At 35.6% G+C, this 57,671-nt stretch carries 64 protein-coding genes (2 of these 64 cut by a window edge); 58 read left to right on the top strand and 6 right to left on the bottom strand.

Annotated features, from left to right (window positions below; genetic code table 11):
* The 23 genes from NITER_RS09700 to NITER_RS09810 form a co-directional block, all read left to right on the top strand.
* Window positions 1-144: the 3' end of a BspA family leucine-rich repeat surface protein gene (locus NITER_RS09700; protein WP_281847726.1), read on the top strand. 1,035 nt of this gene lie to the left of the window's left edge; the window shows 144 of its 1,179 coding nt (coding positions 1,036-1,179); its start codon lies beyond the left edge, outside the window; its stop codon occupies window positions 142-144.
* Window positions 145-259: 115 nt separating this feature from the next.
* Window positions 260-1,369: a pyridoxal-phosphate-dependent aminotransferase family protein gene (locus NITER_RS09705; protein ID WP_084274752.1), complete on the top strand. Its 1,110-nt coding sequence runs from the start codon at window positions 260-262 to the stop codon at window positions 1,367-1,369.
* Window positions 1,370-2,218: an ATP phosphoribosyltransferase regulatory subunit gene (locus tag NITER_RS09710; protein WP_084274751.1), complete on the top strand. Its 849-nt coding sequence runs from the start codon at window positions 1,370-1,372 to the stop codon at window positions 2,216-2,218.
* A gap of 3 nt (window positions 2,219-2,221) precedes the next feature.
* Window positions 2,222-3,475 carry an adenylosuccinate synthase gene (locus tag NITER_RS09715; RefSeq protein ID WP_084274750.1) on the top strand — a complete coding sequence of 418 codons (1,254 nt, stop codon included), beginning with the start codon at window positions 2,222-2,224 and terminating at the stop codon, window positions 3,473-3,475.
* Between the two features lie 8 nt (window positions 3,476-3,483).
* Window positions 3,484-4,038: a DUF507 family protein gene (locus tag NITER_RS09720; protein ID WP_084274749.1), complete on the top strand. Its 555-nt coding sequence runs from the start codon at window positions 3,484-3,486 to the stop codon at window positions 4,036-4,038.
* Window positions 4,035-5,180, top strand: coding sequence for a glutamine-hydrolyzing carbamoyl-phosphate synthase small subunit (gene carA / locus NITER_RS09725; RefSeq protein ID WP_084274748.1), 1,146 nt, complete (start codon window positions 4,035-4,037; stop codon window positions 5,178-5,180). The genes NITER_RS09720 and carA overlap by 4 nt, the downstream gene beginning before the upstream one ends.
* Window positions 5,174-5,407, top strand: a complete 234-nt coding sequence (locus NITER_RS09730) for a hypothetical protein (protein WP_084274747.1) — start codon at window positions 5,174-5,176, stop codon at window positions 5,405-5,407. The genes carA and NITER_RS09730 overlap by 7 nt, the downstream gene beginning before the upstream one ends.
* A 195-nt stretch (window positions 5,408-5,602) precedes the next feature.
* Complete coding sequence (locus tag NITER_RS09735; protein WP_084274746.1) at window positions 5,603-7,678, top strand: TonB-dependent receptor; 2,076 nt, start codon at window positions 5,603-5,605, stop codon at window positions 7,676-7,678.
* A 36-nt stretch (window positions 7,679-7,714) separates the two neighbouring features.
* Window positions 7,715-8,395, top strand: a complete 681-nt coding sequence (locus NITER_RS09740; protein WP_269457004.1) for a sulfite exporter TauE/SafE family protein — start codon at window positions 7,715-7,717, stop codon at window positions 8,393-8,395.
* 21 nt (window positions 8,396-8,416) lie between these two features.
* Window positions 8,417-9,997, top strand: coding sequence for a PAS domain S-box protein (locus NITER_RS09745; RefSeq protein WP_084274744.1), 1,581 nt, complete (start codon window positions 8,417-8,419; stop codon window positions 9,995-9,997).
* A 2-nt stretch (window positions 9,998-9,999) separates the two neighbouring features.
* On the top strand, window positions 10,000-10,689 hold the full coding sequence (locus tag NITER_RS09750; protein ID WP_084274743.1) for a response regulator transcription factor: 690 nt from the start codon (window positions 10,000-10,002) through the stop codon (window positions 10,687-10,689).
* A 115-nt stretch (window positions 10,690-10,804) separates the two neighbouring features.
* Entirely contained in the window at window positions 10,805-12,268 is a 1,464-nt protein-coding gene (gene ccoN, locus NITER_RS09755) for a cytochrome-c oxidase, cbb3-type subunit I (RefSeq protein ID WP_084274742.1), read from the top strand.
* Window positions 12,269-12,279: 11 nt separating this feature from the next.
* Entirely contained in the window at window positions 12,280-12,963 is a 684-nt protein-coding gene (gene ccoO / locus NITER_RS09760) for a cytochrome-c oxidase, cbb3-type subunit II (protein ID WP_084274741.1), read from the top strand.
* Window positions 12,963-13,172 carry a cytochrome c oxidase, cbb3-type, CcoQ subunit gene (locus NITER_RS09765; protein WP_084274740.1) on the top strand — a complete coding sequence of 70 codons (210 nt, stop codon included), beginning with the start codon at window positions 12,963-12,965 and terminating at the stop codon, window positions 13,170-13,172. The genes ccoO and NITER_RS09765 overlap by 1 nt, the downstream gene beginning before the upstream one ends.
* The gene (locus tag NITER_RS09770) at window positions 13,169-14,014 is read left to right on the top strand and encodes a c-type cytochrome (protein WP_084274739.1); all 846 of its coding nucleotides are present in this window, start codon (window positions 13,169-13,171) and stop codon (window positions 14,012-14,014) included. The genes NITER_RS09765 and NITER_RS09770 overlap by 4 nt, the downstream gene beginning before the upstream one ends.
* A gap of 1 nt (window position 14,015) precedes the next feature.
* The gene (locus NITER_RS09775; protein ID WP_084274738.1) at window positions 14,016-14,276 is read left to right on the top strand and encodes a DUF4006 family protein; all 261 of its coding nucleotides are present in this window, start codon (window positions 14,016-14,018) and stop codon (window positions 14,274-14,276) included.
* Between the two features lie 4 nt (window positions 14,277-14,280).
* Window positions 14,281-15,714, top strand: a complete 1,434-nt coding sequence (gene ccoG / locus NITER_RS09780; protein ID WP_197685263.1) for a cytochrome c oxidase accessory protein CcoG — start codon at window positions 14,281-14,283, stop codon at window positions 15,712-15,714.
* Window positions 15,715-15,884: 170 nt separating this feature from the next.
* Window positions 15,885-16,433, top strand: coding sequence for a TPM domain-containing protein (locus NITER_RS09785; RefSeq protein WP_159445284.1), 549 nt, complete (start codon window positions 15,885-15,887; stop codon window positions 16,431-16,433).
* Window positions 16,430-16,927, top strand: a complete 498-nt coding sequence (locus tag NITER_RS09790; protein WP_084274736.1) for a FixH family protein — start codon at window positions 16,430-16,432, stop codon at window positions 16,925-16,927. The genes NITER_RS09785 and NITER_RS09790 overlap by 4 nt, the downstream gene beginning before the upstream one ends.
* Before the next feature lie 69 nt (window positions 16,928-16,996).
* The gene (gene rplM, locus NITER_RS09795; protein WP_084274735.1) at window positions 16,997-17,416 is read left to right on the top strand and encodes a 50S ribosomal protein L13; all 420 of its coding nucleotides are present in this window, start codon (window positions 16,997-16,999) and stop codon (window positions 17,414-17,416) included.
* A 1-nt stretch (window position 17,417) separates the two neighbouring features.
* Window positions 17,418-17,807, top strand: coding sequence for a 30S ribosomal protein S9 (rpsI, locus tag NITER_RS09800; RefSeq protein ID WP_084274734.1), 390 nt, complete (start codon window positions 17,418-17,420; stop codon window positions 17,805-17,807).
* 69 nt (window positions 17,808-17,876) lie between these two features.
* The gene (locus NITER_RS09805) at window positions 17,877-18,233 is read left to right on the top strand and encodes a rhodanese-like domain-containing protein (protein WP_084274733.1); all 357 of its coding nucleotides are present in this window, start codon (window positions 17,877-17,879) and stop codon (window positions 18,231-18,233) included.
* A 33-nt stretch (window positions 18,234-18,266) separates the two neighbouring features.
* Window positions 18,267-18,731 carry a hypothetical protein gene (locus tag NITER_RS09810; RefSeq protein WP_084274732.1) on the top strand — a complete coding sequence of 155 codons (465 nt, stop codon included), beginning with the start codon at window positions 18,267-18,269 and terminating at the stop codon, window positions 18,729-18,731.
* On the opposite strand, the gene NITER_RS09815 is transcribed toward NITER_RS09810, so the two are convergent.
* Both NITER_RS09815 and NITER_RS09820 read right to left on the bottom strand, forming a co-directional pair.
* The gene (locus NITER_RS09815; protein ID WP_084274731.1) at window positions 18,718-19,761 is read right to left on the bottom strand and encodes a sensor histidine kinase; all 1,044 of its coding nucleotides are present in this window, start codon (window positions 19,759-19,761) and stop codon (window positions 18,718-18,720) included. The two genes, NITER_RS09810 and NITER_RS09815, sit on opposite strands and share 14 nt — an antisense overlap.
* Window positions 19,754-20,386 carry a response regulator transcription factor gene (locus NITER_RS09820; protein WP_084274730.1) on the bottom strand — a complete coding sequence of 211 codons (633 nt, stop codon included), beginning with the start codon at window positions 20,384-20,386 and terminating at the stop codon, window positions 19,754-19,756. Before NITER_RS09820 ends, NITER_RS09815 begins: the two co-directional genes overlap by 8 nt.
* A gap of 73 nt (window positions 20,387-20,459) precedes the next feature.
* Here NITER_RS09820 and NITER_RS09825 point away from each other — a divergent pair, with 73 nt between their 5' ends.
* The 14 genes from NITER_RS09825 (at window position 20,460) to NITER_RS09890 (ending at window position 30,958) form a co-directional block, all read left to right on the top strand.
* Window positions 20,460-21,959, top strand: coding sequence for a peptide-binding protein (locus NITER_RS09825; protein ID WP_084274729.1), 1,500 nt, complete (start codon window positions 20,460-20,462; stop codon window positions 21,957-21,959).
* On the top strand, window positions 21,956-22,609 hold the full coding sequence (locus NITER_RS09830; RefSeq protein ID WP_084274728.1) for an HAD family hydrolase: 654 nt from the start codon (window positions 21,956-21,958) through the stop codon (window positions 22,607-22,609). The genes NITER_RS09825 and NITER_RS09830 overlap by 4 nt, the downstream gene beginning before the upstream one ends.
* A 97-nt stretch (window positions 22,610-22,706) precedes the next feature.
* Window positions 22,707-23,264, top strand: coding sequence for a pyruvate flavodoxin oxidoreductase subunit gamma (locus tag NITER_RS09835; RefSeq protein WP_084274727.1), 558 nt, complete (start codon window positions 22,707-22,709; stop codon window positions 23,262-23,264).
* A 10-nt stretch (window positions 23,265-23,274) separates the two neighbouring features.
* Window positions 23,275-23,706, top strand: a complete 432-nt coding sequence (locus tag NITER_RS09840) for a 4Fe-4S dicluster-binding protein (protein WP_201337575.1) — start codon at window positions 23,275-23,277, stop codon at window positions 23,704-23,706.
* Between the two features lie 10 nt (window positions 23,707-23,716).
* Entirely contained in the window at window positions 23,717-24,934 is a 1,218-nt protein-coding gene (locus NITER_RS09845) for a 2-oxoacid:ferredoxin oxidoreductase subunit alpha (protein WP_084274726.1), read from the top strand.
* Window positions 24,935-24,946: 12 nt separating this feature from the next.
* Window positions 24,947-25,945 (top strand): thiamine pyrophosphate-dependent enzyme, encoded by a 999-nt coding sequence (locus NITER_RS09850; RefSeq protein WP_084274725.1) that lies wholly within the window; start codon window positions 24,947-24,949, stop codon window positions 25,943-25,945.
* A gap of 2 nt (window positions 25,946-25,947) precedes the next feature.
* Entirely contained in the window at window positions 25,948-26,355 is a 408-nt protein-coding gene (locus tag NITER_RS09855) for a hypothetical protein (RefSeq protein WP_084274724.1), read from the top strand.
* A 16-nt stretch (window positions 26,356-26,371) separates the two neighbouring features.
* Complete coding sequence (luxS, locus tag NITER_RS09860; RefSeq protein ID WP_084274723.1) at window positions 26,372-26,923, top strand: S-ribosylhomocysteine lyase; 552 nt, start codon at window positions 26,372-26,374, stop codon at window positions 26,921-26,923.
* 1 nt (window position 26,924) lies between these two features.
* Entirely contained in the window at window positions 26,925-27,221 is a 297-nt protein-coding gene (locus tag NITER_RS09865; protein ID WP_084274722.1) for a hypothetical protein, read from the top strand.
* 9 nt (window positions 27,222-27,230) lie between these two features.
* Window positions 27,231-27,578 carry an arsenate reductase (glutaredoxin) gene (gene arsC / locus NITER_RS09870; protein WP_084274721.1) on the top strand — a complete coding sequence of 116 codons (348 nt, stop codon included), beginning with the start codon at window positions 27,231-27,233 and terminating at the stop codon, window positions 27,576-27,578.
* The gene (locus NITER_RS09875; RefSeq protein ID WP_084274720.1) at window positions 27,568-28,311 is read left to right on the top strand and encodes a tRNA (5-methylaminomethyl-2-thiouridine)(34)-methyltransferase MnmD; all 744 of its coding nucleotides are present in this window, start codon (window positions 27,568-27,570) and stop codon (window positions 28,309-28,311) included. The genes arsC and NITER_RS09875 overlap by 11 nt, the downstream gene beginning before the upstream one ends.
* Window positions 28,298-30,076: a GGDEF domain-containing protein gene (locus NITER_RS09880; RefSeq protein ID WP_084274719.1), complete on the top strand. Its 1,779-nt coding sequence runs from the start codon at window positions 28,298-28,300 to the stop codon at window positions 30,074-30,076. Before NITER_RS09875 ends, NITER_RS09880 begins: the two co-directional genes overlap by 14 nt.
* A complete protein-coding gene (amrA, locus tag NITER_RS09885) occupies window positions 30,069-30,653 on the top strand; it encodes an AmmeMemoRadiSam system protein A (RefSeq protein WP_084274718.1) in 585 nt (194 codons plus the stop codon). Before NITER_RS09880 ends, amrA begins: the two co-directional genes overlap by 8 nt.
* Complete coding sequence (locus NITER_RS09890; RefSeq protein ID WP_084274717.1) at window positions 30,650-30,958, top strand: cupin domain-containing protein; 309 nt, start codon at window positions 30,650-30,652, stop codon at window positions 30,956-30,958. Before amrA ends, NITER_RS09890 begins: the two co-directional genes overlap by 4 nt.
* Here NITER_RS09890 and thpR read toward each other — a convergent pair.
* Both thpR and ribE read right to left on the bottom strand, forming a co-directional pair.
* Entirely contained in the window at window positions 30,942-31,436 is a 495-nt protein-coding gene (thpR, locus tag NITER_RS09895) for an RNA 2',3'-cyclic phosphodiesterase (RefSeq protein WP_084274716.1), read from the bottom strand. The two genes, NITER_RS09890 and thpR, sit on opposite strands and share 17 nt — an antisense overlap.
* An 8-nt stretch (window positions 31,437-31,444) precedes the next feature.
* Window positions 31,445-32,053, bottom strand: coding sequence for a riboflavin synthase (gene ribE / locus NITER_RS09900; RefSeq protein WP_084274715.1), 609 nt, complete (start codon window positions 32,051-32,053; stop codon window positions 31,445-31,447).
* Between the two features lie 75 nt (window positions 32,054-32,128).
* Here ribE and mnmG point away from each other — a divergent pair, with 75 nt between their 5' ends.
* The 9 genes from mnmG (at window position 32,129) to NITER_RS09945 (ending at window position 40,903) form a co-directional block, all read left to right on the top strand.
* A complete protein-coding gene (mnmG, locus tag NITER_RS09905) occupies window positions 32,129-34,000 on the top strand; it encodes a tRNA uridine-5-carboxymethylaminomethyl(34) synthesis enzyme MnmG (RefSeq protein ID WP_084274714.1) in 1,872 nt (623 codons plus the stop codon).
* Complete coding sequence (locus NITER_RS09910) at window positions 33,997-34,863, top strand: hypothetical protein (protein ID WP_084274713.1); 867 nt, start codon at window positions 33,997-33,999, stop codon at window positions 34,861-34,863. Before mnmG ends, NITER_RS09910 begins: the two co-directional genes overlap by 4 nt.
* A 76-nt stretch (window positions 34,864-34,939) precedes the next feature.
* Window positions 34,940-35,461, top strand: a complete 522-nt coding sequence (gene petA / locus NITER_RS09915; protein WP_084274712.1) for a ubiquinol-cytochrome c reductase iron-sulfur subunit — start codon at window positions 34,940-34,942, stop codon at window positions 35,459-35,461.
* Between the two features lie 9 nt (window positions 35,462-35,470).
* The gene (locus NITER_RS09920) at window positions 35,471-36,871 is read left to right on the top strand and encodes a cytochrome b (RefSeq protein ID WP_084274711.1); all 1,401 of its coding nucleotides are present in this window, start codon (window positions 35,471-35,473) and stop codon (window positions 36,869-36,871) included.
* Window positions 36,868-37,782, top strand: a complete 915-nt coding sequence (locus NITER_RS09925; RefSeq protein ID WP_084274710.1) for a c-type cytochrome — start codon at window positions 36,868-36,870, stop codon at window positions 37,780-37,782. Before NITER_RS09920 ends, NITER_RS09925 begins: the two co-directional genes overlap by 4 nt.
* A gap of 95 nt (window positions 37,783-37,877) precedes the next feature.
* Window positions 37,878-38,846 carry a GTP 3',8-cyclase MoaA gene (gene moaA / locus NITER_RS09930; protein WP_084276539.1) on the top strand — a complete coding sequence of 323 codons (969 nt, stop codon included), beginning with the start codon at window positions 37,878-37,880 and terminating at the stop codon, window positions 38,844-38,846.
* Window positions 38,846-39,604: a 7-carboxy-7-deazaguanine synthase QueE gene (locus tag NITER_RS09935; RefSeq protein WP_084274709.1), complete on the top strand. Its 759-nt coding sequence runs from the start codon at window positions 38,846-38,848 to the stop codon at window positions 39,602-39,604. Before moaA ends, NITER_RS09935 begins: the two co-directional genes overlap by 1 nt.
* Before the next feature lie 4 nt (window positions 39,605-39,608).
* A complete protein-coding gene (locus tag NITER_RS09940; protein ID WP_084274708.1) occupies window positions 39,609-40,190 on the top strand; it encodes a 6-pyruvoyl trahydropterin synthase family protein in 582 nt (193 codons plus the stop codon).
* Window positions 40,191-40,201: 11 nt separating this feature from the next.
* Window positions 40,202-40,903: a c-type cytochrome gene (locus NITER_RS09945; protein WP_197685260.1), complete on the top strand. Its 702-nt coding sequence runs from the start codon at window positions 40,202-40,204 to the stop codon at window positions 40,901-40,903.
* 22 nt (window positions 40,904-40,925) lie between these two features.
* On the opposite strand, the gene NITER_RS09950 is transcribed toward NITER_RS09945, so the two are convergent.
* Window positions 40,926-42,146 (bottom strand): molybdopterin molybdotransferase MoeA, encoded by a 1,221-nt coding sequence (locus tag NITER_RS09950; protein WP_159445283.1) that lies wholly within the window; start codon window positions 42,144-42,146, stop codon window positions 40,926-40,928.
* Between the two features lie 53 nt (window positions 42,147-42,199).
* Between NITER_RS09950 and NITER_RS09955 the strand changes: the two genes are divergently transcribed.
* Together NITER_RS09955 and NITER_RS09960 are read left to right on the top strand one after the other, a co-directional pair.
* Window positions 42,200-42,613: a hypothetical protein gene (locus tag NITER_RS09955; RefSeq protein WP_084274706.1), complete on the top strand. Its 414-nt coding sequence runs from the start codon at window positions 42,200-42,202 to the stop codon at window positions 42,611-42,613.
* Complete coding sequence (locus NITER_RS09960) at window positions 42,613-43,275, top strand: 16S rRNA (uracil(1498)-N(3))-methyltransferase (protein ID WP_084276537.1); 663 nt, start codon at window positions 42,613-42,615, stop codon at window positions 43,273-43,275. The genes NITER_RS09955 and NITER_RS09960 overlap by 1 nt, the downstream gene beginning before the upstream one ends.
* A 12-nt stretch (window positions 43,276-43,287) precedes the next feature.
* Here NITER_RS09960 and NITER_RS09965 read toward each other — a convergent pair whose 3' ends face one another.
* Window positions 43,288-43,947, bottom strand: coding sequence for a hypothetical protein (locus NITER_RS09965; protein ID WP_084274705.1), 660 nt, complete (start codon window positions 43,945-43,947; stop codon window positions 43,288-43,290).
* Window positions 43,948-44,211: 264 nt separating this feature from the next.
* Here NITER_RS09965 and NITER_RS09970 point away from each other — a divergent pair, with 264 nt between their 5' ends.
* The 10 genes from NITER_RS09970 to NITER_RS10015 all read left to right on the top strand — a co-directional run.
* Complete coding sequence (locus NITER_RS09970; protein WP_084274704.1) at window positions 44,212-46,395, top strand: PD-(D/E)XK nuclease family protein; 2,184 nt, start codon at window positions 44,212-44,214, stop codon at window positions 46,393-46,395.
* Window positions 46,396-46,422: 27 nt separating this feature from the next.
* On the top strand, window positions 46,423-48,438 hold the full coding sequence (locus tag NITER_RS09975) for an McrB family protein (protein ID WP_084274703.1): 2,016 nt from the start codon (window positions 46,423-46,425) through the stop codon (window positions 48,436-48,438).
* The gene (locus tag NITER_RS09980; RefSeq protein WP_159445282.1) at window positions 48,428-49,684 is read left to right on the top strand and encodes an McrC family protein; all 1,257 of its coding nucleotides are present in this window, start codon (window positions 48,428-48,430) and stop codon (window positions 49,682-49,684) included. Before NITER_RS09975 ends, NITER_RS09980 begins: the two co-directional genes overlap by 11 nt.
* Window position 49,685: 1 nt before the next feature.
* Window positions 49,686-52,688 (top strand): UvrD-helicase domain-containing protein, encoded by a 3,003-nt coding sequence (locus NITER_RS09985; RefSeq protein ID WP_084274701.1) that lies wholly within the window; start codon window positions 49,686-49,688, stop codon window positions 52,686-52,688.
* Between the two features lie 235 nt (window positions 52,689-52,923).
* Window positions 52,924-53,493: a hypothetical protein gene (locus tag NITER_RS09990; RefSeq protein WP_084274700.1), complete on the top strand. Its 570-nt coding sequence runs from the start codon at window positions 52,924-52,926 to the stop codon at window positions 53,491-53,493.
* 11 nt (window positions 53,494-53,504) lie between these two features.
* A complete protein-coding gene (locus NITER_RS09995; RefSeq protein WP_084274699.1) occupies window positions 53,505-53,981 on the top strand; it encodes a hypothetical protein in 477 nt (158 codons plus the stop codon).
* A 26-nt stretch (window positions 53,982-54,007) separates the two neighbouring features.
* Window positions 54,008-54,577 (top strand): hypothetical protein, encoded by a 570-nt coding sequence (locus NITER_RS10000; RefSeq protein ID WP_084274698.1) that lies wholly within the window; start codon window positions 54,008-54,010, stop codon window positions 54,575-54,577.
* A 42-nt stretch (window positions 54,578-54,619) separates the two neighbouring features.
* Window positions 54,620-55,018: a hypothetical protein gene (locus tag NITER_RS10005; RefSeq protein ID WP_084274697.1), complete on the top strand. Its 399-nt coding sequence runs from the start codon at window positions 54,620-54,622 to the stop codon at window positions 55,016-55,018.
* Between the two features lie 210 nt (window positions 55,019-55,228).
* On the top strand, window positions 55,229-56,188 hold the full coding sequence (locus NITER_RS10010) for a helix-turn-helix transcriptional regulator (protein ID WP_084274696.1): 960 nt from the start codon (window positions 55,229-55,231) through the stop codon (window positions 56,186-56,188).
* An 80-nt stretch (window positions 56,189-56,268) separates the two neighbouring features.
* Window positions 56,269-57,671 carry the 5' portion of an AAA family ATPase gene (locus NITER_RS10015; RefSeq protein ID WP_084274695.1) on the top strand. It continues 694 nt past the right edge of the window, so the window shows 1,403 of its 2,097 coding nt (coding positions 1-1,403); its start codon is at window positions 56,269-56,271; its stop codon lies beyond the right edge, outside the window.

Below are 57,671 nucleotides of genomic sequence, written 5' to 3' on the forward strand. Positions count from 1 at the left end.
TACTATGCCCAAAGTTTCAACCAAAATATCCATAACTGGTGTGTGAGTAAAATCCCACAAAAACCTGCTGGTTTTGATACTGGTGCAGCATTTGAAGGCAGAGACGATCTGCAGCCAGTATGGGGTACATGCCCAAGCCAGTGAGCCTCCGGCTTACTGGACTCTCATAGTTTACTCTCTTATATTCTAGCACAGAGTTAGGTGCTTTTAATCCTTCTTTTGTTATACTATCTTTACTATATGGCAAAAGGAAGGAATTATGCTGCTTTTTACTCCAGGTCCTACTCCTGTACCAGAACGTATTCGCCAAGTTATGGCACTTCCTACTATTCATCATAGAACTCCTGAATTTACCAAGATTTTCAAAGAGACGCGAGAGTTACTGCTCGATCTTTTAAAAATGCAAGATGCAGTGATGCTAGCTTCCACAGGAACAGGTGCGATGGAAGCGTGTGTTACGAATCTGTGTCACAAAAAAGCGCTCGTAGTTAATGCAGGTAAATTTGGTGAGAGGTTTGTTAAAATTGCCAAAGCCTTTGGTAAAGAGGTAGTAGAACTTACATATCCATGGGACACTGCTGCAAAAATTGATGATGTAGTGCAAGCTCTCAAAGAGCATCCCGATATTGATGCTTTTTGTATTCAAATATGTGAAAGTAGTGGGGGTTTACGCCATCCTGTAGAGGAAATTGCGGCTGCAATTAAAGCGCATAATCCTGATGTAAGTGTTATTGCAGATGGTATTACTGCAGTAGGTGTAGAGCCTATCAATACGACCAATATTGATGCACTTATTACTGGCTCGCAAAAAGCGTTGATGTTGCCACCAGGACTTGCAATGATTGGATTGAGCCTCCATGCTTTAGGGAAAATAGGAAAGGGTGAAGGTTTTTATTTTAATTTAGCAAGTGAGCTGAAAAAACAGAGAGAGGGAACCACAGCATATACAGCTGCGACCACTCTTGTAATTGGCCTAAGAGAAATATTGCATATTTTACTCAAAGAGATAGGATTAGATGAAGTATACGATCATACAGACAGAAGAGCGACTGCTACTAGAGTAGCACTAGAGGCTTTGGGGCTTGCTATCTATCCGCAAAAACCGGCAAATGCTATGACAGCAATTTATGATGAGCAGGCTGAAGATATTCGTAAGCTTCTCAAAAATCGTTATGGAGTCAATGTTGCTGGGGGTCAAGAGGATCTCAAAGGAAGACTCTTTCGCATTAACCATATGGGACTGATTGAGCCAAATGAGGCAGCTTGGGTAGTCAATGCAGTAGAAAAAGCGATGGCAGATCTTGGTAGAATCGAGTATCGAGGCATTGCCAATAAGATTTTCAATGAGATCTATTTTAGCGAGGAGTAGATGATATACCAACACGAGATCCCAAAAGGAGCGCGGCTCTATTTTGGAAAGAGTGCGAAACTAAAAAGAGAAATTGAGCAAAAAGCGAGTGAAATTCTCTATAAAAGTGGATTTGAAGAGATCGTTACTCCACTTTTTTCCTACCATCAGCATGAATATATTGAAGATGAGAGCGAGCTTATTCGCGTCAATGACCAAAAAAATCGAAAACTCACACTGCGAGCAGATAGTACAATTGATGTTGTAAGACTTATTACGAAAAGACTTGGGCGCAGCACTGAGCATAACAGATGGTTTTATATTCAACCTGTTTTTCGCTATCCCACCTATGAGTATTTTCAAATAGGTGCAGAGATTTTACAAGAGCAAGATAGTGCAGAGGCAATGAGGATAGTTATAGCTATTCTTCAAGCTTGCAATGTTCGGCCACGCTTGCAGATATCAAATATCGCTATTCCACAGATTTTAGCGCAAAACTATGGGATCTCTTTGGATATACTCAAATCGAGCGATATGGATAGATTGCTTGAGACTGAGCATAGTTGGATGGAAAAGCTTATTTACATCTCCAAGCCAGAAGATATAGATAAAATACTTGGACTTGTACCGGAAGTTATTGAAAAAGAGCTTTTGAAAATCAAAGAGCTAGTATCTTCTATACTCTATGACAATGTTATTATAGCTCCCCTTTACTATGCAAATATGCGCTACTATAAAGATCTCTTTTTTCGCTTCTTTGAAGGAAATAATACAGTAGCAATGGGTGGGGATTATGTAAGCGGGGATCTTGAAGCAAGTGGTTTTGCACTCTATACAGATAATATAATTGAGATTTTGGAAAAAAGGTAGTAAATGGCAGCTGATTTGATAGTTGGAATTCAGTGGGGAGATGAAGGAAAAGGAAAGATCGTTGATCTCTTAGCACAAGATTATAATGTGGTGTGTCGCTACCAAGGTGGACATAATGCAGGGCATACGATCGTTGTGGATGGAAAAAAGATTGCTTTACACCTCATTCCTTCTGGGATACTCAATCCAAAGGCAACAAATATTATTGGAAATGGTGTTGTAGTAAGTCCTGAGGCGCTGCTTAAAGAGATGGAGCAGTTTAATGATCTTGATGGAAGACTTCTTATCAGTGATAAAGCGCACCTTATTTTTAAATACCATGAAGAGATAGATAAAGCCAAAGAGAAACTCCGCGGTAAAAATGCAATAGGAACAACTGGTCGAGGTATTGGTCCAGCATATAGCGATAAAGTTGCAAGACAGGGGCATCGGGTTGGAGAACTTAAAGATGTAGCGCAGTTAGCAGACAAAATAATGGAGTATTTTGCTGCAAATAGCGCTTACTTTCAAGCTCTTGGTGTAGCAGTGCCAAAAAAAGCGCAGCTTTTGGATGAACTTACACGCTATCAAGAGGCGCTCATGCCTTATGTGGTGGATGTGACAAACTATTTGTGGGATCTCATAGAGGTAGGAGAAGCAAAGATTTTGCTTGAAGGCGCACAAGGGACGATGCTTGATATCGATCATGGTACATACCCCTTTGTAACAAGCTCGAATACTATCGCAGCAGGCGCTTGCACAGGTCTAGGACTAGCACCAAAAGATATCGATAGAGTGATTGGTATTGCGAAAGCTTACTGTACACGAGTAGGAAATGGTCCTTTTCCAACAGAAGATTTTAGAGAAGATGGTGAGAAGCTGCGCCAACAGGGGCATGAGTTTGGTACTACTACAGGAAGACCAAGAAGGTGTGGATGGTTTGATGCAGTTGCTGCCAAATATGCATGCAGACTCAATGGGTGTGATGAACTTGCTATTATGAAACTGGATGTACTTGACGGATTTGAAAAGATTAAAGTTGCTAGTGCCTATGAGTATGAGGGCGAAAAGATTGAATATGTGCCAAGCGATCTCGAAAATGTTAAACCAGTTTATGTAGAATTTGATGGCTGGGAGAGTGTGGTAGGAGTACGCAAGTGGGATCAGCTTCCTGTGGAAGCGAAACTCTATATAGAAGCGATTGAGGATCTCGTTGAGACAAAAATCACACTTATCTCCACAAGTCCAGATAGAGCCGATACAATAATAAGAAAATAGGAGAATGTATGAGACTAAGACTTCCACATGCGCCTTATGTGGCAAATAAAATAGCAATAGATCTCTTCAATGCTCCTTTTGTAAAACTTACCAGTGGTATTGAGCCTGTAGCGAAGATTGCCCAAGAGGTACTTGAAGAGGAACTGAAAAAAGAGGCTGCGTTAGATGAGCATGTGCGAGAGATTATAGAAGAGAATGAAGAGGAGATTGAGTTTAATCTTGCAGATACAAGAGAGCTGTTTAAATTGATTAAAAAACGTTTGGCACCTGAATATGGAGTGATTTTGGATTTTGAAGATAAATATAACGATATGGCGCATAAGATCTTAAAAAGACTCTATGAAGAGGATCTCATTTTATATGATGTTCCAGATAATAAAGTAAAAAATGTAATATTCGATGCAATTATGAACTATATTAAAAGCTATGATGAGATAGAAGATGTTGTATTGGAAAAGATAAGTCACTATAAAAAAAAGCTCATCCCTGGCACAGAAGAGTTCGAACTTGTCTTTCAAAGAATGTTTGAAGATGAATTGCGACGAAGAGGAATGCTACAATGAAAAAGGTTTGGATCTATCTTGAGTATGGTATATTTTTAGAAGGAAAGAGTTTTGGTGCAGAAGGTACTAAAACAGGTGAGATAGTCTTCAATACTTCTATGACAGGATATCAAGAGATTGTTACAGATCCAAGTTATGCAGGGCAGTTTGTTACTTTTACCATGCCAGAAATAGGTAATGTTGGCGTCAATGATGAGGATTATGAAAGCAAGGCTGCGTGGGCAAAAGGAGTAATTGTCAGAAACTATCAAGAGCGATACTCTAATTTTAGAGCCCAAGAGAGTCTCGCAGCACTTTTGAAAAAATATGATGTAATGGGAATATGTGATATTGATACGAGATTTTTGACAAAAACTGTACGAGAGCAGGGCGCTTGTATGATGATTGCAAGTACAGAAATTGCGGATAAAGAGGAGTTAAAGAAGCTCCTTGCTGCTGCTCCACGTATTGAAGAGATAGACTATATTAAAGCTGTTTCAACAAAAAAGCCCTATACACATACAACAGCCACTTATGATGCAAGAGCGTTTTGCTATAAAAATCCGCCTGAGCCAGAAGCAAAAATTTATGTATACGATTTTGGGGTAAAACGCAATATTCTCAATAACCTTACTGAAGCTGGACTAAGTGTAGAGGTTATTCCTCATATGTATCCTGTGGAGGATGTGATTGCTGATTTTAAGGAGGGAAAAGTTGATGGAGTTTTTCTCTCCAATGGCCCTGGAGATCCCCTTATTCTCAAAGATGTGCATGCCAAGATCCAAAAGCTGATCGAGGCAAAAATTCCGATGTTTGGAATTTGTTTAGGCCATCAGCTCCTCTCTATTGCGCATGGCTATCCTACATATAAACTTAAATTTGGTCACCATGGCGGCAACCATCCTGTACGTAATGAAGCAACCAAAAAGATAGAAATTACAGCGCAGAACCATAATTATAACGTCCCAACAGCTTTGGAAAAGATAGCTACAGTAACACACCGCAACCTTTTTGATGATACGATTGAGGGAGTACGCTACAATGATGCGCCAATTTTTAGTGTACAGCACCACCCAGAAGCAAGTCCTGGTCCTCATGAGAGTGCATATGTCTTTGGCGAATTTAAAAAACTTATACTTCAACAAAAGGAACATAGATGTTAGATTTTCTCAAAAAAATGACAGAGTGGGTTTTGCAAAAAGAAGAAGAGTTAGCAAAGGATTGTCGTCTGCCGATGGAAGAGCTTGAAAAGCAGATAGAGGTAGTTAAAGAGAAAAAGGCTAAACTAGAAGAGGAGTGTCAAAAAAATATACAAGAGTTAGAGAGGCTTCTAGGAAGGCTAGAATCGATTAAAAATATTGAAATTATTAAATGCAAAAAAGAAGCATAGATTTCCAAAATTTATACTATTTTTAATAGTTTATAACTATTAACATATTATTTACAATTATGGTGTAGACTTACTATGTGAATTCATTCTTACTCCTTTGCATTTCGGCACCTAGTGCCGGAATGGCTACCAATTTAATTTCTACTTAACACTCCTTTGTAATAATTTTGGAAAACAACTTCCAAGGTGGCAATTATGAAAAAGAGTCTTTTGCTTTTTCTCACACTCTCTATGACCCTCTTTGCAGATATTAGTGTGGAAAAAGTGGTTGTAGAGCAGAGTGCTTTACAAGCTCAAACAGATGTACAAGCTGATGAAGTAAAATTCACAAGGCAGCAAGATTTAGCTGAGATTTTAAGCAGCTATGTTCCTGAAATCAATATGGTGCGTGCAAGTGCTATTGGAAATGATATCGTGTTACGAGGTTTTAAACGGGATGATATAAATGTGCTCATAGATGGAGCTAAAATATATGGGGCGTGTCCAAACCGCATGGACCCACCAGCCATGCATATTTCCATTGCCGATATACAAAAAGTAGAAGTTGCCGAGGGGCCATTTGATGTGGAAAATTTTGGCAGTATGGGTGGAAGAGTAAATGTCTTAACTGCTGATCCGCAAGAAGGTTTTAATGGCGAAGGTGATATAACAATAGGAAGCTATGGTTACAACAAATTTGATGCAAAAATTGAGGGAGGAGATGAGAAACTTAAATTCTCTCTTGGTGTGAGCCGTGAAAATAGCGAGCAGTATGAAGATGGAAGTGGTAAAACTTTAGTGGAGCAAAATTGGGATCGTCTTGGCAAGTCTGATCCAAATGCATATCAAGAAATATATAAAAATATCGATGCATACACAAGAGCCACAATACAGACAAAAGCGATATATGATATAGATGATAATCAGCGCATCAAACTCTCTTTATATAGTGATAAAGCTACTGATGTACTCTATCCTGCTTTTCAGATGGATGCACAGTTGGATAAAACTCTCATGCTTAATGGAAGTTATATAATCAAAAATTTAGGGGATTTTTCAAAAGAGCTTCTTGTACAAGGCTACTACTCTACCGTAACGCATGATATGGGTACAGAGTTTCGCAACGCTGCCGTAATGATGGGTGGAAAAATGTATCGTACGCACCATGTCAAAAGTCGTATTGAAGGACTCAAAATCAAAAATAGTTTTTTGGTAGCAGATATATTGTGGCAAGTGGGAGTGGATGGAAGTCTGCGTAACTGGAATGGAATTTGTCTGAGTGAACCCTCTAAAAAACCAAGACAAGTACGCATTCCAGATGTAGATACAAAAAATAGGGCCCTCTTTGTCAAGGCTTCAAAAACTTTCGATAAATTAACTGTAGGTGCTGGAGCCCGTTTTGATAGCACTGATATTGATGCAAACAATCTTCATCATCCTACAATTGCAAATATTGCACCTATCCAAAACTACTACAAAGGACATACATCTCGCAGTTACAACGATATAAGTGCTAATCTTAAACTCGATTACAAGCTCGATGAGAGTAGCTCAGTGTATGTTGCATTAGGACAGGGAATAAGAGTTCCAGATGCGCAAGAGCTCTATTTTATTGGTTTTATGATGGGTAACTGGAGTCGCAAAGGAAATCCAAATCTCCAAGAGACAAAAAATAGAGAGCTAGACATTGGACTTAAAACTACACTTTTTGACACAGAGCTTGAAGCCTCTATATTTTATAGCGATCTTAAAGACTATATTTATGGATATAGAACCAATAGAGGCAATAAAGATCCAAAAAAATATTACCTCACTTGGACAAATATTGATGCACATCTTTATGGAGGTTCACTCTCATTACGCCGCTCTTTGGGAGATTATATGATGATTGAGGGAGCTATCAGTTATCAAAAAGGTAAAAAGGATGATACTATAGCTGGACAAACAGATGATGATCTAGCACAAATCCCGCCACTACATGTGAGAGTTGCATTGAGTTATGATGATGGAGAGTATTACGTAATGGTAGAAGAGCTTGCAAGTGCAGGCTGGAAAGATTATGATAGTGATAATGGAGAAAGAGCAATCGGTGGATGGGGTGTTATGAATGTAAAGGCATCTAAAGATTTAAGTGATACAATATCACTCAATGTGGGTATAGATAATATCTTTGATAAAACATATGCAGTCAATAATACATATATTGGGCGCTCTTTGATTGGGTGGAGAAATCCTGTTCTTATAAATGAACCTGGAAGATTTATTTATGCAAATCTTACCATGAGATTTTAAGGAGCTACTATAAATACAATAGATTTTTTAAGTATCATAAGTGTTGCTTTTTTAGGTAGTTTAGGACATTGTGTAGGTATGTGTGGCGGGTTTGTTATTGCTTATACCACTGCAAAAGTCGATCCTGCTAAAGGAAAACTCTGGGGTGGGGTGGCGCATCTTGCTTATAATATTGGAAGAATTACCTCTTATGCAATCATTGGAGCCTTTTTTGGATATTTAGGCTCCATTATGCTCATTTCAAAAACTCTTCATGGATCCCTCTATATAATAGTTGGGATTTTTATGGTTCTTATGGGATTGTCACTTTCAGGGAATTTACGTTTTCTGACTTCCATTGAAGCGAGCCTCACGCAGTACTCTTTTTTTCGGACAATATTTTCAAAACTGATTCATTCAAAAAGTCTATGGAGCTTTTTTTTATTAGGAATGCTCAATGGCTTTTTGCCTTGTGGTCTTGTCTACTTCTTTGCTGCATCCGCAGCTGCAACTGGAAGTCCTTTTTGGGGAGCAGTTGTAATGCTTATCTTTGGACTCTCTACTGTTCCTGTGATGTTTGGTTTGGGTACTGTTGCGGGGTTTTTAAAAAGTTCAAGTTTTCGGCTTTTAATGCTAAAGCTCGCCTCTTTAATTATTGCTGTTTATGGAATATATCTTCTCTATAAAGGATACTGGTTTATTACTGATCCCCATGCTTCGATTCATACCTGCCACTAAAATTTTTGTACAATTAGTAGTATGAAAGAACCAATTAAACAAATTAGGCTATTACTTGTTTCAAATAATGAAGAGTTACAGACTCTTTTGCAAAAATATGTCAACGATTTAACAGTAGCAAAGAGTGAAGAAGAAGCTAAAAAGCAGTTTCACTCCAGTCCTGCAGATATCATTGTATGCGATCTTGCGGACTCTTTAGAGTTTTGTAAAGAGCTTAAGAAACAAGCTCCTACAGTCCCTGTAATATTTATTGGTCCAAAAGATGAGGATCTCCTTTATGAAGCGATAAATGCCCAAATTGATAGATACTTTCTCAAGCCTTATGATTTTAAACAGCTTAAAAAAACCCTACAAGAGTTTGAGACAAAGATCTTTATGCAAAAAGTAAAAGAGTACAATACTTTCATGCTTCATCAATATAAAAATGCAATTGATAGTAGCAATATTGTCTCTAAAACAGATATCAACGGCATTATTACATATGTTAATGATGAGTTTTGTAAAATTTCTGGATACACGAAAGAGGAGTTATTAGGAAAAAATCACAATATTGTCCGCCATCCAGATGTTCCTAAAGAGAATTTCAAACGTTTTTGGGATACGATACTGTCAAAAAAGATATGGAAAGGTACAGTTAAAAACAGAGCTAAAGATGGAACAACATTTTATGTCAATACTACTGTAATACCAATTCTTGATTGGAATGGAGATATTACAGAGTTTGTTGCAATTCGCTACGATGTCACAAATAGTGTTAAACTGCAAGAAAAACTGCAAAAAAAAGAGAGAGAGTTAGAAACACTCAATAAAGAGTTAGAAAAAAGGGTTGAAGAAAAGACGAAGCAGTTGCGAGAATTAAATCTCACTCTTGAAAAAAGAGTAGAGTGTGAAGTGACGAAAAATAGGGAAAAAGATAGAATGATGTTTCAGCAGGCTCGTCTCGCTTCATTAGGTGAAATGCTTGGCAACATCGCACATCAATGGCGTCAACCTTTGATGGAATTGGGAATACTTCTCTATAAGATAAAAAAACTCAGCAGTGATGAAAAGATTGATGAGATTTATGAAAAAGGTACCGCAATTTTAGAGAAGATGTCGCAAACAATAAGCGATTTTCAAAATTTTTTTAGTCCTGATAAGAAAAAAGAGCGTTTTAATGTGGCAGAAGTAATTAAAAATACCCAAGCAATTATGGAAGGAGTTCTCAAAAAAAGTGGAATTGCAGTGAATTTACAATATGAAGAGGATATAGAGGTTGAAGGGTATAAAAACGAGTTTTCTCAAGTAATACTCAATATTATAAGCAACGCCAAAGATGCTCTCATTGATGCTAATCCTCCACAAAAAATTATCAATATATCAATGAAAACTTCTCAAAATAGTCTGACAATAGAGATTGAAGATAATGGAGGAGGCATTTCTCCTCATATTATAGAAAAGATTTTTGAGCCATATTTTACAACCAAGCAGCATAAAAAGGGTACGGGACTTGGGCTTTATATGTCAAAGATGATAATAGAAGAGAGTATGGGAGGAGAGTTAGGGGTGAAAAATGGCAAAAGTGGTGCCAAATTTATAATAAAACTTCCTGTAAAGGTGTAAAAATGGATTGTGTATCAATTTTAAAAAATTTAGATGTTTTATATGTAGAAGATGAAAATCAAATAAGACAGATGATGCAAGATGTATTGCAAGAGGATTTTCACAGTTTCGATACTGCTGCAGATGGAAAAGAGGGCTTAGAAAAATTTCAGCAAAAGCATTTCGATTGTGTTGTGACAGATATTGAAATGGAAGGAATGGATGGTCTGACATTAGCAGAAAAAATTAAAGAGATTGATGAGGATGTTGTAGTTATTCTCCTTACAGCATATAGTGAAAAAGAGAGACTGTTTAAAGCAATTGATATAGGAGTCAATAAATATCTTGTCAAACCCTTTACACCGGAAAAACTTTTGCAAACAATATGTGATATTTTTAGTAAGAAGCTAGCAAAAGAGCATATTGTAGATTTTGGTAATGGATATCTTTATAATCCACAAACTGCACAAGTTAAAAAAGAAGATGAGGTTATAAAATTAACAAAAAAAGAGAAGCTTTTTTTAGATTTATTGCTAGAAAATCGTGAACATATTGTTTCCTTTCAAGAGATTGAAACACATGTATGGGAAGAGGGTGAATTTAGTGAAAACGCTCTTAGAACCCTTGTAAAGAGACTTCGCAAAAAACTCTTTAAAGAGCTCATTGTCAACTATTCTGGCCTCGGCTACAAGATCAACTTAAATAAGTCTTAAATTACAAACTAATAAAAATTTGTGTGCTGTTTAAGCTTTATTACAACTTCTTTGTCTTATAATTATTCCCGTAAAGGTATGTCAATTTTGTGACAAATTCTATAGGAGGTATTAGATGCAAAATCCTGCAATCGAGTATGATTATACCGTTGCAAAGTGGTTTAGCTATTTGGCCATTTTGTTCGGTATATTGGGGATGGGTATAGGCGTATGGATTGCCTTTGAATTAGCTTTTCCTGAGCTAAACTATGTTGCTGGTGAGTATACTCTCTTTAGTCGACTTCGACCAATCCACACTAATGTAGTGGCATACGGTTTTACGCTCAGCGGTATTTGGGCTACGTGGTATTACGTAGGTCAAAGAGTTTTAAAGGTAAGTCTTGCAGAGAGTAAATTTTTGCAAGGTATTGCGAAGCTACATTTTTGGCTCTATTTCATTACTGCACTCTTGGCAGTTGTCTCTTTGCTTGTACGATATACAACTTCAAAAGAGTATGCGCAGTTTGAATGGCCTCTAGATATTCTAGTAGTAGTTATCTGGGTGCTCTGGGGTATCTCTATTTTTGGACTTATAGGTATTAGAAGAGAAAAAACACTTTACATCTCTATGTGGTATTACATCGCAACTTTCCTTGGTGTTGCAATGCTTTACCTATTTAATAATATGGAAGTTCCAACATATCTTATTACCGGAATGGGTGATCCACTTCATTCAGTAAGTATGTATGCTGGAACCAATGATGCGATGGTGCAATGGTGGTTTGGACACAATGCTGTTGCGTTTGTTTTCACAGTTCCTATTATTGCAATGATCTATTACTATTTACCAAAAGAGTCTGGACAACCAGTTTATTCATATAAACTTTCACTTTTATCTTTTTGGGGATTGATGTTTGTATATCTTTGGGCTGGTGGCCACCACTTGATCTACTCTACAGTACCTGATTGGATGCAAACTATGGGTTCAATCTTTTCTGTTATCCTTATTTTGCCTTCTTGGGGTAGTGCACTCAACATGCTTCTTACAATGAAGGGTGAATGGGGACAATTAAAAGAGAATCCACTTATCAAATTCATGGTTCTAGCATCAACATTCTATATGCTTAGTACACTTGAAGGTCCTATTCAGTCAATCAAATCAGTCAATGCACTTGCACACTTTACAGACTGGATTCCAGGACACGTACATGATGGTACTCTTGGATGGGTTGGATTTATGATCATTGCAGCTATTATGCATATGGCTCCAAGATTTTATAAACGAGAAATTTACAGCAAAAAACTTCTAGAAATGCAGTTTTGGCTTCAAACAACAGGTATCGTACTTTATTTCTCAAGCATGTGGATTGCTGGTATTACACAGGGTATGATGTGGAGAGCAGTTGACCAATATGGTAACCTAGCATACTCATTCATCGATACTGTTACAGTTCTTCACCCATACTATACACTAAGAGGTATTGGGGGACTCTTTTATTTCATAGGTCTATTTATGTGGGCATATAATTTCTATAAAACAATGACAGCGGCAAAAGCGATTGAGAAAGAACCTCAATTTGCTTCACCGATGGCAGCATAAGGAGGCGAAATATGTTTGGATGGTTAGAAAGAAACCCGTTTTTCTTTGCAGTCGGTGTATTTGTAGTCATTGCTTTTGCTGGGCTTATCGAAATCGTTCCAGATTTCGCCCAGCAATCACGTCCAGTAGTTGGGGCAAAACCTTATAGTTTACTCGAGCTTGCTGGTAGACAGGTATATATTAAAGATAGTTGTAATGCGTGTCATTCACAGCTTATTCGACCATTTAAGAGTGAAACTGACCGCTATGGTATGTATAGTCTCAATGGTGAATATGCGTATGATAGGCCATTCCTTTGGGGCTCTAAAAGAACTGGACCAGATCTTCATAGAGTTGGTAACTATCGTACTAGTGATTGGCATGCAAACCATATGTGGGATCCAACAAGCGTAGTTCCAGGATCTATCATGCCAGCATATAAACATATGTTTACAAATGTAACTGATCTTGAAACTGCCTATGCAGAGGCATTAACTGTGAAAAAAGTATTCAATGTGCCATATGATAAAGATATTGACGGCGATGGCAAAGTAGATGTTCCTCTTGGAAGTTTTGAAGAAGCGAAAAAAAGAGCATTTGATTATGCTCTCAAAGTTGCTGAGGAAACAAAGCGTCAAGATCTTGTAGATATGGTAAAACAGGGAAAAATTCCTGAAATTGTGGCGCTTATAGCATATCTTAACAGGTTGCAATAATGGATGCAAAAACCATACAGGGAGTAATGTATATAGTATTTATCATTATTCTCACATTCATTCTGTATGGTTACATTATGCACCTCTATCGCAGTGAGAAAAAAGGTAAACGCAATTATGAAAAGTATGGGAAGATGGCGCTCGATGACGAGCTTTCATCTCCTCCAGTAGAGCCTTTAGAAGAAGAAAAAAGTAAGGAGTCAAAATGAATTGGTTAAGCGATAATGTCAACCAGTTGGCTCTGCTTGGTGCTGCCGCTATTTTGATTTTGACAATAGGTGTCGCAGCAAAATACTTCAAGCAGATAAAAGAAGGTAAAAGTGAAGGGGTTCTCAAGGAAGAGAACTGGGATGGTATAGGTGAGTATAAAAACAATTCTCCTATTGGCTGGTCTTTAGCTTTTATAGGAACAATAATCTGGGGTGTATGGTATTGGCTTGTTGGATATCCTCTCAATGCATATTCTCAAATTGGCGAATATAACGAAGAAGTTGCAGCACATGCAGCAAAGTTTGAAAGCAAATGGGCAAATCCAACAAAAGAGGATCTCCTTGGTATGGGTGAAGGTGTTTTTTTAGTACAATGTTCACCATGTCACGGCATTGATGGAACAGGAATTGAGGGAAAAGCACAAGACTTGACTAGACGTCTACTTAAAAAAGAGGTTCTTGATGTTATAAATAGAGGTTCAGAAGCGTTGGGAAATCCAAATGGACAATTTGGGTATCAACTAGGTATGATGCCTCCAGGACTTCTTTCAGGTGCCGATGCTGAAGCAGTTGCAGAGTATGTTGCCAATGGTTTCAAAGGTAATGACAAAGGTGCAGAACTATTCCAAACTGCATGTGCAAGTTGCCATGGACCTGATGGTAAAGGTATGAACGGCATGGCACCAAACTTGAGAGAGTACGACGATACAATCATTTCAAAAGTACTTGAAAATGGAAAACACGGTATCATTGGAAAAATGCCATCATTCAAAGGTAGACTTACTCCAGTACAACAAAAAGCGGTAGCAACATATATCCGCTCACTAAGTGAAGGAGCGTAAAATGGAAGGAAGAAGTATTTGGTCATTCCATGGCCTTACAGGATATTTTATAGCAGTAGCTCTATTGCTTAGTATTTTGGCATTTCTTTCAACAGCTGCTATCAAAACACAAAGTGCTACGGCGCAGCAAAGTTATGAGGTTAAAGATCCTTTAGGCATCAAAAAATTTGGTCCAGATCTTGAAAACGAGAAGCATATAATAGTACATGGTACACCTGTTGGTGGAGATAAACTTCATAAATATCAATTTGTAACGAAGTGATACAATGACACAGGCAGCACCAAAACCGAACCGAGCCAAGGAGTACCTCAAGAACTGGATACCATACAGATACAAGAGGTATATAGTATTTGGGCTCGTAACAGTAATCAGTTTGGTGCTGCCGTGGATACGAATAAACGGTAATCACTTCTTTTTGTTAAACTTTGATCATAAACAGCTGCACCTCTTTTTCGTGCGCTTTGATATGCAAGAGCTCTACTTGATGCCGTTCTTGCTTTGGATCTTGTTTTTTGGGATCTTCTTTATTACCACTCTAGGAGGGCGTGTCTGGTGTGGATGGAGCTGTCCACAGACAATCTTTCGTGTGATTTATAGAGACTTAATAGAGACAAAACTGCTGCATCTGAGAAAAAGAATTAGTAATAAGCAAATTGAGCCAGATATGAGTAAACCAGAGAATAAGGTGAAAAAGCTTATAGCAATCTTGCTCTGGTCAGTTCTAGCTTTCATCGCAGCAGCAGATTTTATCTGGTACTTCGTACCACCAGAGGACTTTTTCCAATATATTCAAGATCCGGCAAACCATACCATTTTAATGGGATTTTGGATTGGAACTGCTCTCTTTTTAATCGCAGATGTAGTATTTATTAAAGAGAATTTCTGTATCTATATCTGTCCTTACGCAAGAGTGCAGTCGGTGCTCTATGATGAAGACACCTTCCAAACAGTCTATGACTATAAAAGAGGTGGACGCATCTATGATGAGCATGGAAACCTCATAGTGCATAATAAAAAAGAGCTCAAAGCTCAAAAAGAGGAAGCTGAGTGTACCTTGTGTGAATCGTGCGTAAAAGTGTGTCCTACCCATATCGATATACGTAAAGGGATGCAGCTAGAGTGCATCAACTGCTTAGAGTGTGCAGATGCATGTACAAAAGTGATGGGAGCTTTAGGAAAAGAGAGCTTGGTGCGCTGGACAAGTTACCATGCATTAGAGACTGGTGAGAAGACAAGAGTCTTTCGCTTTAGAATCATTGCATATATTGTTATGCTCACTATTGCATTTGTAGCACTCTTTTGGATGGGAAGTAAAAAAGAGCATATGCTTCTCAATATCAATAGAACAAGCCAGCTCTATAAAATAGAGCCAGATGGGAGAGTAAAAAATACATACGTATTCCTCTTCCAAAATACAGAGAATAAAAAGCATAAGTACTACTTTGAAATAGTAAACAATAAAGATATTAAGATTGCAAGACCAAGTAAACCATTTAGTGTTATACCTGGTAAAAAAGTGAAAAAAGTTGTCATACTCTATACAGATAAGGTATTGGTAAAAAACACACAAAAAGATACACCAATACCAATCAAGATCAAAGCTTATGCGGTTGATGATCCGAAAAAGATTGTGGTCTATAGAGATACGATCTTTGTCTTCCCTCGTTGGGATATTTATCAAAAACATATTAAAAAATAGGAGGATATCATGGTAGATAAACTCGAAGCAATTATTGCATGGATGCTTCTCGGTACGGCAATTATTACTCTTTGGGCAGTTGCAACTCCACATCACGCTTATGTAGGTTGATGCCGTTGCAAGGTTTTTTTCAAAGGGCTTTTTTTGCCCTTTTCCTCTTAAGTACGTTGTTGTTTGGTGTTACACAAAACTTTATTCTTCTTAATGAAAATATTCTCCCTCAAAAGACAATCGAGAAGATCAATGCAATAGGAAATGAGCTCTATCAAAAGACTGGAGTTGGCGTTTTTGTAGCTGTTGTAAAAAAAATGCCTACTAAAAAAATTGTAGATTTTGAAAAGCAATTAACAAAAAAACTACAAGCTCCTTATGTATTATTGACATTAAGTGTTCAAGACAAGAAAGTAGATATTGTCAGTTCAAAAGATTTAGAAAGCAGTTTTGATAAAGAGGAGATTTTAAGTCCTCTTCCATGGAAAGGAAGTATTATTCCTCTACTCACTGCACACTTTAAAAATCAAAATGCTGCTATTGAAGCAGCAATCTTAAATGGTTATTCCGAAATAGCAGAGCAAATAGCAAAATATAAAAATGTTAATCTTAAAGAGGCTATAGGAAATACGAATAGAAATATTTATTATTGGTTGCGTATTCTCTTTTACTCTATAATAGCGTTGATTGTTTTAAATTTTATTTATAGGAGATATATAAAAGGATGAATAAAAACTATTGGCCTCATTTTATAATAGGACTTGTACTATTTGCAATTGGATTAGGCGTATGGACAGTTAAAACCGCAATAGATAACCCAGTAGAATTAGATGATACATATATGATGAAATATCAGCAGGTAGATAAAAATATCTATAATATTATGAAAATGAAAAAAGAGTTTAGTAAAAAATATAAGGTTGTACTACTAACAACAAAACTTGATTACCCAAATGCTACATTTCAATTTAAAATTTTGACTAAAGATGGAAAACCTGTAAGTGATGCTAAAGCAATGGTGCTTTTTACAAGACCAGATACTTCCAAATATGATATCAAAAAAAATGCAGAAGTAAAGAATGGTATGTATACGGTACGAGTGAAGCTTCCTCTGGCTGGAAGATGGAATGTGCTACTAAAAATCGAAGAAGGTAAGCTAACTGTTTATGAGAAATATAAGCTCTCCACACTTCGCGAAATGAAAAAGCTTAAAAATAGCTAAAATTAAGCAAAATATAAGCATTAAGCAAGTACAATCTCACTCATCAAAACTGCTAAAGGGTTGAAAAAGATGAAATTTACAAAAATGCTCAAACCGAATGAAGTCGAGAGAAAATGGCATGTGATTGATGCGGAAGGAAAGACATTTGGTCGATTGATTACAGAAATTGCGACACTGCTTCGCGGAAAGCATAAGCCAAGCTATACTCCACACGTAGATTGCGGTGATTACGTAGTTGTTATTAATGCTTCAAAAGTTAAAGTTACTGGTAACAAAGAAGCAAAAGAGTACCATAGACATACCGGATATTTTGGTGGAGTGAAAAGTGAAAAACTCGCTGTACTAAGAGAAAAAAATCCAGAAAAACTTTTTAAACTTGCTACTCGCGGCATGCTGCCAAAAACAAAACTAGGCCGTGAAATGCTTAAAAAACTTAAAGTATATCCAGGCAGTGAACATCCTCATACAGCACAAGTAAAGGGAAACTAAGATGAGTAGAATTTACGCAACAGGTAAAAGAAAAACAGCAGCAGCAAAAGTTTGGCTAAGTAAAGGTAGTGGAAAAATAGTTGTTAATGGAATGAGTCTTGATGAGTGGCTTGGAGGGCATGAAGCATTAAAACTTCGTGTAAAACTTCCTTTGGCGCTCACAAAGATGGAAGAGAGTGTAGATATAGTAGCAAAGACTTTAGGTGGGGGGTATGCAGCACAGGCTGATGCACTCAAACATGGAATTTCAAAAGCTCTTTGTGAAATGGATGAGAGTTTACGATCAGTTCTAAAACCTCATGGACTCCTTACGAGAGATGCAAGAGTCGTTGAAAGAAAAAAATACGGAAAGCACAAAGCAAGACGTTCTCCACAGTTTTCAAAAAGATAATTTCCTCTTTATCCAGCTTTTATGCCGGTCTCTTCTTTTATTTTTTGCAATCTTTAAAAAAGGATTTTCATGCTCAAAAATCTTACACCAGCTCAACTCAAGGAGCAAAAAGAGCAGGGTGCAGTTCTCATCGATATTCGCACACCCTATGAATGGAAACAAACTGGTGTAGTTCCAGGCTCACATCTTCTGACATTCTTTGATGATTATGGTAATTACGATATAGATAAATTTATGGATGAGTTTCAAAAACTTGTTCCAACAAAAGATACTCCTTTTGTTCTCATATGTCGTACGGGAAGCAGGACTTCAACTGTGGGTAATTTTTTGGCGAATCAAATGGGTTATAAAAATGCGATGCATCTTTCTGGTGGTATTTTTGCCTGGAGTGCTGATGGGAATAGCTTTGAGGCAGTCAAGCGCTAAAGCTTATACTCCTATTTGTGCTATAATGTCTATATGAAAAAGTTAGTTTTATTTACAACCATAATTTTAGAACTCTTCGCAGCGAAGATCTCATTTGAAGCTGGCAATAAACTGGATATGAAGGGATACTACTTCCAAGATAATTGTGCTATAGTATTTATTAATGGAAAAGTAGTAGGCGAAAAAAATGATATTAATGGTAGTGACATAGTAAAATTTGATATATATAATGACGGAAAATTGATAAAGAGTATTGATGTAGCTATACCTTTAGAGCAAGCTAAAGAACTTAATCTCAGTGTAAAGCTAGAAAATATGGAGGATAGGGTTTCTCCTGGAATTGCAATTGAATCAGAAGAGCTTGGTATATATGTAGATCCTTTGAAGCTCGAAAAAAAAGATGAAAATTGCTCAGATTTTCTTAATGCTCCAAAAGCTAAAAAAGAGCTACAATCTCTGTGTCCAAAACTCAGAATTCTTGGTATCAAGTGTGAGTAAAATCGAGATAGACTTTTGTCCCCTCTCCAGGTTTACTTTGTAGTGTAATATCAATATCAAGTTCTTCACAAAGTTTTTTAACGATGCTGAGTCCTATTCCTATTCCTCTATCACTCTCTTTGTAAAATCTATCAAAAACCTTTTGACTATTTTTGATACCTCTTCCATTATCTTCAATAATGATACGATTTTTTTCTATATAGATTTTTACAAATCCGCCTTTTTTATTATATTTGCAAGCATTTGAGAGGAGATTGTCTATAATGCGGATGAACAACTCTTTTTGTGTCATGAGTGATAAATCCTCTTTTGCAATGAGTGAAAATGTTAAATCTGGGTAGAGAGATCGAAAATATTCTACTCTCTCTTTGAGGAGAGTATTGAGTGAAACTTTTGTTTTGTCTGGTTTGATGTTTTTAAGAAAGAGTTTGAGATTATCTTGAAGTGCTACTATTGTATTTAAACTTTGCTCAATGCGGGATATAAAAGGACTTTTACACTCTCTTTTGAGCATACTGAGATTAATGAGCATAGATGATATTGGTGTATTAAAATCATGAAGAATATCTTTAATAAACTCTTGATTGATATGAAGAGCTTCACGGATAGGGCGTAAAGTGTAGAGTGTCAGTAGAAATGAAATTCCTAGAATAATAAGTGAAGCAAAAATGAACAAATAAATAATATTTTGCTTTAATTTTCCGATCTCTTTTTGGAAATTCTTATGTGAATAGGAGACTTTGAGGAGATATTTTTTTGAATTAGGTATGGGATAAAGAGCATAGAGTTCTTTTGGAGTAGTGTAGAGGCGGTTTGTCATAAGGCTTTTTTTCTTTGCTAAAAAATCGTACTGGAAATCTTTGCATTGCAATGTATAGCTACAAACTTGCATTCTTTTGAGCAAAAGCTGTTTGATATCTTGTATTTTATCGTTATAATAGAAAATAAAAATGATACTGAGAAGAATTTCGAGAAGTAAAAAGAAGAGAATAAAATTTTTAAGTAAAGACTCCTTTTCACTTCTATTCAAGAAAGTAGCCTTTTGAGCGAATATTCCTGATAGGAAGATTATATCTATTTTTGAGTTTATTTATTGTAACACGAAGAGCTACATCTGAAGGATTGTTCATATGAGACAGTAATCGCTCTTTAGGGACAATTTCATTGCGGTTTTCTATGAGGGTCTGGAGAATTTTAAATTGAATTTCACCGATTGTTTCAGGATGCCCATCTACTTTGACAATGTGATTGGCAGGGTCGAGTTGGAGATTCTCATAAGTAAGAAAATTTTGCTGTTGTGGTTGTTTGAATTTGGATTTGATGCGAATAAGAAGCTCTTCAGGAGGAAAAGGCTTTTTGATATAGTCGATAGCTCCCAATTCAAAAGCTTGCGCAATTGTATCAAGAGTTGTTAGAGCAGTAATAAATATAACTGGTGTATCGTCATCGGCTTCTTTGAGCTCTTTTATGATTTGTAGGCCACTTTCTCCAGAAAGATTGATATCAAAAAGATAGAGATCATACTTTTTTTGGAAAGTTTTATCTAATGCCTCTTCACCACTGTAGCCAACATCTACATGGAAACCTTCGCTCATAAGAAAATCGCGTAAACTATTAGCTAAAAGACGATCATCTTCAATGAGTAAAATATGCAAAGCTGCTCCTTATTGAGTATAAAAGTTTACCAAAATAGTGTTATGATATCGTTAAAAAATGAGGGTGTTAGGAATGAGAAAAGCAGTATTTCTTCTATTTTTTTCTTTTTCACTATTGGCATCAACACTACACCTCTCCATTGGTGCAAGCCCAAGTAGAATAAATCCTCTTCTTGCAACAGACAGTGCAAGTGCTGAGATTGCTGGATGGATCTTTAATGGGCTATTTAAATATGATAAAGATGGAAAAATAGTTGGTGACTTGGCACAAGAGTGGAGATTTCTCGATAAAAAAACATTATGGATTGCACTGCGAAAAGGTGTAAAATGGCATGATGGTAAACCTTTTAGCGCACAAGATGTTCTTTTTACTTACAAATTGGCAATTTCTCCAAAAATCTTTACACCCTATGCAAGTGAATTTCGCTATGTAAAAGATGTAGAAGTTATTGATGATTTACATCTCATAGTCCATTACAAAAAGCCTTACTTTAAAGCACTGCAAACATGGATGATGGGAATATTACCAAAACATATTCTCCAAAATGAAAAAGATCTTATGACAAGTAGTTTTAATCAGCATCCCATAGGTACAGGTCCCTATAAACTGCAAGGCTTTGAAGTTTCAAAAGATATTGTACTTAAAGCAAATAGTGACTATTTTGAACACCCTCCTCACATTGAAAGGATTGTATATCACTTTTTACCCGATCCTTCAACGCAATTTTTGATGTTAAAATCTAAAAAACTTGATGTTGGTGCTCTTTCGCCTTTACAGTTAGAGCGCCAAATTGATGAGGCTTTTCGATCATTTTATGCAATTTATGAACAACCAAGTCACAGCTATACCTATCTTGGATTTAATCTTAAAAATAAAAAATTTCAAGATAAGAGAGTACGAGAAGCAATTAATTTAGCAATTGATAGAGAGGAGATGATAAATATTTTGTTCTTTTCTCATGCAAGTATTTGTACAGGCCCCTTTATGCCTGGTACGTTTGCATTCGATCCGGAGGTAAAAGCTCCAAAACCCAATCGCATTAGAGCAAAGCAACTTTTAGCAGAAGCTGGATATAATGCAAAGCATCCGTTAGAGTTTGAAATAGCTACAAACTCTAATAACTCTCTCAGGATGTATGCAGCACAGATTATACAGTATCAACTGGCTAAGATTGGTGTGAAAGTGACTATTAGGGCTATGGAGTGGCAGGCCTTTTTGAATACAATCGTAACTCCACGCAAATTTGAGACTATTTTACTTGGATGGGCATTGGGGCTCACTCCTGATGCATATTCCATTTGGCATAGCGGGGAAGCAAAGCTTGGAGGTTTTAATCTCGTTTCATACAAAAATAAAGAGGTAGATAGGCTCATCAAAGAAGCAGAAACAACAATAAATTTGCAAAAACTCTCGCAAATTTATAAAAAGATTTTCCGCCTCATTGTAGCTGATATTCCCTATATCTTTTTGTATATTCCAAACTCAATTACGGTTGTCAATAAAAAGATCCAAAATGTTGAGCCTTCTTTGATAGGTATAATGCATAATGAAATAGACTGGATTAAACCATGAAAAAATATACAATTCTTTTTGATTTAGATGGTACGATTATTGATTCTACACCTGCTATTTTAAGAGGTTTTTCTTATGCATTTAATAAATTTGGCTTATCAACTCCTCCTCATGAGAAGATCTTATCCCTTATTGGCCATCCTCTTGATTTTATGTTTACTCATCTTGGAATCAAAGAGGATGTAGAGAAATTTGTAGATGCATACAAAGAACACTATAGAGTGATAGCAAAAGATTTTACAACACTCCTTCCTGGTGCAAAAGAAGCAGTGCAAGAGGCAGTAACATTTGCAAATCTTGCAGTTGTAACTACAAAAACTGGTGTTTATTCCATTGAATTACTGCAACATTTAGGATTAATGGACTGTTTTGAAGTAGTAATTGGGCGAGAAAATGTGATACATCCAAAACCGCATCCTGAACCTCTTTTGAAAGCTATGCATATATTGCAAGCACATAAAGAGTATACTTTTATGATAGGTGATACATGTCTTGATATGGAAGCTGCCAAAGCAGCCGAGGTAAAAGGCGTTGGAGTATTATGCGGATATGGAAACAAAGAGGAGCTGCAACGGTGTGCTCATTGGCTCAAGAAAGATGCATTTGAAGCAGTCTTGTTTATAAAAAAGTTATCAAAAAGTAATAATTAAGAGTTGTTTCATCTTATTTAAGAGATAATAGGTTCTAATAGTTATTTAAGATGGAGTTGATTACAATTTAGTATCAAAATTGCAAGAGGGAGAAACAATGTTAGAAATAAGATGGCATAGTCGTGCAGGACAGGGTGCCGTGACAGGGGCAAAAGGTCTTGCAGATGTTGTTGCAAATACAGGAAAATTTGTACAAGCTTTTGCTTTTTATGGCTCGGCAAAGCGTGGTGCTGCAATGACTGCGTATAATAGAGTAGATGACCAGCCTATTCTCAATCACGAAAAATTTATGAGACCAGATTATGTACTCGTAATAGATCCAGGCCTCACATATACAGCAGATATTACTGCAAATGAGAAAGAGAGTACAAAATATATTATTACAACACACCTCTCAAAAGAGGAACTTCTAAATTCCCAACCAAAATTGCAGGGAAAAGATGTTTATGTTGTTGATTGTATGCAAATTTCACTCGATACTATAGGAAGAGCAATTCCCAATGCACCAATGCTTGGGGCATTGATGAAAGTGTCCGGAATGTTTGAGCTTGACTATTTTCAAAATGCAATGAAAAAAGTTTTAGCAAAATTTCCTCAAAAGATAATTGATGCAAATATGGCTGCAATTGAGCGTGCTTACAACGAAGTGAAATAAAGGATAGATGATGGCAAAAGATCTCAAAGAAGTTAAAAGTATTGATGAGATAAAAGATTTAGGGTGGAATGAGATTATTCCTGGAGCTTCCCTTTTCTCTTTTACTGAACCAGTAGAAAATGTAGTAGAGGTGCCAGAAGAAGAGCGTCCATATGCCCCTACAAACTCACATGAGTGGCAAGTTGGAGATTGGCGGGTTGAAAAACCTGTTTACAATAGGGATCTCTGTATCGATTGTCAATTTTGCTGGGTATTTTGTCCTGATATTTCGATTTTAAGTCGTGATAAAAAGATGATAGGTGTAATTTATGAGCACTGCAAAGGGTGTGGAATTTGTGTTGAGGTGTGTCCAACAAATCCAAAATCTCTATTAATGTTTCCAGAGCATATGGATAACAATGAAGCACTTAATATGTGGCCAAAAAAAGAAGAGAAGAAGTAAAGGATAGCAAATGGCAAAAAAGTATGAGCTCAATGAAGTAGAAGTTTGGGATGGGAATATGGCTGCTGCGCATGCCCTTAGACAAGCGCAGGTAGATATCGTAGCAGCTTACCCAATTACTCCATCTACACCAATTGTACAAAACTACTCAAAGTTTTTAGCTGATGGATATGTAGATGGCGAATTTATTATGGTGGAATCTGAACACTCTGCTATGAGTGGCTGTGTGGCTGCAAGTGCTGCAGGAGTAAGAGCTGCAACTGCTACAAGTTCTCAAGGGTTTGCTTTGATGGTTGAGGTACTCTATCAAGCAAGCGGTATGAGGCTCCCAATCGTTTTGGCGGTAGTAAATAGGGCTCTTGCAGCCCCACTCAATGTCAACGGGGATCATTCGGATATGTATCTTGGACGAGATGCTGGATGGATCAATCTATGTTCATACAATCCACAAGAAGCATACGATTTAACATTAATGGCGTTTAAGATTGGTGAAGATCTAAATGTTCGCCTCCCAGTAATGGTACATCAAGATGGTTTTATCTGCTCTCATACTGCACAAAATGTAAGGCCTCTCCAAGATGAAGAAGCAGCAGAGTTTGTAGGTGAATATAAACCAGTAAATACGATGCTTGATGTTGCAAATCCTGTGACACACGGTGTGCAAACTGAAGAGGATTGGCATTTTGAGCATAAAGCGCGCCAACATCACGATCTTATGAATTCATTTGATACTATCAAAAAAGTGTTTAATGAGTTTAAAGAGAGAACTGGTAGAGAGTATGATCTTGTCTATACATATAAAATGGATGATGCAGATGTAGCTATTTTTGCCCTTGGGACAACTGTTGAGAGTGCAAGAATTGCAGCGGATCAGATGAGAGAGAAAGGTATTAAAGCTGGTGTTGTGAGCCTTAGAGTTCTTCGACCATTCCCGTTCAAAGAAGTGGCAGAGGCTCTCAGTAATGTTAAAGCAGTTGCAGCTATGGATAGAAGTGCTCCTGGTGGAACATTTGGTGCACTCTTTAATGAAATTAGTGCTGCACTTATGGCTCATGGAAAAGCGCCTATAATGTTGAACTATATCTATGGGCTTGGAGGGCGTGATACAACTATTAATATGCTCAAAGAAGTATATGAAGATCTTGATAAGTGTGCAAAAGCTGGTGAAGCTGTTGTACCATTGCAGCAATTTTTAGGACTTAGAGGTCCTAAGCTATCGTTTTATTAAGAGGGGGATGATATGGTAAAGAAGATTAAGAACTTAAAAGAGTTTTCACTCTCAAATGATAGATTTGAGGGTGCTAATTTAATGTGTCCTGGGTGTTCGCATAATATCATTGTACGTGAAGTACTTAATGCTACAGATGATCCTGTTATCGTTGCAACAGCAACAGGATGTTTGGAAGTATGTACTGCAGTATATCCTAAAACAAGTTGGGATGTAAGCTGGATCCATATCGGTTTTGAAAATGCAGCAGTAGCAGCAGCTACTGTAAGTGCAGCATATGAGGTAATGAAGAAAAAAGGTAAACTCCCACCTGCTACACAAAAGATGGTAGATGAGGGAAAAGAGCCAAAAATTGTAGCTTTTGCCGGAGATGGCGGAACATATGATATCGGTTTTCAGTCTTTGAGTGGGGCTTTTGAGAGAGGACACAATTTTATGTATGTCTGTCTTGATAACGAAGTCTATGCAAATACTGGAGGACAGAGAAGTTCATCTACTCCAATTGGTGCAAGTACAACTACAAGTCCAGCTGGAAGTGTGAGCTATGGTGAGAAGATGATGAAAAAGAGTATGGTAGAGATCATGGCTGATCATGGTGCGCCATATGTTGCACAGGTGAGTCCTAGTAAATGGAAAGATTTAGTCAAAAAGGTGCAAAAAGGTTTTGAAGTCTATGGGCCTGTGTATATAAATGCACAAAGTGCGTGTACAACAGAGTGGAAGCATGCTCCAGAAGATACTATTGAAGTGAGTGATCTTGGAGTTGATAGTTGTGTATGGCCACTCTATGAGATTATCAATGAGCGAGATGAGCATGGAATCATCTATAGTACAAAACTCAACATTACATATAGACCAAAAAATAAAATACCAGTAGAAGAGTATCTTGCTGCACAGCCAAGATTTAGACACCTTTTTAAACCAGAAAATAGACATATTATTGATCTCTGGCAAAAAGCAGTTGATACACGCTGGGAGTATCTACAAAGAAGAGAAGAAGCCGGCGTATAGCAATGAGCTATATCTACTCTACTATCAAAACAAAAGTACAGGAAGAGGCAAGGATGTTCGAATGTATCTCTAGTAGATACGAACTTCCTTACTGCCTTATGCTTGTATATTGTGATGCACGTGATGATATAGCAAAGATTATCAGGTCAAATATGAGATGTGCAGATAGAGTAGTCGAAATAGATGAGTATTACAGTGCAGTACTTTTTTTTATGAATAGGCCTGACTCATTTGTTGTAGTTGGAAATAAGATTCTCTATGTTCTTGAAAAGATGTATCCACAGACAAAAATTGCAATAGGAGTTGCTTGTAAAGAGAGATTAGACTCTGAAGATATTGTTGCTAAAGCCCTCCAAAATGTTTTAGATGCGAAAAATCAATCCACAAATACTATCGTAGACCATTTTTAATTTCAAAGGAAAATTTATGCCGTTATTAGAGAGTTTTTTGGTAGATCATACCAAAATGCCTGCACCTGCTGTGCGAAAAGCTAAAGAGATGGTAACACCTTGTGGTGATGCAATTACAGTGTATGATCTTCGATTTTGTCATCCAAATAAAGAGATTATGAGTGTGAAAGGAACACATACTTTAGAGCATCTTTTTGCAGGATTTATGCGTGATCATCTCAATAGTGATACAGTTGAAATCATAGATATTTCGCCAATGGGGTGTCGTACAGGATTTTATATGAGTGTTATTGGAAAGCCAAATGAACTCGATGTAGCACAAGCCTGGGAAAAGAGTATGCGAGATATTTTGGCTCTCAAAAGCATTGAAGATATACCAGAACTGAATATCTATCAGTGTGGAAGTTGCTACATGCACTCTTTAAATGAAGCACAAAAAATTGCAAAACATGTAATTGAAAAGGGTATCAATATTATGCACAATGAAGATCTTAAACTTGATCTTAGTGCGATAGATATTCATAAATGTGATGTAGATCCTCAAAGTGTAGTAGTTATCGGAGAGTAGTATGCTTGTGGTTATACCTGTAGCAAGTATCAATAATCAAGAGAGCTTAGTTTGTACAATTGCAGATGCAAAAAGTTTTGCATTTGTAAAATTAAGTGAGTCTATGCAAATAGAAAATATACAATTTAAAGAAAATTTTGCAAATGAGTTTTTTGACTATATTGTTACGCCAAAAAAAGATGATGAGCTTGATGAAGCTTATGAATTGGGAGCTCGTGCACTTTTAGCTAACAATGGGATGAGTATAGAAGATATCATTGAAGCTATGATGTTTCGTGAACTTGATGAAATTGTCTAGGAGCAAATAATGGCGCAATATATTTTGTGGCATAATCCACGATGTGCTAAAAGTAGGGAGGGTTTTAAACTACTAGAAGGTCTTGACGTAGAGGTGAGACGCTATATAGATAATCCTCCAACATGTGAAGAGTTGCAAGATGTACTCAATAAGTTGGGAATGAAACCGAGCGAATTGGTGCGAAAAAAAGAGAAACTTTTTCGCGAGCTTCATCTCAAAGATGCGAGTGAAGAGGAGATACTCAAAGCGATGTGTGAACATCCTCGCCTCATTGAGCGTCCAATTCTTATAAAAGGTGATAAAGCCGTACTTGGAAGACCTCCTGAAAGGTTCAAAGAATTAATTGATGAAGTATGAGCCTCGACTTAGTGCTGATGGTACAATAACGCTTTATTCAAAAGAGTATGATGAGTGTTACCACTCACTCCAAGATGGTGCACTGACTGAAGCACTTTTTAAACATGTAAAACCTGCATTTTCTCTTGTACAAAAACCTCACCTTCGCATTCTCGATATCTGCTTTGGCTTAGGAATTAATACTCTTACTACAATTGACTATTTTTTGCACGGCTCGCATAATATCCAATCTATTGAGATCTTTTCTCCAGAACTTGATAGCCAGCTTTTAGAGCAATTAAAAGATTTTTCATATCCAAAACCACTAATGCGCTATAGAGAAATATTACTGCAATTAATTGAAAATAAAGTTTATAAAAGCAAAAATATAAGAGTAGAGCTCTATATTGGGGATGCACGAGCATATGTGAAAAATTTACATGATATTGATATAGTGTATCAAGATGCATTTAGTCCAAAAAAAAATCCATTGCTATGGACGGTAGAGTATTTTAGTGATATAGCAAAATTATTGAGTGAAGAAGGAGTTGTGACGACTTATTCGATAGCTACTCCTGTAAGGCTCGCAATGTATGAAGTAGGATTAAATATCTATGAGCTGGAGAGAGAGGGGATTAAAAAGATAACTATCGCTAGCAAAAAAGAGCTTCCGCTAAAGAAAATTGATATGGAAATGAAGAAAAAACGCAGTACAGCCAAACCACTTACGGACGATATGTTTGAGAAGATATAGTATTGTTGTAGTAGTTATTATTATATTTTTTGTTCTAGCATATGAAAATGTGAAAGAGATTGAAACTTCATTTATTCAAAAATATATCCATCAAACATCTCTTGAGATAGAAAATGAGATAAAACTCAAACAATCATCTACTATGGGACTTGGCATTGCAACAAGTTACCACAAAGATATGAAAGAGTTTTTCCTTCACAATACTCCTTTAGATCTACATATATTATCACGACAGCTGCGTCAATTTACTCTTTACAAAAATATTCATTTTAAACTTTTTGATAGGAACGGAAATGTTCTCTATGCAACATTTAAAATATCTTCTCCTCATTGTGAAAAATTGGATAAGCTACAAAAGCCTTTACAGACAGATATAATTATTGATTGCTATGGAATACATTTTGCCTCTTTTGTACCTATCAAGAACAGTGGCTCCTTACTTGGTTATCTCGAAACGCAGAGCCAATTCAATTCTATTATCAAAGATCTCCAAAGATTTGGCATACTCTCTATTGTGCTATTAGATAAAAAATATTTTGATTTTGCAACAGAGATTAAAAAAGATATCCAAAAATATAAGGTAGTAGCTAAGCATCCCAATAAAGATTTTTTACAAGTACTTGCTAATGTAGATATAAGCCATTTTATAGCATCACAAAACCCTCTTGAAAAAGATGGCATGGTCATCTTTCGCTATCCCATTAAAAATATGGAAAACAAGACTTTGGGATGGATTATATATGGTAAGAAGAAGAGCCAAATTGTTGCCAATTATGTAAGTAACTCAATAATACTACGAATAGCGATAGTGGCATTTTTGCTTACTTTAGCACTGGTGTTACTTACAATTATTTTTGAAAGGGAGAAAAGTCGACAACAAAAGAGGCAGCTACAATATTTTTACAATATTCTCGATAAGTTACAAGAGATTGTCATTATCAATGATGGTAAAAATATGAAATATGCAAATGCAGTATTTTTTCAATATTTCAATGAGTATAAAAATTTACAAGAGTTTTTACAAGAGCACGAGTGTATATGTGATTTTTTTGTTGAAGAAGAGGGATTTATCTCATCGGTTATGCATGGTAAAAAATGGACAGAATATCTCCTTGAGCACAAAGATCGTCCATCGTATGTCAAAATTCACTATAAAAACAGAGAGTATATTTTTCAAGTAAAAGCAAACAGGATAGATGAAAAAGATTTTGTTGTTATATTTATCGATGTTACAAATAGTTTCAAAAAACAGCAAGTTTTACAAGAACTTGCTATTAGAGATCCTTTGACAAAAGTATATAATCGCTACTTTTTTGAAAAGAGTGCAGCAGAGAAAGTCCAAGAGGTAATACTTTTGGGCAATGATCTCCTCTTTGCTATGCTTGATATTGATTATTTTAAGTCAATCAATGATACCTATGGCCATGATAAGGGGGATCTTGTTCTAAGAGAGATTGCTGCTATTTTAAAACAGGAGTTAAGGAAAAGTGATTCTATTTTTCGTGTGGGTGGCGAAGAGTTTTTGATTATTTTTGCAACAAATGATATTCAAAAAGTTCTTGATAGATTAGAGTATATACGTCAAAAAATCGCTCAGCACTCCTTTAATGAGATTGACAAAAAGGTAACTATAAGTATTGGTGTAGCAAAATATAAAAAGGGTGAAAGTGTAGAAGATCTCTACAAGCGTACAGACAAAGCCCTCTATCAAGCAAAAGAGAGTGGGCGTAATAGATTAATTTATAGAGGAGAGAATGATGCTTGACGAAAATCTTAAAAGAGCGATGCTCAATATTGCCAGAATTGCAATAAAAGAGGAGTTTTTAGGGCATAAAGAGCTCACAGATGATGTAAAGAAAAGACTCATTGCTATGTTTCCAAAACTTGCCCAGCCTGGTGCAGTCTTTGTGACTATAAATGAGCGTAGCTCACTGCGCGGATGCATAGGATCTTTGGTAGCTTACAGGCCTTTGATTGATGATTTGATTGAAAATGCGAAAGCAGCAGCTTTTGGAGATCCGCGGTTTCCACCTTTGAGCCCTGAAGAGTTTGATGCAATTACTATTGAGATTTCGCTCTTGAGTGAGCCTAAGCCACTTACATATACAGATATTGAAGATCTTCGCAAAAAAATTCGTCCACTAGTAGATGGAGTGGTGCTCAAGCTCGATGGTCGCCAGGCTACCTTTTTACCACAAGTTTGGGAGGAGTTGAGAGATTTTGATCAGTTTTTCGCACATCTTTGTATGAAAGCGGGACTTCCTGCAAATTGCCTTGAATATCATCCAGAAATTTTTACCTATCAAGTAGAAAAATTTAGTGAAGAGGATTTTAAAGAGTGAATATTTATGATGGAGAGGTTCCAAGAGAGGATGAGGTCTTTACAACACTCCATAAAACAGATGCAATAGAGATTGTACGCATAATAAGCGGCGAAGTTGCAACACCTAAAGAGTTTATTGATACAAAAGATGAGTGGGTAGTACTGCTCAAAGGCAAAGCTAAGCTGCAGATGGATGAGAGAATTTATGAACTTGAAGCAGGAGATACACTCTTCATTCCTGCCAACACGTCACACTTTTTACTCTCTGTCACTCCTGGATCCCTTTGGCTAGCGGTGCACTATGATCCTAAAAGGTGTGGATAGATTTATAGATTGGCCCTTTAGGTGTAAGATGGCTTTCAATAAGATGAAGTTCTAATTCCAAAAATCCAAGGTTTTTGTGCTCATATTTGCGTATAGTGTGGAGAAATTTTTCAAAGTTTTTCAACTCTTTTATGCGACAAAGAGTAATATGGGGCAAAAAAGGTTTGTCATCTTCTTTTTGTAAAACCTCTAAAATTTTGTGGTGAAGTTTAATAATCTCCTCGTCATACGCTTTTGCATAGAGTATCTTTGCAGGAGTTCCAAAAAAACCTATTCCTTGAATAGGTACTCTTTTATGCTCATAGGTGATTTGTTGGAGCTGTTTTTTCAGCGGCACTGGCGTTGCCACCTCTCCTAAAAAGAGATAAGTAAGATGGAGATTACGTTTTTCTACCCATTTGCCTTTGAGAAAAGAGAAACTGTTTTTAATTCCTACATAATCATGCAGTTTTGCAAAAGAGGCTAAAAAAAGGCGCATGTATACTCCTAAAAGAGAGCTTGGATATGCTCAATTGTTTGCCAATCAACTGCTTTTTCTTTTTTAAACATATAATAGAGATAGCGTGCAAACATATCTGTTTCGATATTGACTCTGCGACCTATTTTATATGTAGAAAAGAGGGTGTGACGCATAGTAATTGGAATGATTGTAAGGCGAAAACTCTCTTCATACACATCATTGACGGTGAGGCTCACTCCATCAATAGCAATACTACCTTTTGGTATGATGAATTTGATATATTTTTTTGGAACTTTTATATGAAAATCTGTTGCATTGGTTTGTGGGATAATTTGAGTAATAGTGCCAACACAATCGATATGTCCTTGGACAATATGTCCTTCAAGTCTATCACTAAGACGCATGGCAGGTTCTATATGGACTCTATCTTTATAGTTTTCTAGTGCTATGACAGATCTCGTCTCATCTCCAAGCTCTACAGTAAATCCATCACTATGAAGTTGTGTGACACTCAGACACGCTCCGTTGATGGCGATGGAGTCTCCAATTTGGGGACGATATTGAGCATGAATGCGAAGATTTTTTCCATCAAATGTTTTGACTGTGGCGATTTCTCGAATGAGACCAGTAAACATATAGTGCCTTGATTTTTGGTAGTTTCTATAGTATAAATAGTCCAACTATTATAACGCATTTTGGAGTGAAGCTGTATGAAATATGATGTGATTGTCATTGGTGGAGGGCACGCTGGGATAGAGGCTGCTCTCGCAAGCGCTAAGATGGGCATGAAGACGCTCATGATAACCATTTTAGCAGAGCAAATTGGGGCTGCTAGCTGTAATCCTGCTATTGGAGGGCTTGCTAAAGGGCATCTTGTCAAAGAGATCGATGCACTTGGCGGGCAGATGGGACTTACAACAGATAAAATGGGTATTCAATTTCGTATACTCAACGCCTCCAAAGGCCCTGCAGTCAGAGGCAGCAGAGCCCAAATAGATATGGATAGATACCGTATCTTTATGCGAACAATAGTACTCAATACTCCAAATTTAGAAGTAAAGCAGGAGATGGTAGAGAGGCTTCTTACTAAAGGTGACAGTGTTGTTGGGGTAGAGACAAATTTAGGGAATGTCTACCATGCAAAAAAGGTGATTGTTACTACTGGGACATTTTTGCGTGGACTCATTCATATAGGTGAGATTCGTCAAGAAGCAGGAAGGGCTGGAGAATTTGCATCTAATGCTTTAAGTGATTCTCTCAAATCTCTAGGTCTAAATATGGGAAGACTCAAAACTGGAACTTGTGCAAGAATTGATGCAAAAACGATAGATTTTAGCAAAATGGAGATCCAGCCTGGAGATAAAAATCCGATTCCCTTTAGTTTCCGTACTCCAAGATCTACATTTAAACCAACGCAGCTTCCTTGCTATGTAACTTACACCAATGAGCGTACCCATGAGATTATAGAGTCAAATTTTCATAGAGCTCCTCTTTTTACTGGACAAATTGAAGGTATTGGACCTAGATATTGCCCAAGTATTGAAGATAAGATTTATAGATTTCGCGACAAAGAGCGCCACCATGTCTTTGTTGAGCCTCAAACATTAGAAGCCACAGAGTACTATATCAATGGCCTCAGTACCTCCTTGCCGCCTGATGTGCAGCTTGAGATGATTCGATCTATCAAAGGGTTAGAGCATGCGCAACCTGTACGCTATGGATATGCGATAGAGTATGATTATGTAGATCCGACTGAGCTTAAACACACACTAGAGACAAAAAAGATAAAAAACCTCTACCTTGCTGGGCAGATAAATGGTACCACTGGCTATGAGGAGGCTGCTGCACAGGGACTCATGGCTGGAATTAATGCAGCACTTGCCATTAAAGGGGAAGAGCCACTTATTTTACGCAGAGATGAAGCATATATCGGTGTACTTATAGATGACTTGGTTACAAAGGGTACTAAAGAGCCGTATCGTATGTTTACGAGTCGTGCAGAGTTTCGCCTGTTGCTGCGTGAAGATAATGCAGACTTGCGCCTCATGCCCTATGGACATAGACTTGGCCTCATAGATGAAGATACTTATGGAAAAATGATGAAAAAGCGTGAAGAGATAGAAAAAGGGATAGCCTATCTTGAAGAAAATTTTCTCACTCCTACAAAAGGGAATCTTCAGTTTTTGCAAGAGATAGGCGAAGAGAAAATTACAGATAAGACTAGCCTCAAAAATATCGCTGCGCGTGCTGGATTTACGATTGAAAAGCTTGAAAAACTAGCTCCAATGATTAAAGACTTTAGTGATGAAGCAAAAGAGCAGATTTTAATTGAAGCGAAATATCACCAATACATAAAAAAACAGAAAGAGCAGATTGCACGTATGGAGCAGCTTTTAAGTGTAAAAATTCCTGAAGATCTCGATATTGATGCAATTAGCGGTTTGAGTAATGAAGTTAAAGAAAAACTCAAAAAATTCAAGCCTCCTACTCTCTTTGCAGCAAGTGAGATTAGTGGTATTACTCCAGCAGCTATCGAGATACTCCATATCTACATCAAAATGAGAGAAAAAGGGAAGAAATGACAATCTATTTCTATGCACAAACGGATAACAGAACAGGGCTTGATAGATTACGCCGCACAGTGGCGCTACTCAAAGAGTTTAGCGAATTTGATACATATCTCATGACTACAGAGTTTCGCTCTGCAACATATGCAAAGCGTGTTTTAGGAGCAAAAAAGGCTGTGGGAATAGAGGATTTTCGTAATATTGGAACAATTTGCGAAAGAGGCGATATTATCATATACGATAGTGATGAGCATAATCCTACAATTCATCAGGAGATGATCCAATATTTTGGAAAGTTCTTCCGTATCAGTTATGATCCTGATGTTTTGCCAATTGAAGGAGAGTTTCTCATCTCACCTCATAAGGTTGGTGAGCGAATTATAAATGGTATATTGATTGATAGAGACTATTTTGGAGAGTTTATGAAAGAAAAAAGAGTCTTTTTTTATGGTGATAGTGACTACGAAAAAAAGATTGTATCACTAAGTAAAGACCTCAAAGAGTTTGAATTAGATCTTTTAGAAGGTTTTTACTTTTTTGTAGATATATCAGAAAAAGTGAAGTATTATTTCAAAAATATTTATGATGCTGAGGATTATCCAGAAATTTTACAGAGTGCTGCACTTTTTATCTCTCATTCAGCGCAAAGTGCACTAGAAGCTGCTGCAACTGGTGCAAAAACAATCTATTTTGGTCAAGATGAAGCATATGAGCAGATTTTGCAAAGAGCAGGAGTAGTGCATATTGGAGATTTTTCGAAGATACGATTGCAAGAAGCGATTTTGCAAAATCAGTTGCCAAAAACCGACTTTTTACGCAACTCGAGTGTCGAAAAAGTGGCAAAAGAGATTAAGTCTCTCATCAAAAGCAATTGTTAACTTAAGTATAACTTAATTTTATATTTTCTTAAATATTTTTGTATTAAAATCAATTGACCGAAAAACTACAAAAGGATTGTCTATGGCACAAAGCAGACGTGACTTCCTTGGAATGGTCTTTGGTGCATTTGCTGGAGCTGGCGGACTTGCAGCTCTCTATGCTATGAAACGTACCTGGGATCCATTACCAAGCGTTATGGCAGCTGGTTTTACTACAGTTGACCTCTCTCCTATGAAAGAGGGTGAACTTCGCACTGTTACATGGCGAGGTAAGCCTATTTTTATCCTCAAAAAACCACCTGAAGAGAATTGTAATACTATTCCGGATGAGACAAAGAAACGTCTTGTCAAAGTGGGTGATAGTGAATATCTTGTGATGATTGGCCTTTGTACACATCTTGGATGTATTCCATCGTGGGAGCCTGATAAAAAGACTTTCCATTGTGCATGTCATGGTGGTGAGTATGATGCGTGTGGTGTCAATACTTTTGGACCTCCTCCAAGACCTATGGATATTCCTCCATTTAAGATAGAGGGAACGAAGTTGGTTCTCGGTGAAGAGGGTCCTGAGTATAAAAAAATGGTCGGTAAAGCGTAAGGAGCGGATATGGCACATTTTACAAAAGCAAATAGCCTGCATGAATGGCTCGACCAAAGATTGGCGATTGATAAGCTTTGGAAAGTATTGGCGGCTGAATATTGGATTCCAAAAAACATAAACTTTCTCTGGGCAATGGGTGTTGTGCTGATGACCATGTTTACAATTCTTCTCATCAGCGGTATTTTTCTTTTGATGTATTACAAGCCAGATACAAAGCTTGCATTTGATAGCGTGAATTACACGATTATGCAAGAGGTATGGTATGGTTGGCTTTGGCGACATATGCATGCAGTAGCAGCTTCTGTTGTCTTTTTGGTTATCTATATTCACATGTTTACCGGTATCTACTACGCTTCATATAAGCGTGGACGTGAAATGATCTGGATCTCTGGTATGCTCTTATTTGTCACTTTCAGTGCTGAAGCATTTAGTGGATATATGCTTCCTTGGGGACAGATGAGCTACTGGGCAGCACAAGTTATTACCAATCTCTTTGGTGGTATTCCATTTATCGGTGATGACTTGGTTGTTTGGATTCGTGGTAACTTCTACGTTTCTGACCCAACACTTACACGATTTTTCATGCTGCATGTTCTTTTGATGCCACTTATCATTATGATGATCATTGGGCTTCACTTTTATACACTAAGAATCCCTCACGTAAATAACCAAGATGGTGAAGAGATCGATTTTGACACTGAAGCAGAAAAATATAAAGCTGGACAGAAAAAAGAGGCAAAAGTTATTCCATTTTGGCCAGTTTTCTTGAGTAAAGACTTCTTTGTCCTTGGTGTCTTTATGATTTTTTACTTCTATCTTGTGTTCTATCACTACGATTTTGCAATGGATCCAATCAACTTTGATCCAGCAAATCCAATGAAAACCCCACCACATATCTATCCAGAGTGGTATTTCTTGTGGAGTTATGAGGTTCTAAGAGGATTTTTCTTTAATGTTGGACCACTCAGTGCAATGGATATGGGACTTATTGCTTTTGGTATTGCAAACGTGATTTTCTTCTTTTTGCCATGGTTTGATAAGAATGATGAGGTTGCACCTGCTGCAAGAAGAGGAGGTTTTCAAATCTGGTTCTGGCTCATGGTAATTGATATGATTGTTCTTACTATTTGGGGAAAACTTCCTCCAACAGGATTTAATGCATATATTGGTTATGTAGCTGCTGTTGGTTTCTTGGCTCTTTGGGCTGCGCTTCCAGCTGTAACAGCAAGAAAAAAAGGTCTCCTTTGGTTTGTAATTTTTATGACTTTAGCTTTGTATATTGCAGGATACTTAGAGTATACAAAAGCTCTTGGTAACGGCTTTGTTATCGTTACGCTCTTTGTAATATTCTATCTCCTATTCTTCCTCAATCCTGTGATGGTTAAAAATAGAGGGGGTGCAAGATGAGAGAGTTGAAGATTTTAGCAATCATCGTTGTTTTAGTAGGGATTACCTACTGGGGGATTGAACCGTATGCGCACTCAAAGATGCACCCTCATCATGAGCCGGCAACTTTTACTTATGGTGATCTCAAAGCATTAGCTGTACAGGGTGATGCACAAAAAGGTGCACAAGCAATTATGAATAATGGGTGTACTGGGTGTCACTCAATTAAGAGTCAAAATATTCCGGCACCTATGGATCCAGTAAGTGCAAGTGCTAGTTATGGTGTTAATCCGCCAGATCTTAGCAATATCGCTGCAGTTACAGATCATAAATTCTTGGCAAGTGTTATTAAAGATCCTGTCAAAGCATTCAAGCTTTCACATAAATTTAATGACAAAAAACCTTTTCCAATGCCTGCATTCTTTGGAAGCGAGCAAGATTTAGCAGATATTGTTGCATATCTTGTTTCAATTGCTCCAAAAGAGATCTCTCCAAAAGAGGCATATGAGGCTGCTTGTGGACGCTGCCACAACTTGCGCTATGATCACTGGACAGTGATTGGCGAGGAGCCAAAATTCAAAACTGAGGTTGAGAGAAAGCAGTTTGAGCTTAAACTTGCTCAATATGAAGCAAACCTCAAAAAATATCTTGGTACTACTCCACCAGATCTCTCTATGTATATTAGAAGTAGAGGACATGAGTATATTAGAGATTTCGTAGAAGATCCACAAAAGATTCTTCATGGCACAGCGATGCCTCGTGTAGGTCTCACTCAAGAGGCTACAGAAAAAGTTGTTGCATATCTTGAAAAAGTCGGAGATCGTAAAAAAGAGAAACGAAACTCTCTTGGTCCTTGGGTACTTCTCTACTTTGTAATCTTTGCAATCCTTGCATATCTATGGAAGCAAAAAATCTGGAGAGAAGTCCACTAAATAAATCGTAGGGGGCTTTGCCTCCTATAATTTTTGATTTAAACTTCATTTGCAAAAAATCTGCTACAATCTACAAAAAACTTCAAAGAGTTGCTATGCTCATCGATGGACATGGAAGAAAAGTAGATTATTTGCGTATATCATTGACAGAAAGATGCAATTTCCGTTGCCAGTACTGTATGCCTGAAAAACCTTTTTCATGGGTACCACGGGAGAATCTTTTAAGCTTTGAAGATCTCTTTAAATTTGTCAAAGCTGCAATAGATGAGGGTATTACAAAAATTCGCCTCACAGGAGGAGAACCTACACTGAGGGCAGATCTTGATAAATTTATCAAGATGATTTATGACTATAAGCCAGATATCGATTTAGCGATGACGACTAATGGGTATCTCCTTAAAGATATTGCAAAAGATCTCAAAGCTGCTGGACTCAAGCGCCTCAATATCTCTCTTGACTCTCTCAAGCCAGAAATTGCCCGTCTCATAGCTGGCAAAGATGTCTTAGAAAATGTCTTAGCTGGCATCAATGCAGCCCTGGAAGCTGGGCTTAAAGTAAAAATTAATATGGTGCCTTTGAAAAATGTCAATGAGGATGAGATAGTTGATATTTTAGAGTACTGCAAAGATAGAGGAATGCAGGTACGGTTTATTGAATATATGGAGAATGTCCATGCACATAGTGATCTTAAAGGAATGCATGGTAAAGATATTTTAGAAAAAATAAAAGAGAAGTATCAAATAGAAAAGATTGGTCGCCAAGGCAGTAGCCCAGCATTTTTATATCGACTCAAAGATGATGGGTATGTTTTTGGGCTTATCGATCCACATAAACACGATTTTTGTGATAGTTGCAACCGTATTCGTCTCACAGCCGAAGGCTATCTCATTCCATGCCTCTATTTTGATGAAGCGATGAGTATAAAAGAGGCTGTGCAAGCTGGAGATATTGATAAAGCAGTAGCTATCATGCGAGAAGTACTTGCCAACAAACCAAAAGAGAATCGCTGGAGTGAAGAGGCAAGTGAAGCATCCAGCAGAGCCTTTTATGAAACGGGGGGATGATGCTTTATCTGGTTGAACACTTTTACTCAATTCAAGGAGAGGGTAAATTTATTGGCACTCCAAGTATCTTCTTTCGCTTTGGGGGATGCAACCTCAAATGCCCAAGCTTTGGAGAGTATTTTATTAAAGGGACAAAAATATTTGGCTGTGATAGTGTAAGAGCAGTCAATAGAAAACTATTTGAAGAAGAGTGGCAAGAGATTCAAAAGAGTGAAACGCTCATTACTATTTTGCAAGAGCATCTAGAAAATCTTGATTTCAAGCCACATATAGTGCTCACTGGTGGTGAGCCGCTGCTCTATTGGAGAGATGAAACTTTTTATGGATTTGTAGAGTATCTCATAGCGCAAGGATTTATTGTTACAATTGAGACTAACGCCACAATAGAGATAGATTTTGCAAATTTTCCAGCATATAAAGATGTGATTTTCGCTTTGGCAGTAAAGCTCTCTAATAGTGGCGAGCCTTATGAAAAGAGAGTGAATAAAAGAGCAATAGATGCAATTATAAATAATACAGCCTATAGCTTTTTTAAGTTTACTCTCAATAGAGGCATTATTGAGATGCGCGCTTATGAAGAGATTGTAGATATTGTAGGAGAGTATCCAGAAGTAGAGGTCTTTTGTATGCCTCAAGGAGATCGCGTAGAGATTCTTCGCAAAAATGATAAAGTAGTGGCAGAGTTTTGTATGATTTATGGATTTATTTATAGTGATAGATTACAAGTGCGCCTTTGGAATAGAGAGAAGATGAGGTGAGTGGATGCTTATAAGAAAGCTCTATAAATTCGAAAATGCGCACATTGTACGCAACTGCACTACACGCAGATGTAGTGAATCGATCCATGGGCACTCTTATAAGGTCGAGCTCATTTTTTCTTCTGAGTATCTCGATAGAGGGCAAATGGTATACGATTTTGGTCTAACAAAACTCACTATTAAAGAGTTGATTGACTCATTTGATCATGCTATTACACTTTGGAGTGAAGATGAACCAGAATATCTTGCTGCCATGAAAAAGTGGAGCAGAAGGTGGGTGGAATTGCCTGTGAGTCCTAGTGCAGAGCAGTATGCAAGAGTCATTCTATTGATGGTAGATCTTGTGATGCAAAATACTGTAACAGTCAATGAGGAAAAAGATGTTATAATCCATAGCGTACGGGTGCATGAGACCGATACAGGTTATGCAGAATGCAGTCGTGAAGATGCTTTGAGCGAGAAACTTGGCAAAATTGATCTGTATGCTATTAAGTTTTCGCAAGGCGTCAAAGAGGAGTGGAGCAGTCCTGATATGTGGGAGAGACTGCTTCGTGGAGAAAAAATAGTTAATCCAAAAAAAATTTAGAGGAGAAAAGAATGAAAAAACTAAGCTTGATTTCATTAGTTGCAGCAGCTATGCTGCTTGTTGGATGTGGAGAAAAAAAAGAGCAAAGTAGTAGTGCAGAGCAGACAACAAAAGCTGCAGAGCATACTTCAAGTGTTGCTGCACAGCCTAAGCAAATCATTACTGAACCGCTTCCAGGTACTCCTGTGCAAAAGCCTGTAAGCTCGGCAGCTGCTAGTAGCCAAGAGACTACACAAAAAGTGCAAAAGAGTGTAGAAGAGGTAAAAAAAGAGGTGGTAGAAAAAGCAAAAGAGGCTGTAGAGCAGATCAAAGAAAAAGTAACAAAGAGTGCTCAAGAGGCGGTAGCTGCTGCTACAGGAGCGGCTACAGTAAAAGAGACTACAGAAGCCACAAGTGAAACTGAAGCACTACCTGGAGAAAAACCAGCACAAGAGGCAGCATCTACAGCGGCAGCAGGTGGAGATGTAAATAGAGGAAAAGAGCTCTTTGGAAAGTGTGCTTCATGCCACGGTAGCAAGGGAGAGAGAAAAGCCCTTGGCAAATCGGGTGTTATTGCTGGAATGGCAAAAGATGAGGTTATTAAAAAACTTCAAGGTTATAAAGCTGGAACACTCAACCTCTATGGCATGGGAGCTCTTATGAAAGGCCAAGTAGCAGGCCTTAGCGATAGCGATATTGAAGCTTTAGCTGCTTATATCTCCTCTTTAAAATAAGAGTGCCGGATTTTCCGGCCTCTTAATGTTTCGTAATAATCTCTTCTTGCATAGATGTTGTTGATTCACAAAATAGAGGAATAAAAAGAACATTTTTTGATTTTGATAGAGATTCAGTCTCTTTATCTACAATGATAAATCCGTCCATTATAGCTGCCGGTTTTACCATTCCAGGCCCGTACTTTTGTAAAGGTATAAAATACTCTCCATCAAACCGCCCTGGTATTACAGTGTCGCGTCCAGGTTTATGTGTAAATTTTTCTTGCAGTTTTGCTTTGATTGGCTGAAAATAGTAGCTCTTTTTGCCTTTGAGTCGATTGATGAGAAATCTTCCAAAAATTTCAAAATTCAAAATTGCTGCAAGAGGATTACCTGGGAGATTGAGTACAAAAGTATTACCGATTTTTCCTAAAGTTGTAGGTTTACCTGGTTTGATATCAATCTTACTAAAAAGGATCTCCATCCCAAGCTCTTTGAAAGCCTCTTTTGTAAAGTCTGCCTCTCCAACACTCACGCCTCCACTTGTAATAATGAGATCAGCATCTAATGCATTGCGGATTGCTTCTTTTATCGATTCTTTATCATCTTCGATTTTGCCTGTAAATGTTACTTCACATCCAAGCTCTTTGGCTCGAGTTAACAGTGCAGGCGTATTGGAGTTGTAGATTTGTGCGTTATGTAACTGCTCATAGTGCATTTTTAGCTCATGTCCTGTAGCAAAAACATTCACCTTAGGTTTGCGATGGATCTCAATGTATGAGTAGCCCTGACTAGCAAGAAGCGCAATTTTATATGCACTAAGCTCTTCTCCTTTTTCTATGATGCACTCATCTTTTGCCACATCTTCTCCGGCAAAGCGCATATTTGCATGCTCTTTGATTTTTTTAGGAAGTATAACTGACTCTCCCAAATACTCCACATCTTCTAGTGGTACTACTGCTTGCGTTCCTTTTGGAAGTTTTGCACCTGTCATTATTTTGATGGCGTATCCAGGAGTCACCTCTGCTTCACTCTGCTCACCTGCTAGCGTTGTTGCAAGGATTTTTACCTCTTTGCCAGTATCTTCTAATTTTACTGCATATCCATCCATGGCAGAGTTATCAAAAGTTGGAAGATCTATATTTGCATAGTAATCTTTTGCTGCAACTCTTCCTACTGCCTCTTCTATGCAGCTTGTCTCTTTTTTGAGCATAATTTTTTGTTTGTCGATAATACCAAGAGCCTCTTTGATTGAGATCGCCATAATCTGTCCTTTGGTATAATGAGTTGGTTTCATTTTAGCAAAAAAGGAAATAGATGGATAGTCTTTATAAGATATCTTTGCATCTGCATATGCTGAGCGCTGTTTTGCTTATTCTCTCACAAGGGTTCTATTTTTGGTTGCGCAAAAAAGAAGATTTTGTAATTTTTACAAAGCGCCTTGTTATACTTATGCTTGTACAAAATGTCTTTATTGGTATGGTTGTTTTTACAGGTTTGATTATGCTTGCTGTAACGCATTTTACAGTATGGAATATAGAGATAGTTTTGATGATTTTTGTAATTACAGGTGTTATAGTCCATCAGATCTTAATCAATAAAAAACGAAAACCTATACGAAGCGATGAAATAGCATTACAGCAAAGCTATAAAAGCTGGGTGAGCAAAGTTTATGGTGCTGAAATTGCAGCCGAAATAGCCGTTTATATCATAGCTTTGGCGTTTCATTGATGCAATTTCTCTACCATTCTAAGGCAGGAGTAGAGTTTTTAGATATAGAAGGCGAAGCATTTACTTATCTTTTTAAAGTGCGTCGCCATCGAAAAGGCGAAATTGTAGCCTTACGCAATATGGAAGATGGTTATCTTTATACCTATAAGATTGATACAGTTACTCGCAAAGATGCTGTATTAACGCTTGTGCATAAAGAGCATAAAGAGATCCTTCCAAAACGTTTTGTGCATCTTTTGTGGGGTGTGATTGAGCCAAAAGTGATTGAGAAGACGCTTCCTTCACTCAATGAGTTGGGAGTGGGGCGAATTAGTTTTGTCTATTGCGCTAGAAGTCAAAAAAACTTCAAAATACGCCTCGATAAACTTCAAAAGATCCTCATTAACTCTTGTCAGCAGTGTGGGAGAAGCTCTTTGATGGAAATCGAAGTAATTGATAGTTTTGAAGAGGCTTTGCAAAAATATAATGATACTGTTTTGATAGATTTTAGTGAAAATTATTTGCAGTGTGGTGAGAGTATCCAAAGAGTTTTCATAGGCCCTGAAGGTGGATTTAGCGACGAAGAACGCAAGATAGCTACGCAAATCAAAGGGCTTGATACGCCTTTGATTTTGCGCAGTGAGACAGCTGCCGTGGCTGTGAGTAGTGTTTTGATGTTGTAATTTTTATTGGTATCAAGGTGTTGTTGAGTGATTATTTTCTTCAAAAACTAATGGAATAGTTCTGCCATTTACACTAAGTATCGCTCTATTCTCTTCTACTTTTTCAGGATTTGGAATAAGTTTGCCTTTTGTATCAAAGACAAAAACTCTTCCATCGCTATGATGATAGATATAGCGTTGTATTTTGCCCCATAATTCTAGTTTTCCTTTGGTTTGTTTATAGTGTTCTTGTATTATCTCACTTACCATTTTCAATACTTCATCCAAAGACTTTTTATAAAGCATCTCTTTGTCAATGCCAATATGGCGGCGACCTTCTAGCATAGCCAAAGCAAAGATCGGCTGATTAGCACGATGAAAATTGGTATCAACGAAAATATAAGGCTGCTGCATTTTTGCAAGAGCTACAGTTTTTTTATCAATACGTGCAAGCTCCTCTTCTAAAGGCTGCAATGGCAAAGAGAGAACTTCAAAAAGCTTTCGCAAAAACTCTTTGCTGCTATAGTGAAAATCGAAGCTGCTTTTTTTAAGCCAACTCTCTATATTTGGAGCTTCTAAAAGAGATTGCAGTCGTTTTCGAGCATGCTCTAGTTTACAATAGCCCATTTTACGAAGCACACTATCTAGATCATTTTGAGCTAGCTTTTCTCTAAGAGTGTCAATAAGTGTCATTTTCTACCTCCTGTTATGTAGAGGCAATAAAACAGTTGCAGTGTATATGAAGTGCAACGTGAAGGTTTTATTGTCCTAAGATTTAAGCCTCTGCCGACGACACATTTTTTTCGGCAGAGCAAATATTATAGCATTTTCATTATCTATTGTGCGACCATTACCAATTTAATAGATAAAATTCAGAAATTTCTAAAGAACTTTTACTTTAAACACTTTTTTATGCAATCTTAGATAAAGTGAAAAATAATTTTGTAAAGGCAAGAGATGAAGCCATTCATCACTTTTACAAAAGAGCGATACAAGCTTTATAGAAACTACTTCTTCTTTACTCTTAGCGACTTTATATACAAACTTCATCAAAAATATTTTCATCTAAAAGAGATCTCTTCATATGAAACCGAAGCGATATTGGCATACATCATACAAACTCTATCTCTTCAGCATTTTGACTATTTGGATGAAAACAGTAAAAGCTTGAAAGATCTAGTATCTTTTTTAATCAGTGTAAAAAGAAATGAACTACATATTGATGATTTTGAATTTGAAAGTACTAAAAAGAGTGAATTGAAAAAAATTCTCTATGCATATAACGATTTTTTGAATAGACATAATTTGGCAGATTTAGGAGATATTGAAAAGAACGTTTACAACTTGACGAAAGAGAAAAAAATAGTAATCATTGCAGACCAGTTCGAAAATGACAATATCCACTTTTTTACTTCAAGACTTCAAAAGAAAATCTTCGACAACTTAGATAAAGAGTTTGCAGATATCAAAATAGAGCCCTCTTTACAAAACCATTATCTTGTCCCATCCTTTAACAGCTTCGATGAAGTGAAAAATGCTCTAAAAATTGTAAGAGATTTAATTGAAAATGGAGAAAATATAGAAGATATAAAAATTGTTGCAAGTGATATCGATGAGTATTATCCTCTATTCAAAGCTTTATTCGACGAATATGGACTTATCGGATATTCCACAAAAGGTGAAAAATTAAAAGATCTCATTTGTATAAATAACCAAATAGCAAAAGCAAAATATGAGGCTTTGAAAACTGAAGCGGCTCAACTCAAAAAGCGGTTGGAGCACTATGGAATAAAAAGAAAGAATATCTTAAAAGATCTCTTGGAAGATAGAAGAGTGCTTATTAAAAACAATGGAATAGAGATAACGGAAACGAACCAAATCTATGTATACAGCAATATCAAACATCTGATTTTTGTTGGAGCGGATATCACCCATTTCCCTCCGAAAAGAGAGAAAAATATCTTTTACGTAAAAGATTATGAGACGAAGTTTTTTGCCAACTCTTTGTATCGCTCAGCCATTGATATTTATGAGCATATGAAAAGAATATCGACAAACCTTTATGTTCTTTATTCTCAGTATCAAGGAAAAACAAAAAGAGTTCTTTCATTCATTATAGATAAAAATTTGCCAACGTATCGAGCAAAAACAAAAGCAGACATCGAGCAAATCAAAGAGAATAAAAGAGTAACTATAGAATGTATGGAAAATTTTCTGAAAGACCTGGACAGCCAACAACTCGATGAATACAATGGCAAAAACGTTGGTAATTTCCAAGTGAATGCCCTAAGCGCTTCACGAATAAACGAGTATCTCAAATGCCCGCGAATCTACTTTTATAAAAATATATTGCATCTAAAAGCTCCTATTGAAGAATCAAAGGAGATGGAAGTTACGGTTCAGGGAATGATAATGCACAAAGCCTTTGAAGCGATAGTCAATTATATAAAAAATGAAAAATGCGATATTCAGGAAATTAAGGATTTGAAAAAAGATTTTGCCCAAAAAGCTTATCAAGAGATTTTAGCCCAAGAGGAGCTGGAAGAGAATATCTATACAAAGCTCTATTTCCAAAAGCTTCTCGATATCTTGGATAATTTTATAATCTATTTGGTGGAGGATTGGAAAGACAAAAATAGATACAAAAACTCCTATATGGAAGAGCATTTTTATCTTGATGAGAAATTAAAAATAAGCGATGAAAAGAATTATTTCATCAAAGGAGTAATCGACAGAATAGATGTAAACGATGAAGTGGAAATATTCGACTACAAATCGAAAAAGACGGACAAACTTGATTATGACAAAATTGAAGAGATTATAGAAATAAAAGATGTCCAGCTTGGACTCTACACCTACTGGGTCAAGCAAAAGTATCAAAAAAGCGTTACATCCTCATTGATTACATTTAATACCAATAATATTTACGTGAAATTTGCTACATTAAGAGAGTGTGATGCTCCTAAGATATCTAGAGGAAAGTCACAATTTGCCTGCTACAACGATGAATATGAAAAGAGACTAAAAGAGACAATTTTTAATACCAAACAAAATATAGAAAATGGGAACTTTGTTTATAATGACAGCAATGAAGATGTATGTAAGTGGTGTGATTATGAGGTGATGTGTAAAAGATACTGAAAAATTCAAACTATAACAGGAGAAAAAATGTCAAATATAAAACAAATTGTTAAGGATTTACAATATATTTTAGAAATTTCTAAGGAATTTAAAAAATTATATGAAGATGATAATTATGTAATATTAAAACTTAATGAACTATCTAAAGATGAATTAGAACAAATAAAAAATTATTATGAAAAAAAAGATAAGGAAAAAGTTAATAAATTAAGATTAGAAATTGCAAATTTGCTTCTTGAAAAACACAAAATAACTAAAGAAATTATAGAAAAGAAAAAAAATGATATACAAAAATTATATGATACAAATGTTTTTAAAAGTTGGAAAAGTCTTTTTAGAATATTTTATACCTTTTTTTATATTCCAATAAAGAATGATGTGCTTACAAAACTTGAAAATATAGCTAGTTTTATAAAAAATAATCTATCTATAAAAGATCTATTAAAAATTAAAATTCAAGATTTTAATGGCGATCGTAATCAAGGAGCATATGGATGTTGGATCGCTTTATATAACAAATGCCATCAAAGCCACACTGATGCGATACAATTGTTTTTAAATGTTTATATAGACAAATTTAATTATGGAGTTTGTGATCAACCTAATGAGAAAGATTTAACTGATATAAAAGAATTAGATTCTAAGAATTTTACAGAAAAAAATATTGAAAAAATAATAGTTTTTTTTGAAAAAAATAAGAATTATGTCGTAAATGACAATTGTGATGAAAAGAATCAAAATTTAGATAATAAGAAGACAAATCAACCTTTAAACCAAATCTTCTACGGACCTCCAGGGACTGGTAAAACGTACAATACAATCAATAAAGCTTTGGAAATAATTGATGGAAGTGTTCCAGAAAATAGAAAAGAAGCAAAAGAAAGATTTGATAAATATATTAAATCAGGGCAAATACAATTTGTAACATTTCATCAAAGTTATGGATATGAAGATTTTGTTGAGGGAATAAAAGCTGAAACAGATGAAAATGGAGATATAAGATATAAAGTTGAAAATGGAATATTCAAAAAAATTTGCACGAAAGCAAATACTGAAATATTTTACATCGGGCAAAGGATAGGCAGATATGAAATTGTTAGTTTATCTGATGAATTAATGAAATTAAAAAGAGATAAAGGAAGTATTATTCCTGTTCCAATGTATTTATTAAATGACTTACTGAGTTTAGTTGATAAAAAACAAATTTCTATTGAAGAGATTAAAAATAAAGAAGCGATTGAAAAGATGAGTACAGAATCTGAAAAATATATCATTAATGGTTATGCAAATGTCTTTGCAGAATTAGCAAAATTTTATTTAGAAAACAAAAAAAATAAAAATGAAGAAAAAAACTTTGTCATCATCATAGATGAAATCAACCGAGGCAATATCTCAAAAATCTTTGGTGAACTTATCACTTTGATTGAAGAAAATAAAAGATTGGGTAATGATGAAAAGCTGCCTATAACTCTTCCATATTCACAAGAGAGTTTTAGCGTACCGAAAAATCTCTATATCATAGGCACGATGAACACGGCTGATAGAAGCATAGCCCTCCTTGATACAGCTCTTAGGAGAAGATTCACATTTGTTGAGATGATGCCTAAGCCTGAAAAATTAGAAGTAATGAAAGATAAAAAAACAGGAATAGAAATAAATTTACAAGAAATGCTTAAAAGGATGAATGAACGCATAGAATATCTTTATGATAGAGATCATACCATTGGCCACTCTTATTTAATGAACATCAATGATTTTAGCGATTTAAAAGATGTATTCAAAAATAAAATCATCCCTCTTTTAGCGGAGTATTTTTATGACGATTGGGCAAAAATAAGACTAGTTTTAGCAGACAATCAAGTAGATAAAGAAGAGTATCAATTTATTAAGAAAAAAAACGATTTAGCCAAAGAACTTTTTGGAGATAAAGAAACTGATGATTTAGATGAAGATAAAGTAATTTATGAAATAAATGAAAAGGCTTTTGAGGATCCAAAAAGCTATATAAAAATCTATGATAGAAATATCGAGAATGAAAAATAAAATACATCAAGTAATAGAGTATGAACCTATAAAAGAAGAACTTGTAGGAGAAAAAGCTTTTAAAGAGTTAGAGGCTTTTGCCCAAGATAATGAAAATCTCATTTTAGGCTATTCAAGAAAAGGGGTACTTAAAGCTCAAAACTATGTTGGAATTATACAGACAAAATCTGGCTTTACTTTAGAGATACTGCCCAAAATCGCAAAAGAAAATGAAGCAATTTTACAACATATCCAAAATGATCCAAATATTTCATCAAAATATCAAAATTTAAATGATAATAAGCAAGTAAAAGAGTATTCAAAAGAGATCTTGATAAAAATGCTCAAAACTCTCAAAAACTCTCCTTTCAAATATTCTCAAAAAGCAAACCTCAAAACAAAAAATCTTCCTTTGCTTGAGATATTCATAGAGATGTTTTTGAGTGAGCTCGATTTATTGGTCAAAAAAGGCATCAAAAATGATTACATCACAAAAACTGAAAATCAACACTTTTTAAAAGGAAAACTAAAAATTAAAGAGCAAATAACGAAAAATTTCATACACAAAGAACGTTTTTATGTAGAATATGACGAATATCTGCCAAATAGAATTGAAAATAGAATAATAAAAACCACACTAAGTAAGCTCATCAAGATCTCAAAATCATCAAAAAACCAACAGAGATTAAGAGAATGTCTTTTTGTATTTGATGGAATCGATGAAATCAAGAACATTAAATCAGCTTTTGCAAAAATTAAAAATGATAGAACAATGAGCTACTATCAAAATGTACTTCTTTGGTCAAAACTCTTTTTGCTCAATCAATCTTTTACGCCTTACAAAGGCAACTCCGTAGCATTTGCCCTATTATTTGATATGAATATGCTTTTTGAAAGTTATGTGGGAGATTTTTTTAAAAAGAAATTGCGAAAAAAGAAGGTAAAACTTCAAGATAAGCAATATCATCTTTTTGATGAGCCAAAAAAATATTCTCTCAAACCAGATATAGTGATTGATGATGGTGCCATAATTCTTGACACAAAATGGAAAATTATCAAAGAAGGAAAAGACATTTCTCAAAACGATTTATATCAAATGTTTGCCTATGCCAGCAAATATAAAGAGTGCAAAAGAGTCTATTTGATATATCCCTATTTTGAAAAAATTAGAGTTGATATATTGAGGACTAATATATGTGCAGAGCATAAAGATGTTGTTGTTCGTGCAATATTTTTTGATCTGATTCGAAATCGCTTGAGGGCTTGACATGAATCTCTTCACCATCCAAAAATCATTCGCTATAAGTGCTGGGGCTGGCAGTGGAAAGACATATACACTCAGTAGAAGATATATCAACGCTTATTTAGGATTTGATTTTTTTGAAGATGGAAAAGGATATGATGATTTAAAGCCAGCAGATCTTGGTGAGATAGTCACCATCACGTATACCGAAGCTGCAGCTCTTGAGATGAAAGAGCGCATATTTTTATTGATGCAAAAGATATTGGATTTTGAGAATCTTCCAAATAGTGATAAAGATTATGAATCCATAAAACAATCGTTATCCAACCTCAATGAAACACAAAAAGAGTATGTAAAGAAAAGGCTCACAGAAGCATTCAAAAACATAGATCAAACAATCATCACAACTATACATGGCTTTAGCCTCGATATCGTCAAACAATATGCCGATTTTTTGAAAATCGACTCTCAGCTTGAAGTAATTGAAGATCTGGAAAAAGAGGCGATTTTTGAAGAGGTATTTTATGATACATTGAATTCAAAGAAGTATGAAGAAGATGTTCTAAAAATTTCAAAGTTTGTTTCTCTCTTCAAATCAAAATCACTAATCAGAAAATATCTTTTCAACAAAAAATTTCGGGAAAGCTTCGATAACATCAACCATGACGAGGAAGTTTTAAAAGATTTGATTATCAATTTTCATTTTGATATAGATGATGAGGTTATAAATTTAGCTGACGAAGAGATACCTGGGATAAAAGACTGGATAGAAGATCTGAAAAATTTTGATGCCATAAGTTTTAAAGATTTAATTTTAATTCGTATTGGGGAAAATCTCGATTATCGAAACAGTGTTCATAGAGAAAAATATGCAAATGTCAGAGTGGTTAGGGACAGTATAAATGAGGAAAATTTTGTATATGATGAGGAAAAAGAAAAGGAATTTGATGATATTTTAAAGAGATTTCAAAAAATACTCCAAGCTATAAAAGCCACATATGATCAGCGATTGAGAGCAAATGGCCAGATAGATTTTGATCAAATTATAGAATATGCTTTTGAGATCATTAAAAAACTCAATCTCTCTTATAAATATGTCATGATTGATGAGTTTCAAGATACCAATCTTTTGCAGTATGAGATAGCAAGCTTGATTTCCAATGATACAAATCTTTTCATCGTAGGAGATGAAAAACAGGCTATCTACTCTTTCCAAGGAGGAGAGATAGAGGTCTTCAAAAAAGCTATAGATGAAAAGTTTGGTGATAGTGAAAATATGAGCGTCAACTACCGAAGCGACAAAGATATACTGGAATTTGTCAATACTGTTTTTGAAAAACTTTTCGCAAATAACGATCTCCCTATAAAAGATAACTTTTCTGCTAGCTTTCAAAGACTCGATCCCAACTCTAAGGAAAAAGGAAATGTGGAATTTCTCATTACATCAAAAGATGATGAAAGCACACTGGATGAAAAAGAGGCGGAGAATATCGCTAAATATATCAAATCCATAATGGAAGGAAAAAGGCATCCAAAAATTAAAGAATACATAGACAAAAAAGAAAAAGCGATAGCCGTCGTGTTCGATGCAAAAAGCAAGATGAAAACATACAAAGAGGCTTTAAATAAATATGGAATTGAATGCAAAATAAGTGGTGGAGACAATTTTTGGTCAAAAGATGAGATAAAAGATATATTTTTTGTACTAAAAACCATCACTTTGGATAAAAGAGCATTAAACGACTTTACCAAATATTATCTTGTAGGAGCGTTGAAGAGTAATATTTTGCATTTTAAAGAAAAAGATATTTATGAGCTTCTTGAAAAAAATGAAGAAATAGATATCGAAAAATTTATTCCGCAAGACTATTTATCTCAAGTTCCGCACCAATTAGCAAGAAACCTTTTTGTAAAGAGTGGAGCATATTTAACGTATGATAACTTTGAGCAAACCTTGGCAAACATTGAAGAGCTTATATCCGAAATCATAGCACTAGAGAACGAGTATGGATATGACTTGGCAAAAATCGTTGATATTTTAGAATCTAATATCTTTGAAGCCGAAAAGGAAGAGGCCTTTTATGAAAGTGAAATGGCCAACTCCATAGAGCTTTGCTCCATCCACTCTACAAAAGGGCTTGACTATCCTATGGTAATTTTGGCGCAGTCTTCAAAAGATTTATTAAAACAGTCTACCAGCGAGGGAATAAAGTTTGAAAAATTTACCGATTTGGAGGGCAAGGAGCATGTTTTAGTGGGATTTAAAATAGAGGAATACAAACCAATTAGCTATAGAGTATTGTCAATCGTTTCTAAACTTAAACACATGGAAGAGAAGAAGAGGCTCTTGTATGTTGCACTGACTCGTGCAAAACATAATATTGTTATCTCCATAAACGATAAACCTGCCAATAACTCCTATGCTCAAATGATTTTAAGTACGATTGATGTAAATTTTGAAGAACTCCAAGAAAAAGAAAACATAGAATTGGAAAAACTTCAAATCGATATAGTGAAAACAGATGATTTAAAAGAGATCGAACCGACCAAAGAGCATAAAGAGTATGAGATAGTTCCTCCATTACCAAAACTTTCATTTCCAACAAATGATGAAAATATCAATATAGGATCTTCAAACATAGAAGCACTTATAGGCACGGCTGTCCATGAAATTATCGAGCTTTATCACGATGATTTTGATGAAAAGTATATCGACAAAGTGATAGATAAGTATGCATTATGGGAATATGAAGATCTTATAAAACAAAAGATAGAGAGGTTTAAAGAATCTAAAACCTATCAAGAACTAAAAGAAGCGAAAGAGAAATATTTTGAACTAAATTATGAGCTTGAAGGACAAGCAGGAAGAATAGATCTTCTCTATAAAAATGAGAATAAATGGATAATAGTTGATTTCAAAACAGGGAAAGAGAAAGATTACTCTTCCCAGTTGAATGAATATAAAGAAGCATTAGAAGAGTTGGGATTTCAAAATATAGAAGCAAAACTCGAATATCTTGACATTTAAAAAGACTCATAAAAGCACATTATACTCTTTGATATATAGGATTTCTTTTTTTTTAATAATATCTTCCAAATCTTCACTATGAAGCCCTCTTTCATCCACCACCATCCTCTCATATGTTACTTTATGAAACAAATTAGAACAAGTTTTAGAAAAATAACGTAAAAACACTCTTTTACTGAAATTAAAAACCACCCTGATTTGTATAGAAAAATAGAACATTATTAAAGGGGGCGCAATGAATGTATATGATCAAATCAAAAGGAAGTTAAACAATTATGACATTGAATTTTTGGCAAAAGAGTTGAACTATACAAATAAAAAACACCTATTAAGACACATTGGACAAATAAAATTCTCAAATTTATCTGAATATTTAGATAAACCCTTCTACGATTTCAACTACTCATCCAAAGAGTTTTTATATAAATTGGCTGATGTCTATAATCTTGACAAAAACAGGCTCCGAGAAGAGATTGAAAATGAAGAAAGAAAAAAAGAGGAGATTCATAAGTTTGAAAAATGTTTTATTACTCCCGATACAGCTCCAGAAAGAAATTATAGATACAGATGGTATATGTTCATAGTAAAAAAGCATGGAATAATCTCAATAAATCCTATGCAATTCATTTTTAAAAGCGAAAAAGAGATATTAAAAACAGTCTCCGAAACTATAAAAAAACATTATCAAAAAACAAACGGTGAGATAAAGGGACTTGGAAAAATTATAGTATACAGATTTTTTTGCGAGGGAAAGGTTTATGTTTTTGATACCGATGGCAATTTATTAAAAATCGAAAAAAGATAACAGGAAAAGATATGGATAAAAACTTGATTCAAGATATATATTGTTATGCATCTCATTCTTTTACGAGTGATAAATATAATGCTATAGCCATTAATGCGTTGACACAATATAAAGAAAAATACTTTTTGATATTTTTCCTTACCAAAAAAGCTTTCCTTGAAAATGATCCTGCTGAGATTTCCTGGGTTGCTTGGGATGAGTACGATATTGAAATCATTATGATTGCTTCCAAATTATGCTCAATTGAATGGAGCTATGATGCAATAAGAGAAACAGTAGCTAAAGTTTTAGATAAATATTTTGGTGGTTATTTAAATAGCCAAGAGTATGCAAAAGATATTGCGAAAATTATCATCAATGATTTTGAAAAATACAAAAACAACTTCTCTTTCCATAAAGAATTTGAAAAGTTATTGAGCGATTATCACAATGGAAAATTTCCAGATAATAGCGATAAATGCATCCCAGTGAGGATCGATGTAGATTAAATCTATATCAAAATCAAAGGAAACAGATGTTTAAAATTATCGAAAAACTAGTGAGAAAAGATCCGGTATTTTATACTCAAGCTATAGATGTTACAAAAAATATCTTAGGCATTCATGTTCCCTTCAACGCCACTTCTATGGCTAAAGTTGCAGCAGCTGAATTAGTAAGACAAAGAATAAGAAATATTTTTGTTATTCCTAATAATGATTTCAAATATGGTGGAACTATAATATTTTCTACCGATATTAATGCAGCACTTGGTGGAGAGAACTCAGCAAGAAATACAATAGAAAATTTGCTCAAATTAAAATGGCAAATGGTGATTGACTCATTAGCAGATAATCGAAAATTGCAAGAATTTCAAAAACAAAATAGCTTTGGTGATATTAAATGGAGCGTCGGTAATTTCTTTAAAGGTAAATTTCTTGATAGAAATGGGAAGGAGTATAGTGAAAAGTCAATATCTCTTTATGTATCAAATATTTCATCGCAGCTTTTGAAAGAGTTGGCGGGATTAATTGCGAAAGAGTTGAATCAAAAAGCGGTCTTGATACAAGATAGAAATATCAATAAAATTTATTTGCTTTTGGTTTAAATTTATAGAAACGAAATACAAATTTTATTAATAGGAGCAAAGATGGCAAGAATTTCAAAAGATCAAGTATTGAATGCCTGTATTGAAGGTATTAGAAATTCTTTTAAGGAATATTTGCAATGGAGTAGTGATGAATGGTTATGGCGTGCTCCAGAATATTTACTAACGGTAAATATTGCAAAAAGGTTAAATAAAATTCCCAATGAAGCAAAATTTATTACTTTAGAAGATAATGTCCGAAAAACTTTAAAAGACGCAAATGCAAAGATAAAAGGAAAAATAGCAAATAAAGCAAGACCAAATGGCAGATTTGATATAGTCTTTTGGTGGGGGAAAGGGACTCCAAGAGGCGTGATAGAAGTGAAAAATGCTGTTTTTAGAAAAGATCATATTCAAGAAGATTTAGATAGAATCTATTCTATCTTAAAAAAAAGATTCTGATATAGAATTTGGAATAACAACATTTTATATTGATAGACATTATGAAAGTGGAAATGCAAGTGAAAAGATCGGACAGAGAATAAAAGCAGAATTTTTGGAAAAAATTGAGGAAGAAGCTAATGCGCAAAATTTAAGAGTAAAGTGGCAATATTTAAAAATAGAAGATCAAAATACAGATGCAGCTTATGCGGTAGCTATAATGGTATACAAATGAAAAACCAACCATTCAACAAACAAACCCATACAAACAAAGAATCAAGAGTAAAAAAATACAAAAAAGTTAACCAATGTATTGCGAAAATTCTCTCTAGACTTTATGCAGGTGAGACGCTTTCTATAAAATCGCTGGTAGAAGAGTGCCAAGTCTCCAAACGAACTATTCAGCGTTATGTCAATGAACGCTTAGCCTATTTTCCCATAAAAAAAGATGGAGATCTTTTTAGTCTTGATTGGGTGAAAGAAAAAAAGATTGACTGGAGCGAAGAAGAGGTTGCAGTATTGGAGATGCTAGATAATCTAAGCAAAAATCAAGGCAGTGCTTTTTATGAAAAAGCACACAAAATTCTAAAGAAAATCAACTCTTTCAATCCATACTATACAAGGCTCGATATTGAAAAGATAGATGACTTTTTACCTGTTGTAATCGAGCTTGAAAAAGCTATCAAAGAAAATAGAATTATTCACTTTACATATACAATGCAGCATGGAACCTTCAAAATTAAAGCTAAACCATTAAAAATTGCCAATTTTCAAGGATTTTGGTATTTGGTGGCTGAAGATATGAAAGATGGAGTTATAAAAAAGTATCTTTTGCGCCAAATTGCTCAAGTAAAAATAAGCGATGAAAAATTTACTCCTCCTAAAAATCTTCATGAAAAGATCTCCAAAGCTCTCTCCATCTGGTTCGATCCAGACATTGAGCCTTTTGAAGTGCGACTTTTTATTGATGGAAAAGTTGCCAAATATTTTAAATACAAACCCCTTGCTCCATCACAAATAATTCTTGGAGAAGATCAAGATGGAAGTATTGAGATTGCACTCAAGATAACTCACGAAATGGAAATCATTCCAATCATCAAACAGTGGCTACCTCACATTAGAGTTTTAGAGCCAAAGTGGCTTGATGAAATGATTAAAGAAGATATTAAAGCCTACTTAAACGAATTTTAACCTCTTTTCTCCCTCTAAATGACACAATGTTGTCATCCTGTTGTGCCAAACTTCTTGTAGAAACTTTAAAGGAGTCTGCAATGAGAATAAAAAAGAGAAGTGGTGTTAGCTCCTGGAAATATGTTGACAAAGAGGTTGTTGATAAAATCACTCTTTGGATATTGCGAGTAATATTTAGACTTGATAGCTTTAATACATTTTTAGACTCCTACGGTAGTTTTTATCATGATTCTCTTGCATATTTTTTGGGTTTAGAAGAGTATGTTAATTGTGGTGATATTAAAAAATCTGAAGTTTTTGAAAAGCTTCATAAAAAATATACTGAGTTAGAAAAAAGAAAAAATTTTACTTCTCATAAAATTTTGACAAACAATCTCAAAAAAATTGCTTCATTGATGGATCTTAATGAGGTTGAAGTTACTATTTTAGAGTTTGTAATTTTCATGAACTACTATGATATTTTAGAAAGAGCATTAAGTATGATTGATGAAAATTTCAATCTAACGCGTCTTAGAAAAGCTTTGAGCTTTCTTCTTGATATTCCAATATCTCGTATCAATGAAGCACTAAAACCTGATAGCAAACTTATCAAGTCTGGAATTATTTCTATAAGTCCTTATAAAGGCTATTTTAGTGACAAAATAGAAGTGATTTCAGAAAAATTTGTTGAAAATATCTGCACTTTTGATGGAGATATTACATTACTTTTAAAAGATATTATAAGAAAAGTAGAGCGCAAAGAGAGTTTGACACTGCAAGATTATGAATATATCTCAAAAGATGCTTATACTATTTTAAACTATCTCAAACTAGCAATTAAAAAGAGACAAAAAGGTGTTAATATCTTGCTCTATGGAGTTCCAGGAACTGGAAAGACTGAATTTGCAAAAACTATTGCAAAAAGCTTGCAATTGGAGCTGTTTGAAGTAAGTTATGCAGACGAAAAGGATGAAGCTATCGATGGGTATAGGAGAATTCGAGCTTTAAAAGCCGCACAGGCACTTTTATCAAATAAAAATATTCTTCTTTTATATGATGAAGCAGAAGATATTTTTGACAAAAGCGATAGCCTTTTTGCACCAACAAGACAGGAAAACAAGGCTTGGATTAACAAAACATTGGAAAATAATGATCTGCCAACAATTTGGATAACAAATAATATTCAAAGTATTGATGATGCGATAATTAGAAGATTTGATTATGTTTTAGAGTTGCCAATACCTCATAAAGATCAAAGAAAAAAGATAATAAAAAAATACTCCAATAACCTTTTAAATGAAAATACAATTGAAGCACTCTCAGAGCATGAACATATCGCCCCAGCAATTATAAGCAGAGCTTCCAAAGTTGTAAAAAACATTGAAACAAAAGAGCAAGAAGATATCTTTATCCGTATTATAAACAATACACTCAAAGCACAAGGGCATAAAGAGATTGTATCTACAAAAAAAGATAGTGCCTCTTTGCCTAAAGTTTACGATCC

Source organism: Nitratiruptor tergarcus DSM 16512 (assembly GCF_027946175.1).
Lineage (GTDB): Bacteria > Campylobacterota > Campylobacteria > Campylobacterales > Nitratiruptoraceae > Nitratiruptor > Nitratiruptor tergarcus.

Excerpts from the sequence above, each read along its gene's own strand:
- moaA (WP_084276539.1), top strand. The coding sequence starts at position 37,878 with ATGCTCATCGATGGACATGGAAGAAAAGTAGATTATTTGCGTATATCA.
- NITER_RS09925 (WP_084274710.1), top strand. The coding sequence starts at position 36,868 with ATGAGAGAGTTGAAGATTTTAGCAATCATCGTTGTTTTAGTAGGGATT.
- NITER_RS09830 (WP_084274728.1), top strand. The coding sequence starts at position 21,956 with ATGAAAAAATATACAATTCTTTTTGATTTAGATGGTACGATTATTGAT.
- ccoG (WP_197685263.1), top strand. The coding sequence starts at position 14,281 with ATGACACAGGCAGCACCAAAACCGAACCGAGCCAAGGAGTACCTCAAG.
- NITER_RS09995 (WP_084274699.1), top strand. The coding sequence starts at position 53,505 with ATGGATAAAAACTTGATTCAAGATATATATTGTTATGCATCTCATTCT.
- NITER_RS09705 (WP_084274752.1), top strand. The coding sequence starts at position 260 with ATGCTGCTTTTTACTCCAGGTCCTACTCCTGTACCAGAACGTATTCGC.
- NITER_RS09765 (WP_084274740.1), top strand. The coding sequence starts at position 12,963 with ATGGATGCAAAAACCATACAGGGAGTAATGTATATAGTATTTATCATT.
- NITER_RS09845 (WP_084274726.1), top strand. The coding sequence starts at position 23,717 with ATGGCAAAAAAGTATGAGCTCAATGAAGTAGAAGTTTGGGATGGGAAT.
- NITER_RS09825 (WP_084274729.1), top strand. The coding sequence starts at position 20,460 with ATGAGAAAAGCAGTATTTCTTCTATTTTTTTCTTTTTCACTATTGGCA.
- NITER_RS09805 (WP_084274733.1), top strand. The coding sequence starts at position 17,877 with ATGCTCAAAAATCTTACACCAGCTCAACTCAAGGAGCAAAAAGAGCAG.
- rpsI (WP_084274734.1), top strand. The coding sequence starts at position 17,418 with ATGAGTAGAATTTACGCAACAGGTAAAAGAAAAACAGCAGCAGCAAAA.
- rplM (WP_084274735.1), top strand. The coding sequence starts at position 16,997 with ATGAAATTTACAAAAATGCTCAAACCGAATGAAGTCGAGAGAAAATGG.
- NITER_RS09790 (WP_084274736.1), top strand. The coding sequence starts at position 16,430 with ATGAATAAAAACTATTGGCCTCATTTTATAATAGGACTTGTACTATTT.
- NITER_RS09940 (WP_084274708.1), top strand. The coding sequence starts at position 39,609 with ATGCTTATAAGAAAGCTCTATAAATTCGAAAATGCGCACATTGTACGC.
- NITER_RS09875 (WP_084274720.1), top strand. The coding sequence starts at position 27,568 with ATGAAGTATGAGCCTCGACTTAGTGCTGATGGTACAATAACGCTTTAT.
- NITER_RS09710 (WP_084274751.1), top strand. The coding sequence starts at position 1,370 with ATGATATACCAACACGAGATCCCAAAAGGAGCGCGGCTCTATTTTGGA.
- NITER_RS09770 (WP_084274739.1), top strand. The coding sequence starts at position 13,169 with ATGAATTGGTTAAGCGATAATGTCAACCAGTTGGCTCTGCTTGGTGCT.
- NITER_RS10005 (WP_084274697.1), top strand. The coding sequence starts at position 54,620 with ATGGCAAGAATTTCAAAAGATCAAGTATTGAATGCCTGTATTGAAGGT.
- NITER_RS09775 (WP_084274738.1), top strand. The coding sequence starts at position 14,016 with ATGGAAGGAAGAAGTATTTGGTCATTCCATGGCCTTACAGGATATTTT.
- amrA (WP_084274718.1), top strand. The coding sequence starts at position 30,069 with ATGCTTGACGAAAATCTTAAAAGAGCGATGCTCAATATTGCCAGAATT.
- NITER_RS09960 (WP_084276537.1), top strand. The coding sequence starts at position 42,613 with ATGCAATTTCTCTACCATTCTAAGGCAGGAGTAGAGTTTTTAGATATA.
- NITER_RS09950 (WP_159445283.1), bottom strand. The coding sequence starts at position 42,146 with ATGGCGATCTCAATCAAAGAGGCTCTTGGTATTATCGACAAACAAAAA.
- NITER_RS09980 (WP_159445282.1), top strand. The coding sequence starts at position 48,428 with ATGAAAAATAAAATACATCAAGTAATAGAGTATGAACCTATAAAAGAA.
- NITER_RS09730 (WP_084274747.1), top strand. The coding sequence starts at position 5,174 with ATGTTAGATTTTCTCAAAAAAATGACAGAGTGGGTTTTGCAAAAAGAA.
- NITER_RS09850 (WP_084274725.1), top strand. The coding sequence starts at position 24,947 with ATGGTAAAGAAGATTAAGAACTTAAAAGAGTTTTCACTCTCAAATGAT.
- NITER_RS09865 (WP_084274722.1), top strand. The coding sequence starts at position 26,925 with ATGCTTGTGGTTATACCTGTAGCAAGTATCAATAATCAAGAGAGCTTA.
- NITER_RS09975 (WP_084274703.1), top strand. The coding sequence starts at position 46,423 with ATGTCAAATATAAAACAAATTGTTAAGGATTTACAATATATTTTAGAA.
- NITER_RS09750 (WP_084274743.1), top strand. The coding sequence starts at position 10,000 with ATGGATTGTGTATCAATTTTAAAAAATTTAGATGTTTTATATGTAGAA.
- NITER_RS09910 (WP_084274713.1), top strand. The coding sequence starts at position 33,997 with ATGACAATCTATTTCTATGCACAAACGGATAACAGAACAGGGCTTGAT.
- NITER_RS09810 (WP_084274732.1), top strand. The coding sequence starts at position 18,267 with ATGAAAAAGTTAGTTTTATTTACAACCATAATTTTAGAACTCTTCGCA.
- NITER_RS09935 (WP_084274709.1), top strand. The coding sequence starts at position 38,846 with ATGCTTTATCTGGTTGAACACTTTTACTCAATTCAAGGAGAGGGTAAA.
- ccoO (WP_084274741.1), top strand. The coding sequence starts at position 12,280 with ATGTTTGGATGGTTAGAAAGAAACCCGTTTTTCTTTGCAGTCGGTGTA.
- NITER_RS09945 (WP_197685260.1), top strand. The coding sequence starts at position 40,202 with ATGAAAAAACTAAGCTTGATTTCATTAGTTGCAGCAGCTATGCTGCTT.
- NITER_RS09855 (WP_084274724.1), top strand. The coding sequence starts at position 25,948 with ATGAGCTATATCTACTCTACTATCAAAACAAAAGTACAGGAAGAGGCA.
- NITER_RS09955 (WP_084274706.1), top strand. The coding sequence starts at position 42,200 with ATGGATAGTCTTTATAAGATATCTTTGCATCTGCATATGCTGAGCGCT.
- NITER_RS09835 (WP_084274727.1), top strand. The coding sequence starts at position 22,707 with ATGTTAGAAATAAGATGGCATAGTCGTGCAGGACAGGGTGCCGTGACA.
- arsC (WP_084274721.1), top strand. The coding sequence starts at position 27,231 with ATGGCGCAATATATTTTGTGGCATAATCCACGATGTGCTAAAAGTAGG.
- NITER_RS10000 (WP_084274698.1), top strand. The coding sequence starts at position 54,008 with ATGTTTAAAATTATCGAAAAACTAGTGAGAAAAGATCCGGTATTTTAT.
- NITER_RS09965 (WP_084274705.1), bottom strand. The coding sequence starts at position 43,947 with ATGACACTTATTGACACTCTTAGAGAAAAGCTAGCTCAAAATGATCTA.
- ccoN (WP_084274742.1), top strand. The coding sequence starts at position 10,805 with ATGCAAAATCCTGCAATCGAGTATGATTATACCGTTGCAAAGTGGTTT.
- mnmG (WP_084274714.1), top strand. The coding sequence starts at position 32,129 with ATGAAATATGATGTGATTGTCATTGGTGGAGGGCACGCTGGGATAGAG.
- NITER_RS09745 (WP_084274744.1), top strand. The coding sequence starts at position 8,417 with ATGAAAGAACCAATTAAACAAATTAGGCTATTACTTGTTTCAAATAAT.
- NITER_RS09715 (WP_084274750.1), top strand. The coding sequence starts at position 2,222 with ATGGCAGCTGATTTGATAGTTGGAATTCAGTGGGGAGATGAAGGAAAA.
- NITER_RS10010 (WP_084274696.1), top strand. The coding sequence starts at position 55,229 with ATGAAAAACCAACCATTCAACAAACAAACCCATACAAACAAAGAATCA.
- NITER_RS09985 (WP_084274701.1), top strand. The coding sequence starts at position 49,686 with ATGAATCTCTTCACCATCCAAAAATCATTCGCTATAAGTGCTGGGGCT.
- NITER_RS09970 (WP_084274704.1), top strand. The coding sequence starts at position 44,212 with ATGAAGCCATTCATCACTTTTACAAAAGAGCGATACAAGCTTTATAGA.
- NITER_RS09735 (WP_084274746.1), top strand. The coding sequence starts at position 5,603 with ATGAAAAAGAGTCTTTTGCTTTTTCTCACACTCTCTATGACCCTCTTT.
- NITER_RS09920 (WP_084274711.1), top strand. The coding sequence starts at position 35,471 with ATGGCACATTTTACAAAAGCAAATAGCCTGCATGAATGGCTCGACCAA.
- NITER_RS09720 (WP_084274749.1), top strand. The coding sequence starts at position 3,484 with ATGAGACTAAGACTTCCACATGCGCCTTATGTGGCAAATAAAATAGCA.
- NITER_RS09840 (WP_201337575.1), top strand. The coding sequence starts at position 23,275 with ATGGCAAAAGATCTCAAAGAAGTTAAAAGTATTGATGAGATAAAAGAT.
- luxS (WP_084274723.1), top strand. The coding sequence starts at position 26,372 with ATGCCGTTATTAGAGAGTTTTTTGGTAGATCATACCAAAATGCCTGCA.
- carA (WP_084274748.1), top strand. The coding sequence starts at position 4,035 with ATGAAAAAGGTTTGGATCTATCTTGAGTATGGTATATTTTTAGAAGGA.
- NITER_RS09990 (WP_084274700.1), top strand. The coding sequence starts at position 52,924 with ATGAATGTATATGATCAAATCAAAAGGAAGTTAAACAATTATGACATT.
- thpR (WP_084274716.1), bottom strand. The coding sequence starts at position 31,436 with ATGCGCCTTTTTTTAGCCTCTTTTGCAAAACTGCATGATTATGTAGGA.
- ribE (WP_084274715.1), bottom strand. The coding sequence starts at position 32,053 with ATGTTTACTGGTCTCATTCGAGAAATCGCCACAGTCAAAACATTTGAT.